Annotated in this window: 38 protein-coding genes; 22 read left to right on the top strand and 16 right to left on the bottom strand. The window is 52.5% G+C overall.

Annotated features, from left to right (window positions below; all coding sequences use genetic code 11):
* Positions 1–417: 417 nt before the first annotated feature.
* Positions 418–759, bottom strand: a complete 342-nt coding sequence (locus tag ACRCWW_RS10190; RefSeq protein WP_126313479.1) for a DUF6388 family protein — start codon at positions 757–759, stop codon at positions 418–420.
* Positions 760–990: 231 nt separating this feature from the next.
* Entirely contained in the window at positions 991–1,848 is an 858-nt protein-coding gene (locus ACRCWW_RS10185) for a LysR family transcriptional regulator (protein ID WP_438682316.1), read from the bottom strand.
* 96 nt (positions 1,849–1,944) lie between these two features.
* On the opposite strand from ACRCWW_RS10185, the gene ACRCWW_RS10180 reads away from it, so the two are divergent.
* Positions 1,945–2,679, top strand: a complete 735-nt coding sequence (locus ACRCWW_RS10180; RefSeq protein ID WP_438682315.1) for an SDR family oxidoreductase — start codon at positions 1,945–1,947, stop codon at positions 2,677–2,679.
* Between the two features lie 50 nt (positions 2,680–2,729).
* Here the strand turns inward: ACRCWW_RS10180 and ACRCWW_RS10175 are convergent, their stop codons facing one another.
* Together ACRCWW_RS10175 and parM are read right to left on the bottom strand one after the other, a co-directional pair.
* Positions 2,730–3,371, bottom strand: coding sequence for a hypothetical protein (locus ACRCWW_RS10175; protein ID WP_438682314.1), 642 nt, complete (start codon positions 3,369–3,371; stop codon positions 2,730–2,732).
* Entirely contained in the window at positions 3,364–4,398 is a 1,035-nt protein-coding gene (gene parM, locus ACRCWW_RS10170; protein WP_438682318.1) for a plasmid segregation protein ParM domain-containing protein, read from the bottom strand. The genes ACRCWW_RS10175 and parM overlap by 8 nt, the downstream gene beginning before the upstream one ends.
* A gap of 556 nt (positions 4,399–4,954) precedes the next feature.
* Here parM and ACRCWW_RS10165 point away from each other — a divergent pair.
* Complete coding sequence (locus ACRCWW_RS10165; RefSeq protein ID WP_438682313.1) at positions 4,955–6,661, top strand: GGDEF domain-containing protein; 1,707 nt, start codon at positions 4,955–4,957, stop codon at positions 6,659–6,661.
* Positions 6,662–6,691: 30 nt separating this feature from the next.
* Here the strand turns inward: ACRCWW_RS10165 and ACRCWW_RS10160 are convergent, their stop codons facing one another.
* Both ACRCWW_RS10160 and ACRCWW_RS10155 read right to left on the bottom strand, forming a co-directional pair.
* Entirely contained in the window at positions 6,692–7,834 is a 1,143-nt protein-coding gene (locus tag ACRCWW_RS10160; RefSeq protein ID WP_438682312.1) for an HlyD family secretion protein, read from the bottom strand.
* Entirely contained in the window at positions 7,834–8,205 is a 372-nt protein-coding gene (locus ACRCWW_RS10155) for a DUF3302 domain-containing protein (RefSeq protein WP_438682311.1), read from the bottom strand. The genes ACRCWW_RS10160 and ACRCWW_RS10155 overlap by 1 nt, the downstream gene beginning before the upstream one ends.
* A 552-nt stretch (positions 8,206–8,757) precedes the next feature.
* On the opposite strand from ACRCWW_RS10155, the gene ACRCWW_RS10150 reads away from it, so the two are divergent.
* From ACRCWW_RS10150 to tauD, 5 genes are all read left to right on the top strand, one after another.
* On the top strand, positions 8,758–11,016 hold the full coding sequence (locus tag ACRCWW_RS10150) for an Ig-like domain-containing protein (RefSeq protein WP_438682310.1): 2,259 nt from the start codon (positions 8,758–8,760) through the stop codon (positions 11,014–11,016).
* A gap of 470 nt (positions 11,017–11,486) precedes the next feature.
* Positions 11,487–12,449, top strand: coding sequence for a taurine ABC transporter substrate-binding protein (gene tauA / locus ACRCWW_RS10145; protein WP_438682309.1), 963 nt, complete (start codon positions 11,487–11,489; stop codon positions 12,447–12,449).
* 11 nt (positions 12,450–12,460) lie between these two features.
* On the top strand, positions 12,461–13,228 hold the full coding sequence (gene tauB, locus ACRCWW_RS10140; RefSeq protein WP_438682308.1) for a taurine ABC transporter ATP-binding subunit: 768 nt from the start codon (positions 12,461–12,463) through the stop codon (positions 13,226–13,228).
* A complete protein-coding gene (tauC, locus tag ACRCWW_RS10135; RefSeq protein WP_438682307.1) occupies positions 13,225–14,052 on the top strand; it encodes a taurine ABC transporter permease TauC in 828 nt (275 codons plus the stop codon). Before tauB ends, tauC begins: the two co-directional genes overlap by 4 nt.
* Positions 14,049–14,900: a taurine dioxygenase gene (tauD, locus tag ACRCWW_RS10130; RefSeq protein ID WP_438682306.1), complete on the top strand. Its 852-nt coding sequence runs from the start codon at positions 14,049–14,051 to the stop codon at positions 14,898–14,900. Before tauC ends, tauD begins: the two co-directional genes overlap by 4 nt.
* A gap of 45 nt (positions 14,901–14,945) precedes the next feature.
* On the opposite strand, the gene hemB is transcribed toward tauD, so the two are convergent.
* Positions 14,946–15,920, bottom strand: coding sequence for a porphobilinogen synthase (gene hemB / locus ACRCWW_RS10125; protein ID WP_404657829.1), 975 nt, complete (start codon positions 15,918–15,920; stop codon positions 14,946–14,948).
* Positions 15,921–16,331: 411 nt separating this feature from the next.
* On the opposite strand from hemB, the gene ACRCWW_RS10120 reads away from it, so the two are divergent.
* Complete coding sequence (locus ACRCWW_RS10120; protein ID WP_438682305.1) at positions 16,332–19,145, top strand: autotransporter outer membrane beta-barrel domain-containing protein; 2,814 nt, start codon at positions 16,332–16,334, stop codon at positions 19,143–19,145.
* A gap of 74 nt (positions 19,146–19,219) precedes the next feature.
* A complete protein-coding gene (locus ACRCWW_RS10115) occupies positions 19,220–19,837 on the top strand; it encodes a helix-turn-helix domain-containing protein (protein WP_438682304.1) in 618 nt (205 codons plus the stop codon).
* 2 nt (positions 19,838–19,839) lie between these two features.
* On the opposite strand, the gene ampH is transcribed toward ACRCWW_RS10115, so the two are convergent.
* Positions 19,840–20,997, bottom strand: coding sequence for a D-alanyl-D-alanine-carboxypeptidase/endopeptidase AmpH (gene ampH, locus ACRCWW_RS10110; RefSeq protein ID WP_438682303.1), 1,158 nt, complete (start codon positions 20,995–20,997; stop codon positions 19,840–19,842).
* Between the two features lie 203 nt (positions 20,998–21,200).
* Here ampH and ACRCWW_RS10105 point away from each other — a divergent pair, with 203 nt between their 5' ends.
* The 3 genes from ACRCWW_RS10105 (at position 21,201) to ACRCWW_RS10095 (ending at position 24,203) form a co-directional block, all read left to right on the top strand.
* Complete coding sequence (locus tag ACRCWW_RS10105; RefSeq protein WP_438682302.1) at positions 21,201–21,734, top strand: isochorismatase family protein; 534 nt, start codon at positions 21,201–21,203, stop codon at positions 21,732–21,734.
* 124 nt (positions 21,735–21,858) lie between these two features.
* Positions 21,859–23,079: a peptide antibiotic transporter SbmA gene (sbmA, locus tag ACRCWW_RS10100; protein WP_438682301.1), complete on the top strand. Its 1,221-nt coding sequence runs from the start codon at positions 21,859–21,861 to the stop codon at positions 23,077–23,079.
* A gap of 14 nt (positions 23,080–23,093) precedes the next feature.
* Positions 23,094–24,203, top strand: coding sequence for a DUF1615 domain-containing protein (locus ACRCWW_RS10095; RefSeq protein WP_438682300.1), 1,110 nt, complete (start codon positions 23,094–23,096; stop codon positions 24,201–24,203).
* Here ACRCWW_RS10095 and ACRCWW_RS10090 read toward each other — a convergent pair.
* Positions 24,194–24,496, bottom strand: coding sequence for a DUF2755 family protein (locus ACRCWW_RS10090; protein WP_438682299.1), 303 nt, complete (start codon positions 24,494–24,496; stop codon positions 24,194–24,196). The two genes, ACRCWW_RS10095 and ACRCWW_RS10090, sit on opposite strands and share 10 nt — an antisense overlap.
* Positions 24,497–24,772: 276 nt before the next feature.
* Between ACRCWW_RS10090 and ACRCWW_RS10085 the strand changes: the two genes are divergently transcribed.
* Positions 24,773–24,997, top strand: a complete 225-nt coding sequence (locus tag ACRCWW_RS10085) for a DUF2754 domain-containing protein (RefSeq protein WP_330985346.1) — start codon at positions 24,773–24,775, stop codon at positions 24,995–24,997.
* A gap of 35 nt (positions 24,998–25,032) precedes the next feature.
* Here ACRCWW_RS10085 and ddlA read toward each other — a convergent pair whose 3' ends face one another.
* On the bottom strand, positions 25,033–26,133 hold the full coding sequence (ddlA, locus tag ACRCWW_RS10080) for a D-alanine--D-alanine ligase (RefSeq protein WP_438682298.1): 1,101 nt from the start codon (positions 26,131–26,133) through the stop codon (positions 25,033–25,035).
* 278 nt (positions 26,134–26,411) lie between these two features.
* Here ddlA and ACRCWW_RS10075 point away from each other — a divergent pair, with 278 nt between their 5' ends.
* The 3 genes from ACRCWW_RS10075 (at position 26,412) to psiF (ending at position 28,551) form a co-directional block, all read left to right on the top strand.
* Positions 26,412–27,602, top strand: coding sequence for a multidrug efflux MFS transporter (locus ACRCWW_RS10075; protein WP_438682297.1), 1,191 nt, complete (start codon positions 26,412–26,414; stop codon positions 27,600–27,602).
* A gap of 202 nt (positions 27,603–27,804) precedes the next feature.
* Entirely contained in the window at positions 27,805–28,065 is a 261-nt protein-coding gene (gene iraP, locus ACRCWW_RS10070; RefSeq protein ID WP_438682296.1) for an anti-adapter protein IraP, read from the top strand.
* Between the two features lie 165 nt (positions 28,066–28,230).
* Positions 28,231–28,551: a phosphate starvation-inducible protein PsiF gene (psiF, locus tag ACRCWW_RS10065; protein ID WP_438682295.1), complete on the top strand. Its 321-nt coding sequence runs from the start codon at positions 28,231–28,233 to the stop codon at positions 28,549–28,551.
* A 50-nt stretch (positions 28,552–28,601) separates the two neighbouring features.
* Here the strand turns inward: psiF and proC are convergent, their stop codons facing one another.
* A complete protein-coding gene (gene proC / locus ACRCWW_RS10060; protein ID WP_404657840.1) occupies positions 28,602–29,411 on the bottom strand; it encodes a pyrroline-5-carboxylate reductase in 810 nt (269 codons plus the stop codon).
* Between the two features lie 113 nt (positions 29,412–29,524).
* On the opposite strand from proC, the gene ACRCWW_RS10055 reads away from it, so the two are divergent.
* The gene (locus tag ACRCWW_RS10055; protein ID WP_330985341.1) at positions 29,525–29,983 is read left to right on the top strand and encodes a YaiI/YqxD family protein; all 459 of its coding nucleotides are present in this window, start codon (positions 29,525–29,527) and stop codon (positions 29,981–29,983) included.
* Here the strand turns inward: ACRCWW_RS10055 and ACRCWW_RS10050 are convergent.
* A complete protein-coding gene (locus ACRCWW_RS10050) occupies positions 29,980–30,651 on the bottom strand; it encodes a DUF2076 domain-containing protein (protein WP_438682294.1) in 672 nt (223 codons plus the stop codon). The two genes, ACRCWW_RS10055 and ACRCWW_RS10050, sit on opposite strands and share 4 nt — an antisense overlap.
* A 339-nt stretch (positions 30,652–30,990) precedes the next feature.
* Here ACRCWW_RS10050 and aroL point away from each other — a divergent pair, with 339 nt between their 5' ends.
* The 4 genes from aroL (at position 30,991) to ppnP (ending at position 33,074) form a co-directional block, all read left to right on the top strand.
* The gene (aroL, locus tag ACRCWW_RS10045) at positions 30,991–31,548 is read left to right on the top strand and encodes a shikimate kinase AroL (RefSeq protein WP_438682293.1); all 558 of its coding nucleotides are present in this window, start codon (positions 30,991–30,993) and stop codon (positions 31,546–31,548) included.
* A 39-nt stretch (positions 31,549–31,587) separates the two neighbouring features.
* Complete coding sequence (locus tag ACRCWW_RS10040) at positions 31,588–31,779, top strand: YaiA family protein (RefSeq protein WP_438682292.1); 192 nt, start codon at positions 31,588–31,590, stop codon at positions 31,777–31,779.
* A 253-nt stretch (positions 31,780–32,032) separates the two neighbouring features.
* Entirely contained in the window at positions 32,033–32,710 is a 678-nt protein-coding gene (locus ACRCWW_RS10035; protein WP_438682291.1) for an AroM family protein, read from the top strand.
* 79 nt (positions 32,711–32,789) lie between these two features.
* Positions 32,790–33,074, top strand: coding sequence for a pyrimidine/purine nucleoside phosphorylase (ppnP, locus tag ACRCWW_RS10030; RefSeq protein WP_438682290.1), 285 nt, complete (start codon positions 32,790–32,792; stop codon positions 33,072–33,074).
* Positions 33,075–33,270: 196 nt separating this feature from the next.
* Here the strand turns inward: ppnP and rdgC are convergent, their stop codons facing one another.
* Positions 33,271–34,182, bottom strand: coding sequence for a recombination-associated protein RdgC (gene rdgC, locus ACRCWW_RS10025; RefSeq protein ID WP_438682289.1), 912 nt, complete (start codon positions 34,180–34,182; stop codon positions 33,271–33,273).
* Positions 34,183–34,275: 93 nt separating this feature from the next.
* Between rdgC and mak the strand changes: the two genes are divergently transcribed.
* On the top strand, positions 34,276–35,181 hold the full coding sequence (gene mak / locus ACRCWW_RS10020) for a fructokinase (RefSeq protein ID WP_438682288.1): 906 nt from the start codon (positions 34,276–34,278) through the stop codon (positions 35,179–35,181).
* Between the two features lie 28 nt (positions 35,182–35,209).
* Here the strand turns inward: mak and araJ are convergent, their stop codons facing one another.
* The 3 genes from araJ to sbcD all read right to left on the bottom strand — a co-directional run bounded on the left by araJ (position 35,210) and on the right by sbcD (position 40,824).
* Positions 35,210–36,379, bottom strand: a complete 1,170-nt coding sequence (araJ, locus tag ACRCWW_RS10015; protein WP_438682287.1) for an MFS transporter AraJ — start codon at positions 36,377–36,379, stop codon at positions 35,210–35,212.
* A 102-nt stretch (positions 36,380–36,481) separates the two neighbouring features.
* Positions 36,482–39,625, bottom strand: a complete 3,144-nt coding sequence (gene sbcC, locus ACRCWW_RS10010; protein ID WP_438682286.1) for an exonuclease subunit SbcC — start codon at positions 39,623–39,625, stop codon at positions 36,482–36,484.
* The gene (sbcD, locus tag ACRCWW_RS10005) at positions 39,622–40,824 is read right to left on the bottom strand and encodes an exonuclease subunit SbcD (protein WP_438682317.1); all 1,203 of its coding nucleotides are present in this window, start codon (positions 40,822–40,824) and stop codon (positions 39,622–39,624) included. Before sbcD ends, sbcC begins: the two co-directional genes overlap by 4 nt.
* Between the last annotated feature and the right edge of the window lie 211 nt (positions 40,825–41,035).

Below are 41,035 nucleotides of genomic sequence, written 5' to 3'. Positions count from 1 at the left end.
TTCATTTCGGGGGATGGGTGCTATGATCGGCATTGCTCAGTCCAGTTGGTGATTTTGGTTGGTTTGGCGATTGATCAGATCGCACAATCCGGGCTGAGTTCCCTTTAAGTGATCTACTATTCGGCGCAGCTATTTAGTCTTCCGGGCTGCTCATTTGAAGCCATGGGATTACCAAGGACGGGTTTTCCTCGACAGCGTTTTGGTGTCGATTTGGGCTTTGTTGTCGCTGATAATGAACCTATTGAGCCTGAGCCAACCGAGGAGGCTGATGGCTAGAACGAATCTCCATTTCATCCTGACAGAATGGGATTGTATCGTATATCGTTTCCGATACCGAAAAATGGTGAGCAATCTAGCTTATCAGTGGAAGATGTCAGAACCGAAACGCTAAATTGCCGCTGTAGTATCGTCGAACAGCTAAAGGCTGTTTACATCCATACGATTTAAGTCAAGAAATTCTTCCAACGTTACCCCTATGTTGCTTGCGACTTTTGAAAAGTGTTCGATGAGAAGCTCTTTTTTGACGGTTTCGTTTTGAGCAAACATTTTTATTACTGTTACTGCGGTATCCTGCTCCTTACTGAATTGATGAAGGGAAGATACGAAATGGCGGGACAGTTCGGAGTCTATGAACTCACTTTCGGTCAAGCCTAGGTTTTTGGCGTGCAGCGTAGATTCGTGCTCAATTTCTAAAATCAGTGCCTGATTTTCTTGTATAAACTGCGCCCTAGCGGCATCGAAGCAATCTTGTATAGTCATCGGTTTATCCTTTTGTGATTGCTCTCAAGGATAGCGACAACTTGTTAAATTTTGAAGCAGGGATACGCTCATCAAATGCGAACAAAAAACGCTCTGTCAGTCATAGCAAAAAACAATGTGGGGGTACTTTTGGGGGTATGTGTGAAAATATAAAACACAAAAATCCATTTAAATCATGGTTTTTTGTGATTAGGTATTGTTCCTCTTATCGCACCAAAAACCTCCCTTTGATTACCCCACATTAGTCACAACTTCCTCAGTAATCTTTATCGCTTTACTCAACCCATCCAACAACCGTTCCACCAAAGGATTTTCCAGCGCCTGCATGGCATAACAAATACCGACCCGGCGCATGAGCGGATAACCTGGAAGCTGTTGCGCGGCGACGTCGCAGCGTTGTTCCACCAAACCTTGTGGGGCAATAGTCAGGCCGAAACCTGCTTCGACAAGTTCCAGTGCCAGGGTGAAGCTGCCCGCATTTGCGCTTGGGGTTTCGGCACAGGCTCCGTAGAACGGCAGGAATCGCTGATGTGAATCGTGCGCCGGGTACATCACCCACGCTTGATTGCAGAGCAGTTCAGCGCTCAGGACTTCAGCTTTACCGAGCGGATGGTCGCTGGGATAAGCCAGTACGTAGCTTTCTTCGAACAGCGGGATAAACAACTCGTCTTCACAGCGCAGGCTTTCACAGCCGAAGCGGATATCACCGGTGCAGCCAGGATCGAGCGTGATTAACGCATCGGGCAGAGTAGTGCGGCATTTTCCCAGCAGAAATTGCAGGCCTGAAGCCGGGATATCCTGCTCGATACCTATTGTTAATGGTGATTTGTCGCGTCGCTGACGAAAGCGGGAAGTGAGCGCTGACATTTCGTCAAGCATGCGCCGGGCATGGGGATAGAGCACTCGCGCATCTTCTGTAACGTCCACGCCACGCGGTTTGCGGATGAAAAGCTTCGTCCCCAGCTCTTCTTCCAGCGCCTTAATAGTGGCGGATAACGCAGGCTGTGTAAGACTCAACTGTTCGGATGCACGGGTAATGTTGCGCTCTTCAAACACGCAGATAAAGGCACTGAGCTGTCGCTTATCCATAGAAATTTATTATGGCTGTGAGAAAAATAAACCATTTTTCACCCTTTCTGTTCAGATTTAAAGTGTCGGCATCAATTTTTTTTATGAGGTCTTGCAATGAATACCGAAATCAAACCGTTAGTCGTTATCACTGGCGCCAGCTCTGGCATTGGCCTGGCCACCGCGAAACTGCTGTCCCAGCGTGGGCATGCTTTGCTGCTGCTGGCTCGTCGCGTAGAGCGCATGACGGCTCTGAATCTGCCGAACACTCTCTGTCTTTCCGTAGATGTGACGGACAGGCAAGCAGTTGCGGCTGCCATTGCTGAAGCTGAACAGAAATTTGGCCCGGTTGACGCGATGGTCAACAATGCGGGCGTGATGCTGTTGGGCAATGTTGAGCAGCAAAATCCGGACGAATGGGAACAGATGCTGAACGTGAATGTGAAAGGTCTGTTGAACGGCGTGCATGCCGTCACCAAAGGCATGATTGAGCGTAAAGCGGGTACCATCATTAACATCAGTTCGATTGCCGGGCGTAAAACGTTCCCGAATCATACCGTGTATGTGGGCACCAAATTTGCGGTACATGGTTTGTCAGAAAACCTGCGAGAAGAACTTTCTCCGCACAATGTTCGCGTAGTGGTCATTGCCCCGGGCGCGGTGGAAACGGAACTGCTGAGCCACACGACAAGCGAAGACATCAAATCGGGTTATCAGAGCTGGAAAGAGGATATGGGCGGGAAAGTCCTGAGCCCGGAAGATGTGGCTCATGCCATTGAGTATGCCTATTCTCAGCCGAAGTATGTGTGCATCCGCGAAATCGTGCTGGCGGCAACTCGCCAGGGGGCTTAAGCCTTTATCTTGTCTTCATCGGGTGATTTCTCTGCCCGATGAAGAGCAGGTCAGAAAATCCCTTTCTGCTTAATTTTCTGCATTTTTTCGGTAGGGGCAGAGAGGCTGGATAACTCACTTTCTTCCGCACCGCTGTCTTTTGCTACGGCTGGAGCAGGAGCGCCATTTTCAGGGCGGGATAGCTGCTGTAACAGGCGAGTCTGTTGGTCTAATACAGCTTTCAGTTTCGCCAGCTCATCCCGCATGCGTTGAAACTCGGCCTGTTGATCCGAGGCGGCTGCTGGCGCTTCAGCCTTCTGCTCGCCCAGCAATTGCTTGAGTTGATTTAACTGTTCAGCGGTAAACGCATCGGAAAAAGCAGGCGTGGAGGCTGCCACTGGCGTGCCTTCCGGCAGCAGTTTGTCGCGGACAAGTTTGCCAACCAGCTCTGCCAGCGTCAGCTCTTCGCGCCCAATGGATTCCGCAATCGCGTTGCACAACTGTGGCTCCAGCAGCTGTAACTGAAGCCCGGCAAGATAGACGTTGCGGTGGAACGTTCGAATTTCCATATTGGCATCGTTGCGATTATCGTCGCTTTGCTTCAGACCGTTGTGCCACTGTTTCAGCCAGGCAATGACCCGCTCATCCGCTTTCGAAGTATCAGGACGCAGATGAAGTGAGAAATTAACCTGCTTCGTCGCGCCTTTACTCATTGTCCTCTACCTCAAGCAGCACGGGTTCGTCGGCTTGAGTAGCGCCGGAGTCGGAATGGAAGAGACAGATCTCGCGCGACAGGGCACTTTGCGGTTTTTCAATAGTAATGACGCGATCGCCAAGCGTGGCGTACGCTTCACGTATGGCGGGTTCAATCAGAATAGCGCCGCCGCCAACCAGATAGACGCGGTTTGGGTTGCGGGCAAATTTCTTCGCTTCCTGCGCGACCTGTTCGCCAAGCTCTTTAATTTTGGTTTCAATGCCACGCAGGATCTCGTCAATGCGAGATTCGTCATTGACGACGCTACGCACAAAGTTCAGGTCATGGCGGCGCTTGATAAGCTCATTAGCGACCAGATAGCTGGAGTCGCTGTCTGCGAAGGCCAGCGCTTTACGAGTGGCATCGGTCACCATCGCTACGCCAATCTCATTGTTGCCGTAAATAGCGGAAACATCGTCAAATTCGCCCACGATAATGCCCATGTCCAGGGTCGTACCCCCGCAGTCGATCACCAGTGATTTGGTGAATTCGCTGATATCTGCTTTTAATAAATGAGACAGCGCCGCTGGCAGGCTTTCCGGCATCACTTCCACGTTAACGATGCGGAAGACTTCACCTTTGTTGAGGGAGATTTCGCGCATCAGATTGCGGCGCTTGGCCTCGATACGTTCTTCGTTGCGCTGGCAATCATCCGGGTTATAGAACTGGGTGATGGGCAGTGTGACCACAATCTCCACCTCACAAGGCTCGATCCCGGTTTGCAGCAGTGCATGGTGAACCGCCAGCAGGTTTAAGTCGTCATATTGATAGTTGATGTGCGTGGTCGACAGCGCTTTGTCTGAGGTAGCATCGTAGGTGTATTTGGTCGTGCCAATGGTGTAGTTAAAAACTTTCTGTCCACGCAGCAGTGCCGCGCTTTTCCAGTCTTTACGGAATGAATTAGGTGAAATAATGGTTTTCAAGGTACCTTGTTCAATCCAGCTTAATTTTACGTTGGTGGAACCATCATCAATAGCAAATTTCATTCGTGACTGGGACATAACCTGACTCTCAATAAAACGTATTCGGAACCCGTTGATATGTTCAGTGAAAACATATCGTGATTGGGCAAAAAAAAGCGGCGGCCATCTTATGCAATGCATGAGATAATTGAAGTAATTCAATCTGTTGTAAGTCTTTGACTACGCCAGGGCGCGATTCGCAACGGCACGCCGCGCTACATGGATTGTCAGGGATTATAGAGGATGAGTGCGTAAAATAACAACAGAATTGATGTTGCTTAATGTATTTTGAATTCCATTTTAATATCCGGGAAATAAATCTTCCTGGTGTTGGAAGGATATATTCCGCCAATGCATTGCTTTGATGTTATCACTATTATTGTATTTTGTTTTATATTTAATATTGGATTTCAATGATTGAAGTTATTCACAAGATAAGGAAGAAATTTATGCGTATTTACACCCGATCATAAAATGAACAGAAAAAGAGTCCGCTTTGCTGGTCTGACGCTTACTGCGTGAGATAGACTTAGGCTTATCGGATTTTCACCTTGCTGAGCTGCGACGGCCTACTGATGTAATGAAAAAGACCCTAAAATCGTCCTCACCCTCATATGTGCTGCGCTATCTTTGGGGATCGGCGGCAGCGACGATTGTGTTGACCTCAATCCTCTCCTGGTGGCTACTCTCCAGCTCGTGGAATATGTGGAACACTGCGCGTAATGACGTGATTCAATTTGAAAATTTCTATCTTGTGTTGCAGGTGTCTAACGATCTTGCAAGCGAGAGAGCCTACGCGAATGAACTGGTCCTGAGCCCGGCCAACACCAAATTGCAGTCCTGGCGAAAACTGGAAGCGAGCCGTTTGTTGACCAATAGCGATCTGAAAAAAATCCCCGCTAATCTTCTCTCTCCGGCGTTGTTTAATGCGACCCTGGATCAGCTGGAACGCTCCCGTCAGCATATTGATATCTATCGCGAAAGAGTGTTGCGCGATCCGATCGAAGCCCAACGAGCCATCAATGCGATGGTTGCCGCGACCGACTTTTATCACGAAGCCGTATTTCGTCATACCTCCGAGTTTTTGCTGCTGGAGCCTTCGGCGCTGGGGCCCATTTTACGCGCCCAGGCATTAGGTGAACTTCGGGATGCCACCGGCAGATTGGGATCTCAGCTTCTTATTCCTTTGGCGACGCAAACCCCCATTCCTTTACACAATATCGAAGCCATCAGCCGTGGCATGGAGCGTATCAATGTCTTGTGGTGGCTGTTGCACACAGAGGGAGATGAAGCCGGGTATTTAGCGGGGTTCACGCAGTTACTTGGCAATACGCGCCAGCAGTTTGAAGAACAGGGCATCTCCCTCATCAATACGTTGCAAGCCGAAAGCGAGCAGGGGCAGGCTTACAGTGTCGATGCCGAAAATTTTGCTGTTCGTTATCACGCGAGTCTGAACACATTTGATGAGCTGCTGGATACCTATCTGGTCGGTGTTAAAAAGCATTATGTGGAGTCAGAGAAGCAGGCGGCGCTGCATCTGTTGATGGTAATTATCATTCTGATTGCGCTCTGTCTGCTGACCACCGGGCTGATTTACTACGTGCGATCCCGGGTCCTGCAACCGATCCTCAGACTGAATCAAATAGCGACCGGGATAATCGCCGGCGATCATCAGGATACCCTGATGGATGACAGCACTGCGGAAGAAGTTCAGGAGCTCTTTTCTTCTCTCGGAACATTAGGGAATCAGCTTCGCGAGCAAACCCGGTTGAGTAAAAAACTCAAGCGTCAGTCAGAGGAAGATCCACTGACGCACCTGTCGAACCGCCGGGCATTTGATGCGATGGCAGGTAAGCTCCTGCAACAGGCCAACCGTGATTTTCCGGCCTGGCTTATCATGATGGATGTTGACCACTTTAAAGCGATCAACGACACCTGGGGACATCCAACGGGCGATAAGGTATTGGTTCAGTTGGCGGCAACCCTGAAAAAATTCAGTCGACCTGGTGACGTGATGGGACGTCTTGGGGGCGAAGAATTTGCGGTGATGTTCCGCACGCCTGGGCATGAAGATGTGACGGGGTATACCACTCGCATTCAGAATGAGATCAGGCGGCTGCGTTTTGAGGGGCCGAAAGGCGAGCCGTTCACGATTACCGCAAGCTTTGGCGTGGCCTCGGGCTGGAAGCGTGACTTAAGTGAAGTGCTTGCAGAGGCCGATGCTGCGCTGTATCAGGCCAAAAACAGCGGGCGGGATCGTATTTGTGGGCTGCCGGAGAAGAGATGAAAAAATCCCCTCCGAAGAGGGGAAATGCGGTTAGTGATCGAGGAAGATGTAGTTCTGCCAGCTCTTCATGCGGATAAGGATCTTACGGATCAGGCCAAGTTCCTTGAAGTGACCAGAATAGACGGCGACTTCGACCTGTGTCCCCTGCGGTAACTGGTAGCTTTCGAGACGGGGATCATCGGCTTTCACTAATACCAACACCCGACCCTGATTGGCCAATTCCGCGGTGGTCAGAAGCTTACCTTGCCCCTGGAACTGGCTTTCACCAATCGCGGGTAACACCTGCATGACTTCACCGCTGAATACCGTGCCCGGAATTGACGGGAACATCAGTTCAGCTTTGTAACCCGGCTTCAGGCGCTGAACCGAATTCTGTCGGAATGCGGCGGCATAGGTTCGGCGTGAATCATCATCCACTGGCACGAACGTCATCACGGGCGCCAGCCCTAATGCCGTCGACATGGTGCCTGCTTTCAGGCCGACAGTGCTGACATAGCCAGCAGAAGGGGCACGAACAACGGTGTTTTCCAGCTTAAATTCGGCTTCACGCAGTTTAGCCATCAGTGAAGCGACTTTGGTGTTTTTGCCATTGACGACCGAATTGAGATTGTTTTTTGCCTGCTCAACCTGTGCCTGGGCTGCGACAACGTCGGCTTCTGTTGCTTTCCATGTCTGGCGGCGTGTATCGACCATCTGGTCTGAAAACGCACCTTTCGTGTGACCTTCGGCATAGCGAGCATACTCACGTTTTGCCTTATCACGGTCAGCCACGGCTTTGGCGAGATCCGCTTGTGCCTGGTTTAGCCCGGCATCGAGAGACAGTGCATTCTGACTCGCTTCTTTTATCTGCGCGCGTAAATCATCCACTCTGGCCTGGAAAGGTGTGGGATCGATGCGGAACAGAACGTCACCTTCGTGAAGCAGCGTGTTCGATTTTACGGGTACTTCAATAACCCGACCACGGACCTGAGAAACAATAGGCACCGTTCGATAAGCTTGTTTACCGGTTTCACTAAACGGGTAGTTGTAATTCATCACCAGAATGACGACGGAAATAAAAACAACGCCGCCCAGTACGGCTGTTGGCACCGTCCATTTGTTTAAGGGAATGCGAAAGATCTTAAAAATAGCGACGCACAGCGCGGCATAAGTGAGCAACAATAATGTTTCCATTATTTTGCCTCCTGGGTCATCGCGACGGATGCAGTCTGTTTATTTTTTAACGCGTTAAGTTCGGCATTCAACTGTTCAACCTGTGAGGTCAACTGGTTCATCTGATGGTGAATATCATGCTGATCTTTTGCCAGTTGTTTCATACCCCAACCACGGTCTTCGCGCCACAGCGTGGCCCAAATCCACAGGAAAGGCCAGAGCGCATGCAGCGTAAACAGGCTGACCCAGCCTGCATAATGGATGGCATCCTGATGCGGATGATTACGTCTTTTTGCAATTTCATAAGGGATATCATGAATAACAATAATACCGTAGAACAAAATCAAAAATACCAGGATCAGTATTGCTAATGCAACATAGTCCAGAGTCATGATAAAAGCTCCAGAAACAATAGGGAATAACGTGAAAATTGAATTCGGAAAGGTTTCAGACTACAGAAAACCATAAAACGAAAGGGTGAGCAAAAGACGGGGTATCCAAAAATAAATTATGTGTCATCACTTGTGATGAATTGTGAAATTTTAATATTTAGAAACTTGTAAAGTGAGTGAATTGAAGGTAAGGGAGGGAGTGTGGGGTGCAGTCGAGTTAAACGATAATTTCTGAAAGAAACTTTTCATACTGGATCACCTTGCAGGTGTTTATTTACAAACTTAGAATTGAAATTTTTAACATTCAAAGTCGATTGTTGATTAATATCATTCCTGCATGCAGTTGCCTGTGTGTAGTGATTTTAGATTTTTATGAAATTACTTTTTAAAAATAAATGAATGGAGTGGTGAAATGTGTGCCAAGGCGTTCTGAAATAACCAGAGCCCGTTGTTTACGTTGCCGTTAAATAATACATAGAGGCTTATCGAGTCTCTTATGAGCATAACTCCAGATACAGTGTGATTGATTTTATCTTAATGTAAGGCTTAATTATGACTACAAACCTCCTGAAAACACAGAATGATCTACTGGCCGCCGCAGCAGTGGGTGCTTCTGTTGGTGCGGCAGCACCGAACCCTCCTACGCCAGGGATTATTAATATTGACTCTGTTACGGATGATCAGGGGACCTATATCGGTCCGGTGAGCGATGGCGGTCTGACAGATGACCTGACGCCAACGCTGAGCGGGCATACGCCGGAAGCGCCAAATTTAAAGTTCAAGATCTACGCTAATACAGAATATCTTGGCTCTGTGGTATCAGATAAAGATGGCTACTGGAGTTTTACGCCTGATCAGCCACTGGAAGCCAACCAAACATATATCTTTGAGGTCATCGTACAGGATCCGGGCGGGCAGACGTTATTCATTTCACTTCCTTATACTATTAACACTACCGAGATCAATGCGGACGATAATTCAACGCCTCACGATCTGGTGCTGACGGATAATGTTTCAGGTGGGATCTCCGGGGCGCTGCAGGATGGCGATACGACTAACGATAATACCCCGACGCTAAGTGGTAAAGGGGCGCCTGGCGATATCATTACCATTATGGACAATGGTAAAGCGATCGGTATAGCAAAAGTTGAGGCTGATGGCAGTTGGAGCTTTACACCTGATGCGCGGACTGACGGTTTACATGAGTTCTCTGCTGTGGCCCATAGCTCAACGACAGGTAAGATTAGTCACGTCTCCGAAACGATCGCTGTAACGGTTGATACCTATGTGGGTACACCAGCCATCAGTGCAATCACGGATAATGTCGGCACAAACCAGGGGCTGGTGTTCAGCGGTGGGCTGACCGATGATACGCAGCCTAAGCTCAGCGGGACGGGAGAGCCAGGCAGTACTCTCCACATCACGATGTACGGTCCTAAAAGCAATGTTGTCCATAATATTGCCACCGTTCACGTGGATGATGAAGGTAACTGGAGCTACCAGTTTAGTGCCAATCAGCAGCTGCAGTCCGGTGAGAATGTCTTCCATATCTCCGCAACGGATGAAGCCGGGAATGTTGCTGTCGGTGAGGATTTTGTCGCAACGCTGGTTGCCCCCAACGAGGACAGCAATCCAATTCCTTACGTCATGGGTTACGAACCTTTCAGTGAAGAGCTTACCGGTCACGGCACCAATGAAATCATTACCGGTACGGGTCTGGTGGTAAAAGGCCTCACAGGGGAAGATATTGAGGAAATTACCTATGGGAGTAGTGATGGGAGTCTGTACCATGGCAATGATGGTTCGGACGCGCCCGTGACCAGCTTCACGTTACCTATGGCTTCCGATGCCGTGACCATCGATTATAACTTGGCCTTACCGGGCTCAAAAGTCATCTTCTTCAATGAAAATGGCGATATCATTGGCCAGGCTAATGCACAAACCACAAGCTGGGAAAATGGCAATGAAACCGTGACCTTTACGGCGCCGGAAGGTGAGCATATTGCCTCCTTCATCACCAGTGGCATTGATCCCATCGACACGGTCAGTTGGGGTTTCCATGAGCTGCCGTTAGTCTCGGGGAGTGAAACCTTCAGTGATAACCTGGATGAAAATAGCAACCATGTAATTATCACCAGTTCTGGTCTGGTTGTCGAAGGACTGGCCGGTTCATCTATGATGGAACTTACCTATAACGGAGACACTGACGGAAGCCTCTATCATAACAATGATCAAATGACCAGCTTCACATTACCGGGCGTGTCTGACACCGTGACCATCGATTACAACAGCGCCCGTCCTGACGCAACGGTGGAGTTTTTCAATGCGGATGGTGAGTCCATCGGGACGACTGAAGCGAAGGAGACAGACTGGGAGTATGGAAATGAAACGGTCACCTTCTCCGCTCCGGAAGGTGAGCATATTGCTTCCTTTATTACGCATGGCATTGACCCTATCGACACTATCAGCTGGGAAGCCGGTAGCAGCGCGACGGCGGATATAGCCGATTTACCAACATCGGAGCCGGAATTCGATAATAGCGTTGCGCAGCTGGCCAATGGTCATGCTGACACCGTGCATATCACCGCTGATGATATTCTGACCAATGGCCAGGAAGATCTTATGTTCAGGGACGGTAATTCCCAGTTGGCCGTCCGCGGTGATGAGGGGGATACCGTTGTTATTGAGTCAAATGATGTTAAGGAATTTGGGGCATTAACTGCCGGTGGGGTGACTTATGATGTCTATCACCTGAATAGCGAAGACGTCGATGTGCTGGTGCAGCAGGGTGTCACGGTGCACCACGGATAAATCCTGTTAATGGCGTCAGGCGGAGACCTCCGCAGGACTTCAGCCACAGACGTTAGCTCAATCCAGCTATGGCCCCGGTCATAGCTGGATTTTTTACGATCGGGTGCAGAAGGCCTGCGTGGAACGTTGATGTGACACGCTGCGACAATAGGGTGAATGTCATTATGACGATCAGGCTTTTGCCTGAAGGAAGAACGGGCCGGGCAGGGACATGCTGAATGGAGAGATAAACAGGAGGACACAATGGCCTGGCGACCTTTTCTGTTTCTTATCACCACGCAATATCCGCAGCTTTCACATCGTCGCGGGAGACTCACATTAGTTCGATAACGCATTTTTAAGCGGGAATTCACTAAGCTTTTCCGATTTTTTTCTAAAAACAGATTGGAATGAGCCAGACGTTTTAATTCCTTTATCAAATTGATGCTGCCGGAAATACTGCGCCCATGACAACAAGGGGAGCAGACACCATGGCACGTACATCGCACTTATCTTTCCTGGCCGCATTGGCCTTTATCACCTTTCAGGCGCAGGCGGTGAACGTCACCGTGGCGTATCAAACCTCCGCAGAACCGGCCAAAGTGGCACAGGCTGACAACACCTTCGCAAAAGAGAGTGGGGCGACTGTCGACTGGCGCAAGTTCGACAGTGGCGCAAGCGTGGTTCGTGCGCTGGCCTCGGGAGATGTGCAGATTGGCAATATCGGCTCCAGTCCGCTGGCGGTTGCGGCAAGCCAACAGGTTCCTGTTGAGGTGTTCCTGTTGGCCTCTCAGCTCGGAAACTCTGAAGCGCTGGTGGTGAAGAAGAACATCAGCAAGCCTGAGGATTTGATTGGCAAACGCATTGCCGTGCCGTTTATTTCAACGACCCATTACAGCCTGCTGGCTGCGCTGAAACACTGGGGGATCAAGCCCGGTCAGGTGCAAATTGTGAACCTGCAGCCACCGGCCATCATCGCGGCCTGGCAGCGTGGCGATATTGATGGGGCGTATGTCTGGGCACCCGCCGTGAATGAACTGGAAAAAGACGGCACGGTGCTGACGGACTCCTCCAGAGTCGGGCAGTGGGGCGCGCCAACCCTGGATGTTTGGGTGGTGCGCAAGGATTTTGCTCAGCAGCATCCTGAGATCGTCAAAGCCTTTGCCCGCAGCGCCATCGAGGCACAGCGTCCTTATATCGACAATCCGGATAACTGGCTGGCAAAACCCGATAATCTGCAAAAGCTGTCGAAGCTGAGTGGCGTGCCGGAAGCTGATGTCCCGGGGCTGGTGAAAGGGAATACTTATCTGACCGCCACGCAGCAGTCTGAACAGCTCAATGGCCCGGTCAATAAAGCGATTGTCGACACCGCTCAGTTCCTGAAAGAGCAGGGCAAAGTGTCTGCTGTTGCGGCGGATTACAGTCAGTATGTGACTGACAAATTTGTGAAATAAGGGAGATAAGCATGCTGCAAATCTCTCATGTGAGCGTCGATTACGGTGGCAAGCCCGTCCTTGACGACATCTCGTTAAGCGTAGACCGAAGAGAGCTGTTGGTGGTGCTCGGGCCTTCGGGAGGCGGAAAAACCACACTGCTGAACCTGGTCGCCGGATTTATGCCCTACGAATCCGGCAGCATTACGCTGAACAACCAGCCTGTGCGAGGGCCGGGCGCCGAGCGGGGCGTGGTGTTCCAGAATGAAGGGCTGCTGCCCTGGCGCAACGTACAGGACAATGTGGCGTTTGGGTTGCAGCTCGCGGGTATGGATAAGGTCGCCCGTAACGAAATCGTTCGTCAGATGCTGAAAAAAGTGGGGCTTGAGGGCGCAGAGAAGCGCTTCATCTGGCAACTTTCAGGCGGGCAACGTCAGCGTGTGGGGATTGCCCGCGCACTGGCGGCCGATCCCCAACTTCTGTTACTGGATGAGCCATTCGGGGCACTGGATGCTTTTACTCGCGAACAGATGCAAACGCTGCTGCTGCGCTTGTGGCACGAAACGGGCAAGCAGGTGCTGTTGATCACCCATGATATAGAAGAAGCGATTTTCATGGCGACGGATCTGGTGTTGCTTTCTTCAGGGCCGGGCCGGGTCACTGAGCGCCTGTCGCTGGATTTTGCGCACCGCTTTGTGGCAGGTGAATCTTGCCGCAGCATTAAATCCGATCCGCAGTTTATCGCCCAGCGTGAATACGTGCTGAGCCGCGTGTTTGAACATCGGGAGGCCTTCTCATGAGCATTCTCGTCACTGATAAACCGCGTCGCCAAAGGACGACCTGGCGCTGGCCGCTTTCCCGTCAACTGACACTGAGCATCGCGACGCTCGCTGTGCTTTTGGCGGTATGGTGGCTGGTTACCGCGCTGCACTGGATTGCTCCGCTGTTCTTACCCCCGCCAGCACTGGTATTGCACAAGCTCATCACGATAGCCGGGCCAGAAGGTTTTATGGATGCCACGCTGTGGCAGCATCTGGCAGCCAGTCTGACGCGTATTCTGATCGCTTTGCTGGCGGCGGTTATCATCGGCATCCCCGTGGGGATCGCGATGGGGCTTAGCCCGACGGTTCGCGGGATCCTCGATCCGCTGATTGAACTCTACCGCCCGATCCCACCGCTGGCTTATTTGCCGCTGATGGTTATCTGGTTTGGCATCGGCGAAACGTCGAAAATTCTGCTGATCTATCTGGCGATTTTTGCCCCAGTTGCGATGTCGGCGCTCGCTGGCGTGAAAAGTGCGCAACAGGTGCGGCTGCGAGCAGCGCAATCGCTGGGTGCGTCCAAAGCACAGATTTTATGGTTTGTGATTTTGCCCGGCGCTTTGCCGGAGATCCTGACCGGATTGCGTATCGGGCTGGGGGGGGGCTGGTCAACGCTGGTGGCGGCTGAACTGATCGCTGCTACCCGTGGTTTAGGGTTTATGGTGCAGTCCGCGGGAGAATTCCTGGCAACAGACGTCGTGCTGGCCGGTATCGCGGTGATTGCCATTATCGCTTTCGTTTTAGAGCTGGGCTTGCGCGCATTGCAGCGCCGCCTGACGCCGTGGCATGGAGAAATAGCATGAGTGAACGTCTGAGTATTACCCCGCTGGGGCCGTCTATTGGGGCGCAGGTTTCCGGGCTGGACGTGAGTCGGCCGCTCAGCGATAACCAATTTGAACAGTTGTATCACGCGGTGCTACGCCATCAGGTGGTCTTCCTGCGTGAACAGGACATTACGCCTCAGCAGCAGCGCGGGCTTGCTTTGCGCTTTGGCGATTTGCACATCCATCCGGTTTATCCGCACGCTAAAGGCGTGGAGGAAATTATCGTGCTGGATACGCATAACGATAATCCACCAGACAACGATAACTGGCATACCGACGTGACATTCATTGAGACCCCTCCGGCCGGGGCGATTCTGGCGGCTAAACAGCTGCCGGAGACGGGCGGTGATACGCTCTGGACCAGCGGTGTTGCTGCCTGTGAAGCGCTCTCTGCGCCACTGAAAGCTTTGCTGAGTGGGCTGAAGGCTGAACATGATTTCCGTAAATCCTTCCCGGAATATAAGCACCGCCATTCTGAGGAAGAGCATCAGCGCTGGCTGGATGCCGTCGCAAAACACCCGCCATTGTTGCATCCGGTGATTCGGACGCATCCGGTGACGGGCAGGCAAGCGCTGTTTGTGAATGAAGGGTTTACTACCCGCATCGTGGATGTCACCGACAAAGAGAGCGAGGCCCTGCTCGGTTTTCTGTTCGCTCACGTGACCAAACCTGAGTTTCAGGTGCGCTGGCGCTGGCAGCAAGGCGATATCGCTATTTGGGATAACCGGGTGACGCAGCATTATGCTAACGCAGACTATTTGCCGCAGCGGCGAGTCATGCACCGGGCAACCATCTTAGGCGATAAACCTTTTTATCGGGCGGGATAAGAAGAAAGGGAGACGCCCGGCAGGCTTTGTTGCCGGGCGTTAAGATCAGCGCAGAATTTTCTTCTCTGCGAGATCGAGAGCGAAGTAGCTGAAAATCAAGTCTGCGCCCGCACGTTTGATAGCACCCAGACTTTCAAGCACAACCTTCTCTTCATCTATAGCACCCGCCTGAGCGGCGAATTTAATCATCGCGTACTCGCCGCTCACCTGATAGGCGCCAATCGGCAGCTCGGTGCGCTCACGAATATCCCGCAGAATATCCAGATAGGCTCCCGCAGGCTTTACCATCAGGCAATCTGCACCCTGGGCTTCATCGAGTAACGACTCACGAATCGCTTCACGGCGGTTCAATGGGTTCATTTGATATGTCTTACGATCGCCTTTCAGCGCGGTCCCTGCGGCTTCACGGAATGGACCGTAGAAAGAAGAAGCGAATTTGGTGGAGTAGGACATGATCGCGGTATCAGTGAATCCGGCGGCATCCAGCGCCTGACGAATGGCCTGAACCTGACCGTCCATTGCCGCAGAGGGGGCGATAAAATCAGCCCCAGCCGCCGCCGCAACCACAGCTTGTTTGCCGAGGTTTAGCAGGGTTGCATCATTATCTACGCCGTGATCGCACAGCACGCCGCAGTGCCCGTGAGAGGTGTATTCGCAGAAACAGGTGTCTGACATCACAATCATTTCAGGCACAGTTTGCTTACAGATGCGGGACATGCGTGCGACCAGGCCATCTTCTTTCCAGGCGTCGCTGCCAGTGGCATCCGTGTGATGCGAAATACCGAATGTCATCACCGAACGAATGCCCGCATTGGCGATGCGCTCAATCTCGCGGGCCAGGTGTTTTTCGGGAATACGCATGACGCCAGGCATGGCTTCAATGGCTTTGAAGTCGTCAATGTCTTCTTCGACGAAGATAGGCAGCACCAGATCATTGAGGGTCAGTGATGTCTCTTCGAACATAGCGCGCAACGCAGCGGATTTGCGCAGACGGCGAGGGCGAGTGATCAAATCTGTCATGATAAGCCTGAGAGTAAGGGAACATCCGACAAGTTTACCTGAATTAAAGGCCGGATGTTTCACTATAGTGGTGGTTATGTTTAGGACTTTTCGCTGAGGTCTTAATTAGTCATTATCATTTTATCAAATGTTTCTATTTGTTCTAGTCGCGAAACTACGATCTTATTTAAGAATATTCCCTTCCTTGTATTTGTTAACTGAATTATTAATGCGAAGATTTTTAATATATAATTTGAACAGTGATATAGATCACTTATTATGGATTTATCTCTCTGGTTGCATAAATAGTCCGTATCCAAACTTTTAAAAGAGATTAATTGAACTAATGCACGGCAGGCACGCATAATTCCTCCGCAAATTAATTTTGCTTTGATGGATCAACATAATTACGTCCCTGAGGAGGGATGACGAATGCACTCGTGGAAAAATAAACTAGTCGTATCACAATTGGCCGTAGCCTGCGCATTAGCAATCGCTTCTCAGGCAAATGCAGGCACGGATGTCTCTAACAAAACGTATGAAACCTTTGTTCATCACAACGACGCGACCCATGCTGATGGCGTGTACTATCAGGGGTATGTGGGCTGGAATAACTACGGTACTAACAGCGCTTATAACGGCGATATTTACCCTGTTATTAATAATGCGGTGGTTAACGGTGTTATCTCTACCTATTATCTCGACAATGGCTTAAGCACCAATACCAACCCAAACTCGCTGACCATTAAAAACAGCACTATTCATGGGATGATTACCTCTGCATGCATGACCGATGATTGCACCAACCGGGGGACGGGTTATGTCTACGATCGCCTGGCATTAAATATCGATCATTCAACGATTGACGATAATTACGAGCACTATACCTATACGGGTAAGAATACTGACGGTACGGCAGATTCTCATGTTGTTGATGTTTATCACCTGGGTACGGCCATCACGCTGGATCAGGAAGTGGATTTGACCCTTCAGAATAACTCCCACGTTGCGGGTATTACTCTGACTCAGGGTTATGAATGGGCAGATACTGGCGATAAGACCGTCAGCACCGGCGTTGACAGCCCTGAAGTCTTTAACAACACCATCGTGGTGAAAGACTCTGTTGTAACGTCTGGCTCCTGGAGCGATGAAGGTACCACGGGCTGGTTCGGTCGTCCTGATAATGCCAGCGATTATGCGAACGACGCTGATGCAGGTATGGATGATGTGGCTCTGGCTGTTATTGCTAATCCGAATGCAGACAACGCCATGCAGACCACGGCAACCTTCAGCAACTCTACGTTGACCGGTGATGTGCTGTTCTCAAGCAACTTCGATCACAACTTCTTCCCGAACGGGGCAGACTCCTACCGTGATACCGATGCCAGCCCGGATACCAACGGTTGGGATGGCACAGATCGCCTGGATCTGACCCTGGACAACGGCAGCAAGTGGGTCGGTGCAGCGATGTCTGTGCATCGGGTTGATACCAACGGCGACGGCGTGGTCGATAGCTTCGCAGCAGGTACCGAAGCGACTGCAAACCTGTATGACATTAAAGCAAACAGCCTGTGGCCAAACTCCACTTACGGTGTGAATAATGCAGATACCGCGTTTGACGAAGCGGCTCACGTGGCGGGTAACCAGGTTTACCAGAGCGGCCTGTTTAACGTGATTCTGGATCACGGCTCAGAGTGGGATACCCGTAAAACGTCCCTGATTGATACGCTGGCCGTGAAAAACGCTTCTCGGGTTAACGTTGAGAACTCCAGTCTGGTTTCTGACAGCATCACCCTGAGCAATGCGTCGTCAATGAACATCGGCGACCAGGGCTTGGTTGCGGCAGACAGCATCAATCTGAACAGCTACGCCACCCTGACGCTGACGGAAGAGCTGGGCGAACTGTATGCCAACACTATCAATGTTGACGGCAACGCGCAGCTGAACCTGGGCCTGGGTCAGGTTGACACCGCTAATCTGAAACTGACCAACGGCGGGACTTTCAACATCGGCAGCCGTGATTATGTCCTGAACGGCGCCATGATCAACGGTCATACTAACGACCCGTCTAAATCTAACTACGGTTACGGTGTCGTTGCGGCTAACTCTGATGGTCACCTGGCCGTCAATGGTGACGTCGCGGGTAACTACAAGGTTCGTATTGATAATGCGACCGGTGCGGGCTCTGTTGCTGATTACAAAGGCAACGAAATTGTCCGTGTTTACGATAACAATAAGGCTACCGCCGCCACCTTCTCTGCCGGGAACGAAGCTGACCTGGGGGCTTACTCCTGGCGAGCTAAGCAGGTTGGCGACACCGTTGTGCTGGAGCAGCGCGAGCTGACCGACTATGCCAACATGGCGCTGAGCATTCCTTCTGCCAACACCAACATCTGGAACGTGCAGCAGGATACGCTGGGCAACCGTCTGACCAACGCTCGTCATGGTCTGGTTGACGACGGCGGCGTGTGGGTAAACTACTTCGGCGGCAACTTTGATGGCAACAACGGCGTGATCAATTATGGTCAGGACGTTAGCGGCATCATGGTCGGACTGGATGCGCAGATTGATGGCAACTACGTCAAGTGGATCGTCGGTGGTGCAGCAGGCTTCGCGAAGGGTGACGTCAGCGACCGTACGGGTCAGGTTGACCAGGACAGCCAGTCTGCCTACCTCTACTCTTCTGCTCGCTGGGCTAACGATGTCTTCCTTGATGGCAACCTGAGCTACAGCCGCTTCAGCAATGACCTCTCTGCCACCATGAGCAATGGTCAGTATGTTGATGGCGACACCACCAACGACGCATGGGGCTTCGGTCTGAAGCTGGGCTACGACTGGAAATACAACGCTGCGGGCTACGTAACCCCTTATGCGGCAATTTCTGGCCTGTTCCAGTCTGGCGATGACTATCGTCTCAGCAACGACATGCGAGTAGACGGTCAGTCTTACGACAGCATGCGTTATGAGCTGGGTGTGGACACCGGTTACACCTTCACTTACAGCGAAGATCAGGCTCTGACGCCATACTTCAAACTGGCTTACGTCTATGACGACGCGGGTAACGATGCTCACGTCAACGGAGACAACATCAACAACGGTGTTAAAGGTTCTGCCGTTCGCGTGGGTGCCGGTGCTGAGTTCAACTTCACTAAGAAGTTCAGCGCATACACCGATGCCAGCTACCTGGGTGGCGGCGACGTCGACCAGAACTGGGGTGCTAACGTCGGTGTGAAATACACCTGGTAATCGCTTAAAGGACAAAAGCAGGGAATTCGTTCTCTGCTTTTTTAACAAGGAACTGACACAGGAAGTGGCGTCGTATGTTTGCTGTAAAACCCTTGCCCGCTTTTGCTGTGCTTGATAAGGCTTTTTCACCGGGCACAGCACCAATCACACTTGCAACCTCTGAGACGCTGATCCTGAACACGGAGTCACCCAAAGTGACGATCGTTCGCCAGGGGATCATTAAAATCGATCGTACTCAGGAAGCGCTTCTGGTTTCCATTTCTCCCTCTCCAGTGATCATCGATTTACCGGGCGTGCACCTGACCGGTCGTGAGACCTACCAGATCACCGCGCTGACCCCCTGCGAGATTTATCAGCTGGATGTGGCAGAATGCATGGCGATACTGGATAAGCAGCAGCTGTGGCGCGAAGCTTTTGAGTGGGTGAGTTGGCTGTATCGGGATCTTGAGCAGCGGGATGTTCACCTGATCGGTAAGAGCTCCTACAGCCAGATCAGAGCAACGTTACAGCACATGTCGCGCTGGGATACCGCGCTGCGAGCCAAAATTGGCGTCATGAACTATATCCAGCAGCGTACTCATATTTCGCGTTCTGTCATTGCGGAAGTACTGGCGGCATTGCGGGCAGGAAAATATATCGAAATGGATAAGGGCAAACTCGTCACTGTGCATCGTTTGCCCCTGGAGTATTAAAATCAGGACGCAGGAACGACCAATGGTTTGTTACCGCTCAGCTCTGTCACCAGATCGTTGACCCCATCACTCATGTTCACGAAACGGGTGAGAGGGGAACGAGTCACAACGACAAATGCGCCAACGTTATGCTGCGGGATCATCGCCATATAGGTAATGAAACCGCCACCTCCACCGGTTTTTTGAATAATGCCGGGACGACCATTTTTCGGGGCCATATAAACCCATCCCAGGCCCAGCGCATCTGCTTTTCCAGGCACATCCATCCCAATGACTTTGGTCAACTGACTACGTTGATAAATCAACGTTTGCATTCTGTCGGCCTGCTGGTTACGCGTATAAAAATCAGAGGAAAGGAACTGCTGCATCCAGCGCATCATATCGCCCGGAGTGGAATAGACGCCGCCGCTGCCAATGGCTGCAAGCGTATTATCGCAAGGGCTGGCCCCTTTCTCGGCAACCATCAGACGCTGACACTGATCGGGTGACGGCGTAAAGGTGGTGTCTTTCATGCCTAACGGGCGGGTGATCTGCTCTTCAAACAGTTGAGGATACGGTTTCCCTGCCGCTTTACTCAACGCATCGGCCAATAAATCAAACGCCAGGTTTGAATACGCCGCCTGCGATCCTGGTGTGGTTTTCAGCGTGGCGGTGCTGAGCCAGCTCCAGCGCTGACTATAGGTCGGCCAGACAAACACCGGACGGTGCGCCGCGCCGCCAGGTTGCTCACGTGGCAGGCTGCTGGTATGTGTGGCAAGGTTCACCAGCGTGATCGGCGTTCCCTGATACGTAGGCACTTTGGCACCCGGCGGTGCATACTTGCTCAGCGGATCGTTGAGTTTAACCACCCCCTGATCGAGCATTTTCACCAGCATCTCGCTGGTCATCAGCTTGCTTAAGGACGCAATACGAATCACCGAATCCAGTTGTGGATGCACGTTGCTGCCTGGACGGGTTTCGCCGAAGCTGCGAAAGACGCGCTGGTTGCCGTCAATCACAACAAGCGCCATGCCCGTCGCACCACTGCCGTAATAAATGTGGTTGGCGTAACGGTCGACGATATCTGAGGCGAAAACCGGATCCGGAGAAGTTTGAGCGGCCTGGGCCACTGGCAGCGAAGCAGCACACAGCGCTGCAATAAAAAGCAGACTACGTTTCAAGGAAAGCATCCGTGAAGTGAAAGGGAAGGTTAATGCTTATTAAAACGATAATACGGCCGCTTGCAAAGCGCCTTGAGTCCGGTTTTGCGTAAGAAAAACGTAACGACGGGTAAATATGACGATTTTTCTGCACGCCTTTACGTGCTTTTGTGAACTCGCGCGTATGATACTCTCAATCTTCACAGTCAGTTACGGAGCAAATGATGTCAGAGAAACGCGTTGTGATGGTGATTGATATGCAAAATGGCGTCTTCGCGACCCCCCGCCGCCAACGGCAGGAATGTGTCGCCAGAATCAACCGTTTAATTGGCGCAGCCGACAGCGTTATCTTTATTCAACACGCCGAAGATGGCGGGCTGGAAGAGGGGAGTGAGGGGTTTGCTTTATTGTCAGAACTTGAGCAGCCAGCCGATGCGCTTTATGTCACCAAAACGGCCTGTGATGCGTTCTACCAAACCCAGCTTGAGCGAGTACTGGCTGAGAACAGTATCAGCCAATTTGTCATATGCGGCTGTGCGACAGATTACTGTGTGGACACCACGCTGAAAATCGGAGCAAGTAAGGGTTACGCTATCACTGTTGCAGAGGATGCCCATACCACCGCTAATCGCCCGGCGGCACAGGCCGAAACGTTAATTGCTCATTACAACGAAGTCTGGCGCACATTAACCGTACCGGGCAATCCGGTGAGCGTGAAACCCGTCGAAACAATTGTTGCGCAATGGCAAGCGAACTAAGCTTTTCCCCGTAGGTCAGAGGGTAAGTCCAGGTACAGCATCACCTTTTGTCGCGGTGAATGCCGCACGCTTTTTATGGAACACAGCAACGTCAAAACGATAAGAAATCAGCAGGAGAGCAGTTATGTTTAAGTCTTTTTTCCCAAAGCCGGGGCCTTTTTTTCTCTCGGCTGCCCTTTGGGCACTGATCGCGGTGATTTTTTGGCAGGTGGATGGCGGTAAATGGCTGCTTCATCTGGCTGGCGCATCGGGGGATGTTCCTGTCAGCGCGGCCCGATTCTGGTCGCTCGATTACCTGGTGTTTTACGCCTATTACGCGTTCTGCGTGTTCGCTTTTGCCCTGTTCTGGTTCATGTATAGCCCACACCGTTGGCAATACTGGTCGATTCTGGGCACCTCGCTGATTATCTTCGTGACGTGGTTTTTGGTAGAAGTCGGTGTGGCGGTTAACGCCTGGTATGCGCCATTCTACGACCTCATTCAGACGGCGCTCTCTTCACCTCACAAAGTGACTATCGGCCAGTTCTATCATGAAGTCGGCGTCTTCCTCGGGATTGCTTTAATCGCTGTTGTGATCGGGGTGATGAACAACTTCTTCGTCAGTCACTATGTGTTCCGCTGGCGTACCGCGATGAACGAACACTACATGGCTAACTGGCAGCACTTGCGCCATATCGAAGGTGCCGCGCAGCGTGTGCAGGAAGATACCATGCGCTTTGCCTCTACCCTTGAGGACATGGGCGTCAGTTTCATCAATGCCATCATGACCCTGATTGCCTTCCTGCCGGTGCTGGTGACGCTGTCTGCGCATGTGCCTGACTTGCCAATCATTGGGCATCTGCCTTATGGGCTGGTGATTGCGGCGATTGTCTGGTCGCTGATGGGAACAGGGATGCTGGCGGTGGTCGGGATTAAACTGCCGGGCCTGCAATTCAAAAACCAACGTGTTGAAGCGGCCTACCGTAAAGAGTTGGTCTATGGCGAAGATGATGCATCACGTGCCACACCGCCGACCGTTCGTGAGCTGTTCAGCGCCGTGCGTCATAACTATTTCCGCCTGTATTTCCACTACATGTATTTCAACATTGCACGCATTCTCTATCTGCAGGTCGACAATGTTTTCGGCTTGTTCCTGCTGTTTCCGTCGATTGTTGCAGGTACCATCACGCTCGGTCTGATGACACAGATAACCAACGTTTTTGGCCAGGTTCGCGGCTCATTCCAGTACCTGATCAGTTCCTGGACGACGCTGGTCGAACTGATGTCTATCTACAAACGTCTGCGCAGTTTTGAACGCGAGCTCGACAACGCACCTGAGCAGGAAGTGACACAAACATTTAGCTAAGACAGGGATGCCCAATGGCGACAGCCGCAACACGTAAGGTTTCAGCTTCACTCACTCTGGTTGCCAGTATGATTTTGGCTGGATGTTCCAGCAAGCCTGCGGAGCTTAAACCCGGTGAAAAACCCGTGGATGTCGCCACTGTGGTGAAGCAAAAAATGCCCGCCAGCGTGAAGAACAGGGACGTCTGGGCGCAAAGCATCGCGAAAGCCTTTGAGAGTCAAAAACTGGCACCGACAGAAGAAAATGTCTGCTCGGTGCTGGCTGTCGCGCAACAGGAATCCAACTATCAGGCCGACCCTGCGGTTCCGGGGTTGAGTAAGATCGCCTGGCAGGAGATAGACCGACGTGCCCAGAATATGCACGTGCCTGTCTTCCTGGTCCACACGGCGCTGAAAATCAAATCACCCAATGGCAAAACCTACAGCGAGCGGCTGGATACCGTCCAGACCGAGAAGCAGCTAAGCGCAATCTTCGATGACTTCATCGACATGGTACCCATGGGACAAACGCTGTTCGGTTCGTTAAACCCTGTTCATACCGGTGGCCCAATGCAGGTCAGCATTGCTTTTTCTCAGGCTCATGAGGGTGGATATCCCTGGAAAATGGAAGGCACTGTCCGTCAGGAAGTGTTCACTCTGCGAGGCGGACTGTGGTTCGGAACCTACCATCTGCTGAATTATCCGGCCAGCTACACGGCTCCGCTGTATCGATTTGCAGACTTTAATGCCGGTTGGTACGCCAGTCGAAATGCTGCCTTCCAGAATGCCGTCAGCAAGGCCAGTGGGGTAAAACTGGCCCTCGATGGCGATTTGATCCGCTATGACAGCGATAATGCAGGGAAAACAGAACTGGCCGTCCGTAAACTGGCGAGTAAGCTTTCGATGAGCGACAGTGATATCCATCGCCAGTTACAAAAAGGGGATAGTCAGGATTTTGAAAGTACGGCGCTCTATAAAGGCGTGTATAAACTGGCAGAAGCGAAAGTCGGTAAACCGTTAGCGCGAGAAATGTTGCCAGGGATCCAGCTCGAAAGCCCGAAAATTACCCGCAATTTAACCACTGCCTGGTTTGCAAAACGAGTGGATGAGCGTCGGGCGAAATGCATGGCGCTCGGTCAGAAGTAGTGTCTCCAGCGTAATACAAGGGCCAGAACACCCAATATTGCGCAACCCGCAAGGAAGGGGACCAGGCCAAACAAGGTGCCGACGGCAATCCCCATTTCAACGCGAGGGCGACCGCTATCCTGAATTTGCATCAGATGCTCGAAGACGCCCGGCGCATGGACCACCAGGTTTAACACCTGCGCACCGGCCCAGAAGCACAGCAGAACGAACAGCGCATAAGCGATATTCCCCTTCGTGGAGGGGGCTCTTCCTTTCCCGGCAATAATAGATTTTGAGAATGTGAAATCAGCCATGAGAACCTCCTGAGACTGCTTAGCGCCAATCCTGTCAGACCTTGTTATATGCTGGCCTGAGCCAGAATTAGTGGATAAGTTTGACAGGGGATCGCCGTTGTCAATATCAGATTCGTGGTAATTTCACTCAGGGAAGTGTCCTAAAGTTGGCTTTTACGCTCTGCGTCACAAAGTCTTCCCTTAAGTGAAATCGGTGCATGTTAAGAATTTGCTAAGCGTCACGCAGACGCTGTCACAGGAATGTGCGAGGATAGGGTTTTCACTTGCGGAGTTGTTATGAAACTGCCTGATAAAATTCGCCGCGACTGGCATTACTATGCCTTTGCCATTGGCCTGATTTTTATTCTTAACGGCGTGGTCGGGCTGTTAGGTTTTGAAGCTAAAGGGTGGCAAACCTATGCGGTAGGTCTGGTGACCTGGGTGATCAGCTTCTGGCTGGCGGGGCTGGTGATACGCCGTCGTCCGGTCGATATCGAAGAAGAAAAAAGCTCTGAAGCCTGATCGGGCACCCCATCAGGATGCCCGACCAATAACCGCTATCCGTTCATCGAGGTTTTCAGCGCCAGATTGGTTTGATGGCGCTCCATCGCAAGTTCAATCAGGCAAGTGATAAGGCTGGTGTAATCCAGACCGCTCGCCTGCCACAGTTTCGGGTACATGCTGATATTGGTGAAGCCCGGCAGCGTATTGATTTCGTTGATCACCACTTCATTTTCCGCTGTCAGGAAAACATCCACGCGCGCCATGCCACTGCAGCCCAGCGCCTGGTACGCTTCAACGGCAACCTGGCGAATCTTGTCGTTAGTGGCAGGATCGATAGCCGCAGGCACCACCACTTTCGCGCCATTGTCATCGATATATTTGGTGTCGTAGGCATAAAACTCGCTGTTAAGCACAATTTCGCCACAGGTACTGGCCTGGGGTTCGTCGTTGCCCAGCACCGCACATTCAATTTCTCTCCCGACGATCCCCGTTTCGACCACGACTTTATGGTCAAACTCAAACGCCAGCGCAACGGCGCGCTCGTACTCTTCTGCGGTTTTGACTTTACTGACGCCAACTGATGAGCCCTGGTTAGCAGGTTTAACAAACAGCGGTAAGCCGAGCTTTTCCTTCACTTGCGCAAAAGCGTGGCTGTTGCGGTTTGAACGCGTGAGAGTGACGAACGGGGCAATCGCCAGACCTGCGTCTCGCAGCAAGCGTTTAGTGACGTCTTTGTCCATGCAGGCCGCAGAGCTCAACACATCTGACCCGACGAAAGGCAGATTCGCCATTCGCAACATGCCCTGAAGGGAGCCGTCTTCTCCAAGCGTGCCGTGAACAATGGGGAAAATCACATCAATGGCAGCCAGCGGTTCACCGCCTTCAGCATTGATAAACTGCTGGGTGGTTTTACCCGGGATTTGCGCCAACGTTATCTCTGACGGGCGAAGGGCGATTCGGGCCGGATCCTGAGGATTGAGCAGATAGTTGCTGGCATCGTTAACGTGCCATTGCCCTTGTTTATCTATCCCCAGCAGCACCACATCGAAACGTGTTTTATCCATCGCTTCAACAATGTTTTTGGCTGACTGTAAAGAGACTTCATGCTCAGCAGACTTACCACCAAAAACGATCCCAACCCGCAACTTAGCCATTTCTGTACCCATCCGAAAAAACACAAAGCCGATACCATAGCACGCCGACCAGTGGCTTGTGCAAAATCCTGGATGTCCTGTACGGCTTTCAGAATGTCGAAAGAGAGTGAGCATAACCCTCTGCGGAAGAGGAGATTCTTCGTGATATTGGTCACACAAATGTGTATTGAGAAGATAAATGTCTGAACTCATTCACAGCGCACCTCTCGCCGAACAGGCTGAACGGCATCTTGCTATGCTGGTCGATACATACCAAAAATGAATGATTACGTGTAGTTATGGAATCCTGGAGAATAAACCTCATTTCCGTCTGGTTTGGCTGCTTTTTCACCGGCCTTGCTATCAGCCAGATCCTGCCTTTTCTGCCGCTGTATGTTTCCCAGCTGGGCGTGACTTCGCATGAAGCCTTATCGATGTGGTCCGGGTTAACGTTCAGCGTGACGTTCCTGGTCTCTGCCATTGTGTCGCCGATGTGGGGCAGTCTGGCCGATCGTAAAGGGCGTAAGCTCATGCTGCTTCGCGCCTCCCTTGGGATGGCGATAGCCATTCTGCTGCAGGCTTTTGCCACCAACGTCTGGCAGCTGTTTATCCTGCGCGCCATTATGGGCCTGACCTCGGGCTATATTCCTAACGCCATGGCGCTGGTGGCTTCGCAGGTTCCAAGAGAGCGCAGTGGCTGGGCGTTAAGCACATTATCGACAGCACAAATCAGCGGGGTCATTGGTGGCCCGCTGCTGGGGGGCTTTCTCGCCGATCATGTGGGCTTACGCGCCGTGTTTTTTATCACCGCAATATTGCTGACCGTCAGTTTTCTGGTGACGTTATTCCTGATTAAAGAAGGTGCACGTCCGCAAATAAGCAAGGCTGATCGGCTAAGTGGAAAGGCAGTATTTGCTTCGCTCACCTACCCGGGTCTGGTGATCAGTCTGTTTTTCACCACCATGGTGATTCAGCTCTGTAATGGTTCCATCGGGCCCATCCTCGCGCTGTTTATCAAATCGATGGCACCGGAAAGCAACAATATCGCGTTTTTAGCCGGGATGATCGCGGCGGTTCCTGGGGTTTCGGCGCTGATTTCGGCTCCACGTTTAGGCAAGCTTGGCGACCGTATCGGGACTCAGCGCATCCTGCTGGCCACTCTTTTCTGCGCCGTGGTGATGTTTTTTGCGATGTCATTTGTCACCACGCCGTTCCAGTTGGGCGTGCTGCGTTTTCTGCTTGGGTTTGCCGATGGTGCAATGCTGCAAGCGGTACAAACACTGCTGTTGAAATATTCCAGCGATCAGGTCACCGGCCGCATCTTCGGATATAACCAGTCCTTTATGTATCTTGGTAATGTCGCCGGGCCGCTGATTGGGGCATCCGTCTCTGCGATGGCGGGATTCCGCTGGGTATTTGTCGCCACGGCCATTGTCGTGCTGATTAATTTCGTTCAGTTAGCAATAATGCTCCGCCGTCGCCAACAATAAACCTGATTTATCCACCTAATTCGCAAGGGGTAGAGTATGAAATATTCTCCCCTTCACATTTTAGTCATAATTCCTTGAGAGAAACGTTTCGCTACCAATTCAATTTGCATTATTTGGAATTTATAAAATAATTCTTATACCGACTATGCATTAGGGATCATCAGTGCTACCGTCTCAGGCATTCTCATAAGGAAGTCTCGCTATGAAAAATCTGATTGCAGAATTGTTGGTTAAGCTTGCGGAAAAGGAAGAAGAATCAAAGGAGTTAGTGGTTCAGGTTGAAGCGCTGGAAATAGTCGTTACGGCGCTATTGCGTCATATGCGACAGTCGGAACAACAGGCTCTGATTACCGATATTGAGGCGGCATTAGACGAAGCTAAACCGCAATCTCAGGTGCCTGACCGCGATGCGGAATTATTAAATCAATATATAAAAAAGCTATTACGGCATCCGCGTAGTTAAGGCGAGTGCCGAATTCAGGAGCGACGATTGCCGTTTTATCGTCGCTGATAAAGTATTAATACCTTCCCGTCCAGACGCGTGATATCACTCTTTTTTCCCCGTGATGTGGTTTTTTTCGTTTAAACGACCAGACTTACTGAGATCCCCTCACAGAAGGATGGTGCAATGAAAATAACATTACTGGTGACTCTACTGTTCGGTCTGGTGTTTCTCACAACGGTGGGAGCAGCGGAAAAAACAATGACCCCGCAACAGCAGCGAATGACGACCTGTAACCAGCAGGCAACGGCTAAAACGCTGAAGGGGGATGCAAGAAAAACCTATATGAGTGACTGCCTGAAAAACAGCAGCTCAAAGCCTGCAGAGAAAAGCATGACCCCGCAGCAGCAAAAAATGGGCGAGTGTAATGCCACTGCGACTCAGCAATCGCTGAAAGGTGACGATCGTAAGAAATTCATGAGCGCCTGCCTGAAAAAAACGGGGTAACACTGGCGCAAATAAAACGGGTGAACCGTCTTCCGGCTCACCCGCTGTTGTCAGGCTTTACTGAGCTTCTCTGATTTTTCCATGCAGCTGACCATGGCTTCAATCACGGCAGAACGAAAACCTTTCTCTTCCAGCACGCGAACGGCTTCAATCGTCGTGCCGCCCGGTGAGCAAACCATATCTTTCAGTTCACCCGGATGGATCCCGGTTTCCAGCACCATTTTGGCTGAACCCATCACCGCTTGTGCCGCGAATTTATACGCCTGCGCACGTGGCATGCCGCCCAGTACTGCAGCATCAGCCATCGCTTCAATAAACATAAACACGTACGCTGGCGCGGAGCCGCTAACACCGACAACCGGGTGGATCATCGGTTCGGCAATGACTTCGGCTTCGCCAAAGCAGCGGAAAATAGTCAGCACATCGGCCGTATCTTCACTGGTGACCAGCGCGTTTGGCGTGACGGAGGTCATCCCGGCATTGACCAGCGACGGGGTGTTTGGCATCGCGCGAACGATTTTGCGGTCATGCCCCAGCGCACGGGCGAGCTGGTCGAGCGTCACGCCTGCCGCGATGGACACCACCAGCGTTTCTTTATTGAAGCTGGAGGCCACTTCGCTCAGCACTTTGGTCATGATCGCGGGTTTCACCGCACCGAAGACGATATCGGCGATTTGCGCCACTTCCTGCGCGCTCTGTGCCGCGTTAATGCCATACTTCTCTTGCAGGGCGGCGACTTTATCCGGCGAGGGCGTATAGACCCAAATCTGGCCAGGCTGCACTTGCCCACTGGCGATCAGCCCACCAAGAATGGCCTTACCCATATTACCGCAGCCGATGAATCCGATTTTCTTATCCATTCTGTCTCTCCCTCAGCGTTTTTTTGATAATGCGTATTAGCTTATCATCTTGTGGCTATGCCGACAGGGGAAAGCAGGCGACAATAGCGCAGTTATTTATTACAGGAGTGAATATGTCGATTTGGGTGGATGCCGACGCGTGTCCGAATGTGATTAAAGAAATCCTGTTTCGCGCAGCAGACAGAACGCAAACGCAGGTGACGCTCGTCGCCAACCAGAACCTGCGCGTGCCGCCGTCGCGCTTCATTCGCGCATTGCGTGTGCCTGCGGGCTTCGATGTGGCGGATAACGAAATTGTTCGCCAGTGCCAGCCGGGCGATCTGGTTATCACCGCCGACATTCCTCTGGCGGCCGAAGTGTTAGCCAAAGGCGGCGCAGCGCTCAACCCTCGCGGCGAGCGCTACAGTGAAGCGACCATTCGTGAAAGGCTCACCATGCGTGATTTTATGGATACGCTGCGGGCCAGCGGCATTCAGACCGGTGGCCCCGACAGCCTGTCGCAGCGCGACAGACAGCAATTTGCGGCGGAGCTCGATAAGTGGCTGCTGGCGGTACAGCGCGGGCAGAACTAAACCCAGCTGTCGTCGTCGCTACTGAAATCATCGTTGCTGAAATCGTCGCTATTCCAGCTGTCATTATCCTGGTTGTTGGCGTACTCGGTGCTGCCGTCATCAGGTAAAAACGGCGTGTCGGCGGCCTGGCTTATATTGTCAGCCGCAGGTACAGGCGGTTCCTCAATAATATTGACGATTTCCTGTGGGTGCGTGCCGGAGAACATGTTCATCAGCATATTACCCAACACAACGCCGCCGGCGACACCCGCCGCAGTTTGCAGCGCGCCTGCCATAAAGCCACCTCCGTTGCGGCCCGCGGCATAGTTTTGCATCTGAGGTGCAGATGAAGGTTGGCCGTAGTTTTGTGCGGCAGGGATAGGGTTGTTGACATGAGGTTGCGCTGAGCCACTGCCAAACAAACCGGCAAGAAAGCCGCCGCTGCTTTGTCTTGCTGAGCGCAGCTGGCTAACTTCATTTTCCAGCGCCTGAACGCGCTCATGCAGCTGTTTAACGGCTGCTTCCTGAATAAGAATGGTCTGCGCCATGTAGTAGGGAGCAGCCGGCTGCGCCTGGATATGTTGCGCAATCACGCTCTCGGCGTTAGCATCGCGCGGCGAACTTTGCTCTTCGGCTTGTTTCAGGCGAGAGAAAAGTCCATCGATAAGGCGTTGTTCTTCAGATTGCATGGGGAAGTCCTCAGTCATACGAATGCCGTACGACATAGTTTGTCTGAAACATTCATACTGTAAATATGCGCTACGTAAAGCTGTGCACAGATGTGTTACCTTTTGCACCTGCTCAGGGTTGTCAAAAGGCCGTGCTTTCATGTAAGGTTGCCGCAACACTCGATGACACTATTTCTTTACACCCTCATGATTTCCAGACCCCTTAATTCCCGGCAAAGAGATTGACGGATTATCAGGGTTGTAACTATTAATTTACACTTACTTGCGTACTAGTTTGATGGTATTCTTTTTCGCTCACACGCACAGCCTGCATTGCTGCAGTACCAGGGGGATTTCCAGGTGACAACAGAGCCTATTTTTCTTATCGGCGCCCGTGGCTGCGGAAAAACAACAGTCGGACAAAAGCTGGCGCAGGCCTGTCAGTTTGATTTTCTCGATACCGATCAGATCCTTCAGCAACGTGAAGGCAGAACCATTGCCGATATCGTGGCGAAAGAGGGCTGGCCCGCCTTTCGCAGCCGTGAAACACAAACGCTGCAATCGGTCACCGCGCCCCAGTCGGTTATTGCCACGGGTGGCGGCATCATTCTGGCTCCCGTGAACCGCGAGTTTCTGCGTAAAAACGGCATCGTTATCTATCTGAAAGCGCCTGTGGCGGTCCTTGCAGGTCGTCTTGAAGCGTTTCCGGAAGAATCCCAACGCCCCACGTTAACCGGCAAACCGATCAGCGAAGAGGTCAGGGAAATTTTAGCCCAACGCGATGCGCTGTATCGTGAAACCGCGCATCACATTGTCGATGCCGCCTGCGATCCTGACGATGTCGTTGCGCAAATTCTGGCCGCCATCAACTCGCCAGCAGCGGCCTGCATTCAGGCAAACTCGGCAACGGCGGGCTAACGCCTATACTTAAAGCTCTGACCCAAAAGAGGAAGAGCTATGCCGACTAATCCCCCGTATCCAAGACAAGCCCGGATTGTAGCCGTAGAAAAAGGCGAGCCGGGCCGCAGCCTGACCTGGTACGAGCTGCGTGCCGACCACCCCAAACCTGATTCGCTGATCAGCGAGCATCCGACTGAGGCTGAAGCCATCGATGCCAAACGTCGTTACGAAGACCCCGGCAAGTCCTGAATCCGGCCTTCCCGTTGCGCAACGCCTGCCTTGAGTGGGCGTAAATCACACTTTTTAGCTAAACTCTTTGTTAATAAAACGTTAACCTCAAGATATTACTGGAGTGTGTCGGCGTCTTCTGGAATCTTTACAAACTTCGCTGGAGCGTAGCTGCTACGCTTCTGAACGGTTGAATTTTTAGCCATCCAGGGGGCTGTCATCAAGTCGTAAGCCTGTGTTGAAGCAGTGGTTGCAGTGATAAAAGGTAAATAACATGAGTGCGACTTTAGCGATTCTTACCCTCGGCGTGGTTCCGTTGCGTGAGGTGTTGCCGCTATTAACAGAGCACATCAGGGAAGATCAGATAACCCACGTGAGTTTGCTGGGGAGAATGACTCGTGAAGCCGTCATGGACGCGTACGCGGTGAGTCCCGGAGACGATGTTCTTATTGCCCTCCTCAATGATAATCGCAGGGTGGAAGTCTCCCGTCAGAAGGTTGAACGCGACCTCCAGGCGCTGGTTGAGGTGCTCGATAATCAGGATTATGACGTTATTCTGCTGATGAGCACGGCACCCATTAGCGGCCTGGTCGCCCGCAAAGCGATACTTATCGAACCGCAACGAATTATCCCGCCATTAGTGAATTCCATTGTCGACGGCCATCAGGTCGGGGTGATTGTGCCGATCCCTGAGCTAATGAAAAACCAGCGGGTCAAATGGGAAGTTTTGCAAAACTCCCCGCACTACGCCCTGGCGAATCCCATTCAAGGCAGCGATGATGAATTGATCTCCGCCGGAAAAAAGCTGATGGGCGAGGGGGCCGATGTCCTGATGCTGGACTGTCTGGGCTTCCATCAACATCACCGCGACATTCTGCAAAAAGCGCTGGATGTGCCTGTGTTATTGTCGAATGTGCTGGTGGCTCGCCTGGCGGCGGAACTGCTGGTCTGACGGATTTTTTGCGTGACAGTCCGCTGTCACGCCCCCTATATTGGGTGGAACACAACAATGAAACCAATAAGGGTCAGTTATGCTTCAAAGCAATGAATACTTTGACGGAAAAGTGAAGTCCATCGGGTTTACCAGCAGCAGCACTGGCCGCGCCAGCGTGGGTGTTATGGCAGAAGGGGAATACACTTTTGGCACCGCGCAGCCGGAAGAGATGACCGTGGTCAGCGGCTCGCTGAACGTCTTACAGGCGGGTGAAACAGAATGGAAAACCTACACCGCCGGGCAGGTTTTCAATGTGCCGGGCCACAGTGAATTTCATCTTCAGGTCGCAGAGCCAACTTCTTATCTCTGCCGCTACCTGTAAATAAAAAAGCCTTCCTCACGGAAGGCTTCAGACTGCTGACAAAGAAGGAAAAAGCGTGGTTTTTCCTTCTTTGTGGTTATCAGCCGAAAATCAATGAATTGATTTTCCTTGTTTCTTATTAGGCACCCTATGACAAATCTTCATTCTTTAGAGGTTTGCCATCACTCTCAAGCCTTCCTCACGGAAGGCTTTTTACTCAGCGCTGGGCTTCGCCGCCCAGGCCTTCAACCAGTTGGGCAATCAAGGTTGCCAGCTCACCGGTCATCAGGATAAAGTCAGCGTCAAAGCGCTGATCGTAATTTTCCCGCTCGATATCTTCGTTCTGATCGCGCAGTTCGTCGCAGAACTTCAGACGCTTAATGGACGCATCTTCGCAAACCATAAACTGAATGCGCTGCTGCCAGTCCAGAGCCAGTTTCGTCACCACTTTACCCGCTTCGATATGCACGGCGATTTCGTCGCTGACCAGCTCCTGCTTCTTGGCTCGGATAACGCCACCGTCTTCCAGAATGGCTTTCAGCTCCGCTTCATCCAGCAGCTGGAAGCCCTGTGCGACAGTGCCGGAGCGAACCCACTCGGTCAGCGTAAGCTCAATAGGGTTTTCCAGCGCCAGCGGAACCACCGGCAGCGATCCAAGCGTTTTACGCAGCAGCGCGAGCGTGTCTTCACCTTTCTTCGCACTGGCGCAATCCACCATGATCAGCCCGTTTACGGTGTCGATCCACAGCATCGTCTGGCTGAAACGGCTGAAAGCGCGTGGCAGAAGGGAGTGCAGCACTTCATCCTTCAGGGAGTCTTTCTCGGTCTTTTTAAGCTTGCGACCCTGATCGGCTTCCAGTTTCAGAATTTTTGCTTCGAGTGCCTGTTTGATAACCGGCGCGGGAATAATTTTTTCTTCCTTGCGGGCGCAAACCAGAATCTGACCGTTCGCTTCGTGCGTGAACGCGTCACTGTGCGAGCCCATAGGCGAAACCCAACCGGTTTTCGCCATGTCCTGACTGCCGCAGGGGGTAAACGCCAGCGCGGCTAACTGTTTTTCCATCTCATCGGCGCGCAAAGAAATGTCGCGGCTAAGACGGTAAACCATTAAATTTTTGAACCACAGCATGATAATTTCCACGGCTTTGTCGTTAAATCCAGGGCGCATGATAGCGAATTGTCGCTATGCTTGCATTGTTAATCAGGAACGGGAGAGGTATCGGTGCGTATAGGAATTGATCTGGGTGGCACAAAAACAGAGGTCATCGCGCTCAGCGATCGAGGCGAGCAGTTGTTCCGTCATCGTCTGCCGACTCCGCGCGACGATTATCAGCAAACAATAGAAACGATAGCTTCGCTTGTGGCCATGGCTGAAAAAGAAACGGGGCAGACGGGCACAGTGGGCATGGGCATTCCCGGCTCCATTTCGCCTTATACCGGCGTGGTGAAGAACGCTAACTCGACATGGCTTAACGGTCAGCCTTTCGATAAAGATTTAAGCAAGCGCCTCAATCGAGAAGTACGGCTGGCGAATGATGCTAACTGCCTGGCGGTTTCCGAGGCCATTGATGGCGCAGCGGCCGGAGCACAAACCGTTTTTGCTGTGATTATTGGCACCGGCTGCGGCGCAGGCGTGGCACTCGGTGGCCGGGCGCACATTGGCGGAAACGGCACAGCAGGTGAGTGGGGGCATAACCCCTTACCCTGGATGGACGAAGACGAACTGCGCTATCGCGAAGAAGTGCCGTGCTATTGCGGGAAACAAGGCTGTATTGAAACCTTCATCTCTGGCACGGGCTTTGCGACAGATTACCATCGCCTTAGCGGCAAACCGCTGAAAGGCAATGAGATCATGCGTCTGGTTGAGGAACAGGATGCGGTGGCGGAACTGGCTTTAAGTCGCTATGAGCTGCGTCTGGCAAAATCGCTGGCACACGTGGTGAATATTCTGGATCCGGACGTCTTCGTTCTGGGCGGCGGCATGAGCAACGTCGAACGGTTGTACAAAACGGTTCCCGGTCTGGTGAAGAATTTTGTGTTTGGCGGTGAATGTGAAACGCCGATTCGCAAAGCGGTTCACGGTGATTCCAGCGGCGTACGCGGCGCGGCCTGGTTGTGGCCGCTGTAATTTGAACGCCCCTGAAAAGGGGCGATCCTCAAAGTGATGAAAACGCCGGATCCGGTTTTTGTTTCAGGCGCGCATACAGCAACAGTGACGACATGGCGAAAAAGGAGAGCAGCGCCGCAGGCAGCGCCACATAGTTGTAGGCAAACCCCATCGTCAGCATCATTCCCCCGCAGTAAGCGCCGACCGCGCTACCGAGATTAAAGGCCATTTGCCCTCCGGCGGCCCCCAACATTTCGCCACCTTTCGCATTCTGCAACAGCAGGATTTGCAGCGGTGCAGAGAGCGCAAACAGCCCCAGACAGCAGACAAAAGCCAGTCCCAGGGAGGCAGTTTTATCCGCGCCAAACACAAACAGCAGCGCCAGCGAAAGGGCAATCACCAGATCCGTCACGATAGCGATGCTGAGCGGTGAGTGTTTTCCCGATAAGCGCCCGCTCAGCAAATTGCCTGAAACCATGCCCAGCCCTGCCAGCATCATAATCAGCGTCATATTGCCCTCGGAAAAGCCCGCCACGGTCATCATGAAGGGTTTGATGTAGCTGAACCAGGCGAACACGCCGGCATTGCCAAACAGCGTGGCGGCAAAGATAAACCAGGGCGCGGGGGATTTCAGAAAATGGAACTGCTCACGCAGCTTGCGTTTGGTGGTGTCGCTGATATTCGGCACCCAGAAGATGACCGAGGCGATGACCAGCGCATTGAAAACGGCAATCAGCAGGAAGGTATAGCGCCAGCTAAATTCCTGACTGAGCCAGGTGCCGAGCGGCACGCCGAGTAAGTTGGCGACGGTCATTCCGCTGATCATTCCCGCCACGGCAGCGGTCACTTTTCCGGGCTTCGCGAGCTTCGACAAAATAATCGCGCCGACGCCGAAGAACGCGCCGTGAGGGAAGCCGGACACCAGTCGACCTGCGGCGAGCATCCAGTAAGACGAAGAGAGGGTAAATATCGCGTTGCCAATCAGACACAGCGCCAGCAGGAAAATCAGGATGTGCTTCAGGGAAAATCGGCTGGAAAACACGGCAATGACAGGAGCCCCAATCACCACGCCGAACGCATACCAGGAGATCATATGCCCGGCGGTAGGGATAGAAATCCCCACGTTGTGAGCCAGCTCGGTTAACACGCCCATAATGCCAAATTCGGCCATGCCCAGGCCGAAGGTGCCTAACGCTAACGATAAAATGACTTTTTTCATACTGACTCGTTGTGGTGTCGCTTCCCGGAACCCCAGCTTGCGGCAGACTTGCTGCTCAGGCCAATTGCTTATTCTTCTTTTGGTATTGACGATCCTGCTATGTCACGACTCTACCGCAAAGGTTTTATCCAGCTTACTGTAGCCTAACCCGTTGATCTTCTTCACGCGGATCTGCACCGGAATTCTCTCTTTCATCGCTTCCACATGGCTTATCACGCCGATGACCTTGCCGCTCGCATTCAGGGCGTCCAGAGCATCAAGCGCGGTATCCAGCGTTTCGCTGTCCAGAGTGCCAAAACCTTCGTCCAGGAAAAGGGAGTCAATTCGGGTTTTATGACTCACCAGATCGGACAGCGCCAGCGCCAGCGCCAGGCTCACCAGGAAGCTTTCGCCGCCCGAAAGCGTGCGTGTGTCTCGCACGGCATCGGCCTGCCAGGTGTCCATGACTTCCAGTTCGAGCGCTTCGCTGGCTTTGCGCTTAAGCAAATAACGCCCATGCAGGCGGCTTAACTGCTCGTTTGCCAGCCACACCAGATTATCGAGCGTCAGCCCCTGCGCGAACTTGCGGAATTTATCGCCTTCTTTCGAGCCGATCAGCGCATTCAGCCAGCCCCAGTCTTCCAGCGTCTGGCTGGCGGTTTGCATCTGTGTCATCAACGCCTGCTGCTGCTGGCGATTATCGGCGTCTTGTTTTATCTGTTGACGGATTTCGCCCTGAGCAGAACTGTTTTCCCGCAGCTTCTGCGCCAGTTCCGCTAACTGGAAATGCACTTGTTCAGGCTGCATCTCAGCGGATAAATCTTCAGGACGCTGTTGTTGATGGCTGGACTGTGCCGTCTGAGCCTGCGCCGCCAGCGCCTGTTGTTGCTGATGCTGGCTTTCAAGCTGTTGCTTTAACTGTTCCAGGCGCTGGCGCGTCTGCTCGTCGAGTAAGGCGGCCAGAAACGCCTGTCGATCGGCAAACTGGCTGTTGGCCAATGCGCTTTCAAAAGCTTGCTGGGCCGCAAGCCTTGTTTGTTCCGTCTGCTCTTTTTGCTGTTGCAGCGTCTGCCACTGACTTTGTAGCGACACACAATCGTGATGAACCTGCTGCCAGCCTTCCAGTGGCACTGGCGTGAAGTCATCTGATGGTGGCACTTCAGGCAGCGTTTCCCGCAGCGGTTGCAGGTGAAGGAGCTTCTGCTCAACAGACTGAAGTTGGTCGGTTTGTGTTTGCCAGTGCTGGCTTTCGGCTTCACGCTCAGCAAGCCACGCATTCTCTTCCCCAGTAGTTGGAAGCGTCAAACTAAAGCTGCTCAGGGCCTCGCTTAAGCTGTTCTGACGGGCCCTCATCTCCTGTTCAAGCGCAGTGCGCTGGGCCTGCAAATCGAGATGTTGTTTTTGCAGATTAAGACGCTGACTGTGCTGATACAGCTGTTGTTCCCAGTTTTCCTGCTCATTCAGCCAGCCGCCAATGTCGTCTTCGGGCGTCAGCGAAATCGCCAGCGCGGTGACGGTTTCCTGCCATTGCGAGGTGAGTGCTTGCTCCTGCTCAGCTATGGATACCAGCTCGCTTTGCTCGGCCTGCAACTGCTTTTGCAGCCCATCAAGCTGCCCTCGCAGGCTGGCCCCGGCTTCGCCCAGTTGCTTCACTTCTTTTTCAAGCTGATCGCGGCGGGCTTCATTGACGCCTGGTTTGAGCGCCTGATACTCCGCTACGGCCGGATGTTCCGTCGAACCGCATAGCGGACAAGGGCCGCCCGGTTGCAGGCGAGCACGTTCGTCGGTCAGCTTCGCGATGATTTTTTCCTGCTCGCACAGCGTTTTCACATCGTTAAACTGCTGCAGCTTCTCTTTATAGTGCTGACGGCGCGTGGCGAGCTCGGCTTCCCCTTTTTCCCGTTCCTGCTGACGCTGAACAAGCAGCGGCTGAAGCTGCTGGCGGCGCTTGCTGAGCGGCTGGAAACGGTTTTGCAGCGTGTTGAGCAGCTGACGTAAAGGGCGTGCCGCCGTGTGTTTTTCGATGGCGGTGCTAACTTGCCTGTCGTCCAGTTCCAGCGTGGCGGCGGGGAGAGCATTCAATTGACGAATCAGCTCCGCTTCGCGCTGTGTCAGGTTTTGCGCCTGCGATGCGTCGCGTGTTTGCTGATTAAACGCCGCTCGCCAGCCCGCGAGTTCGCGGCCTAAAAGGCGGAAGCGGTCATTTGTTTTCAGCCATTCGCTAAGGTTTTTTTGTTCGGTGTTCAGCTGTTGGTATTGCGCATCGGCGGTCAGACGTAACCCCGCGCGCTGGGCCAGCTGGCGCTGTAAGCGAGTATTTACTTCTTCAGCCTGCTGATGCGTTTGCGCGTAAGCGGCTTGCTGATCCTGAAGACGAACCCAAAGCGGGCGAAGCTGATCGGCTGGCTGAGCAAGCGCCAGTGCCGCCAGTTGCGGTTGCGCGTCACTCAGAGCCTGCTGTGCGCTGGCGAGAGACGTTTGCGAACGCTGATGCGCTTCGCGCATTTCAGCCTCCCGGGTAAGCCATTGCTGCCAGCCCTGAAGGCGAAGCTGCGTGCTCTGTTGCTGCTTTTCTTCGTCAGTGAGTGCCTGCAAACGTTGCTGCAAAGCCTGCTGTTGCTCGTCGGTCAGCAACACCATGCCTGATGCCTGGGCCTGTAGCTTTTCCAGAGTGATTTTGGCTTCTTTGTGCTTCTCAAAAACCATCGCAGAAATCTGGCCGTAGATTTCTGTGCCGGTCAGTTCTTCCAGCAGCTCGGCTCGCTCTTTCGGTTTGGCGTTAAGAAACGCGGCGAACTGACCCTGAGAGAGCATCATCGAGCGGGTAAAGCGGCCGTAATCCAGTCCGGTGAGCGAGGCGGTCAGATCCAGCTTTTCTTTCACTTTCTCGGCAAGGATTTCGCCCGTGTCGCAGCGTGAGAGTTCCACTCGTGGTGCCTGAAGGTTGCCGTCTGGCTGGTTTCGTGCCCGGTTTTGGCTCCAGAAAGCGCGATAGGCGGTGCCTTTCACCTCAAACTCCACCTCGGCCAGACACTCGGCGGTATCGCGGGTCATCAAATCATTTTGCGATTGCGACAGCGTGCTGAGTCTCGGTGTCTCGTGATACAGCGCCAGACAGATGGCATCCAGCAGCGTGGTTTTCCCGGCACCTGTCGGGCCAGTGATAGCAAACAACCCGTTGCTGGCGAACGGCTCCTGAGTGAAATCGATTTTCCATTCGCCCTTCAGCGAGTTCAGGTTTTTCAGCCGCAGGCTTAAAATTTTCATGGCTGTTCCTCGCTGGAAAGGGCGCTTAGGGTTTCGTTAAAGAGCTGATGCAGGCGCTGCTGCTGCGGTTCCTCTAAGGTTTCCAGCGCCAGACGGCGTTCAAACACCTCTTCCACTTTCAGTTCGCTCAGCGTTTCCCGATGTTCGCTTGCCATGATGCGTTCGCGCTGTTCGCGGCTTCGGCGTACCAGCAGCACTTCGACGGGCAGCGTTTCGGTCAAAGTCTGAATTTTTCTCTGGATATCATGCAGGTATTCATCGCTGGTGATTTCGATATCGAGCCACACCGGCTGGCTGCTGTCGGCGTCTCGCCACTGTTCAAGCTGCGTGCTGATGCTGCCAAAATCCCCTTTTAGTACCGCCAGCGGCTGGGTGACAGGCACCTCCAGCGGCAGGACTTCTGCCAGCTTCCCGGCTTCAAAACTCACCAGATTGACGGTTTTGGCTTTGCCCGTTTCATCAAAGCTCAGGGAAAGGGGGGAGCCGCAGTAGCGAATATGCTCGGTGCCGCCAATCTTCTGCGCGCGGTGAATATGCCCAAGTGCGATGTAATCCGCAGGCGGGAAGTTCTGCGCCGGGAAGGCATCCAGCGTGCCGATATAGATGTCACGAACTGCGTCACTTTTACTGGCTCCAACGGTGGTCAGATGCCCGGTAGCAACGATCGGCAAAGTGCGCTCGCCTCGCAGGTCGCACGCCTGGCTGTACTGTTGCTGATAATACTCAGTGATGGCCTGTAATAGATGCTGCTGCTTTTCGCCAGCAGAGGCGCCAGCGTGGCTGACAATCACATCACGCGGACGTAAAAAAGGCACAGGGCAAAGAATGGCTCCCGGCGTGCCATCGCGAAGCATTAATTCACACGGCGGCGTCCCGCTGCCCGCGACAACTTTTGTATTCAGGAAGGCGAGAATGTCGCGAGATTCATTCAGCGTTGCCACAGAATCGTGGTTTCCCGCCAGCACGACCAGCTGACAGCCCGTTTGCTGAAGCTGAACGACAAAACGGTTGTACAGTTCGCGGGCATAACTTGGCGGCGAGCCGGTATCAAAAATGTCGCCGGCGACAATGATGGCATCCACCTGCTGCGCTTCGGCGGTCGCCAGCAGCCAGTCAAGAAAAGCCTGATGTTCGGCGGCGCGGCTTTTGCTGTAAAAGTTCTGGCCGAGATGCCAGTCAGAGGTGTGCAGGATGCGCATAATCAGTCCATGGCGTGAAAGCGTGGCAGCAAGTATAAACATTTAACGATAACAGGGCGATGACTGCGCTGATTCGGTGTCATAATCAAAAAATCGCTATCATAAATCTGTCATAAAACTGACGCATACTAGCGCCGCATTGCATACATATGACTAATAACACGGGACAAATAATGGCGAGACGTATTCTGGTCGTTGAAGATGAAGCGCC

This window comes from Scandinavium sp. (genome assembly GCF_051650185.1).
Classification (GTDB): Bacteria; Pseudomonadota; Gammaproteobacteria; order Enterobacterales; family Enterobacteriaceae; genus Scandinavium.
This window is presented reverse-complemented; position numbering and strand designations above follow the sequence as displayed.

Bases quoted from the DNA above. Each gene is read 5' to 3' on its own strand.
- ACRCWW_RS10120 (WP_438682305.1), top strand. From the start codon at position 16,332: ATGCACTCGTGGAAAAATAAACTAGTCGTATCACAATTGGCCGTAGCC.
- ACRCWW_RS10085 (WP_330985346.1), top strand. From the start codon at position 24,773: ATGAAACTGCCTGATAAAATTCGCCGCGACTGGCATTACTATGCCTTT.
- proC (WP_404657840.1), bottom strand. From the start codon at position 29,411: ATGGATAAGAAAATCGGATTCATCGGCTGCGGTAATATGGGTAAGGCC.
- ACRCWW_RS10160 (WP_438682312.1), bottom strand. From the start codon at position 7,834: ATGGAAACATTATTGTTGCTCACTTATGCCGCGCTGTGCGTCGCTATT.
- ACRCWW_RS10055 (WP_330985341.1), top strand. From the start codon at position 29,525: ATGTCGATTTGGGTGGATGCCGACGCGTGTCCGAATGTGATTAAAGAA.
- ACRCWW_RS10035 (WP_438682291.1), top strand. From the start codon at position 32,033: ATGAGTGCGACTTTAGCGATTCTTACCCTCGGCGTGGTTCCGTTGCGT.
- ACRCWW_RS10180 (WP_438682315.1), top strand. From the start codon at position 1,945: ATGAATACCGAAATCAAACCGTTAGTCGTTATCACTGGCGCCAGCTCT.
- tauA (WP_438682309.1), top strand. From the start codon at position 11,487: ATGGCACGTACATCGCACTTATCTTTCCTGGCCGCATTGGCCTTTATC.
- ddlA (WP_438682298.1), bottom strand. From the start codon at position 26,133: ATGGCTAAGTTGCGGGTTGGGATCGTTTTTGGTGGTAAGTCTGCTGAG.
- rdgC (WP_438682289.1), bottom strand. From the start codon at position 34,182: ATGCTGTGGTTCAAAAATTTAATGGTTTACCGTCTTAGCCGCGACATT.
- ACRCWW_RS10175 (WP_438682314.1), bottom strand. From the start codon at position 3,371: ATGAGTAAAGGCGCGACGAAGCAGGTTAATTTCTCACTTCATCTGCGT.
- ACRCWW_RS10095 (WP_438682300.1), top strand. From the start codon at position 23,094: ATGGCGACAGCCGCAACACGTAAGGTTTCAGCTTCACTCACTCTGGTT.
- tauB (WP_438682308.1), top strand. From the start codon at position 12,461: ATGCTGCAAATCTCTCATGTGAGCGTCGATTACGGTGGCAAGCCCGTC.
- ACRCWW_RS10165 (WP_438682313.1), top strand. From the start codon at position 4,955: ATGAAAAAGACCCTAAAATCGTCCTCACCCTCATATGTGCTGCGCTAT.
- tauC (WP_438682307.1), top strand. From the start codon at position 13,225: ATGAGCATTCTCGTCACTGATAAACCGCGTCGCCAAAGGACGACCTGG.
- parM (WP_438682318.1), bottom strand. From the start codon at position 4,398: ATGAAATTTGCTATTGATGATGGTTCCACCAACGTAAAATTAAGCTGG.
- hemB (WP_404657829.1), bottom strand. From the start codon at position 15,920: ATGACAGATTTGATCACTCGCCCTCGCCGTCTGCGCAAATCCGCTGCG.
- sbmA (WP_438682301.1), top strand. From the start codon at position 21,859: ATGTTTAAGTCTTTTTTCCCAAAGCCGGGGCCTTTTTTTCTCTCGGCT.
- ppnP (WP_438682290.1), top strand. From the start codon at position 32,790: ATGCTTCAAAGCAATGAATACTTTGACGGAAAAGTGAAGTCCATCGGG.
- ACRCWW_RS10185 (WP_438682316.1), bottom strand. From the start codon at position 1,848: ATGGATAAGCGACAGCTCAGTGCCTTTATCTGCGTGTTTGAAGAGCGC.
- sbcC (WP_438682286.1), bottom strand. From the start codon at position 39,625: ATGAAAATTTTAAGCCTGCGGCTGAAAAACCTGAACTCGCTGAAGGGC.
- psiF (WP_438682295.1), top strand. From the start codon at position 28,231: ATGAAAATAACATTACTGGTGACTCTACTGTTCGGTCTGGTGTTTCTC.
- araJ (WP_438682287.1), bottom strand. From the start codon at position 36,379: ATGAAAAAAGTCATTTTATCGTTAGCGTTAGGCACCTTCGGCCTGGGC.
- iraP (WP_438682296.1), top strand. From the start codon at position 27,805: ATGAAAAATCTGATTGCAGAATTGTTGGTTAAGCTTGCGGAAAAGGAA.
- ACRCWW_RS10040 (WP_438682292.1), top strand. From the start codon at position 31,588: ATGCCGACTAATCCCCCGTATCCAAGACAAGCCCGGATTGTAGCCGTA.
- sbcD (WP_438682317.1), bottom strand. From the start codon at position 40,824: ATGCGCATCCTGCACACCTCTGACTGGCATCTCGGCCAGAACTTTTAC.
- ACRCWW_RS10090 (WP_438682299.1), bottom strand. From the start codon at position 24,496: ATGGCTGATTTCACATTCTCAAAATCTATTATTGCCGGGAAAGGAAGA.
- ACRCWW_RS10155 (WP_438682311.1), bottom strand. From the start codon at position 8,205: ATGACTCTGGACTATGTTGCATTAGCAATACTGATCCTGGTATTTTTG.
- ACRCWW_RS10050 (WP_438682294.1), bottom strand. From the start codon at position 30,651: ATGCAATCTGAAGAACAACGCCTTATCGATGGACTTTTCTCTCGCCTG.
- ACRCWW_RS10075 (WP_438682297.1), top strand. From the start codon at position 26,412: ATGGAATCCTGGAGAATAAACCTCATTTCCGTCTGGTTTGGCTGCTTT.
- tauD (WP_438682306.1), top strand. From the start codon at position 14,049: ATGAGTGAACGTCTGAGTATTACCCCGCTGGGGCCGTCTATTGGGGCG.
- ACRCWW_RS10150 (WP_438682310.1), top strand. From the start codon at position 8,758: ATGACTACAAACCTCCTGAAAACACAGAATGATCTACTGGCCGCCGCA.
- ACRCWW_RS10105 (WP_438682302.1), top strand. From the start codon at position 21,201: ATGTCAGAGAAACGCGTTGTGATGGTGATTGATATGCAAAATGGCGTC.
- ACRCWW_RS10190 (WP_126313479.1), bottom strand. From the start codon at position 759: ATGACTATACAAGATTGCTTCGATGCCGCTAGGGCGCAGTTTATACAA.
- ACRCWW_RS10115 (WP_438682304.1), top strand. From the start codon at position 19,220: ATGTTTGCTGTAAAACCCTTGCCCGCTTTTGCTGTGCTTGATAAGGCT.